Annotated in this window: 53 protein-coding genes and 4 pseudogenes (1 of these 57 cut by a window edge); 33 read left to right on the top strand and 24 right to left on the bottom strand. The window is 65.3% G+C overall.

The window, feature by feature from the left end; translation table 11 throughout:
• The 5 genes from ASD42_RS23575 to ASD42_RS23555 all read right to left on the bottom strand — a co-directional run.
• Nucleotides 1-333, bottom strand: partial view of an alpha/beta hydrolase family esterase gene (locus ASD42_RS23575; RefSeq protein ID WP_156677556.1) — the 5' end (the start) only. The gene continues 540 nt to the left of window position 1, outside the view; 333 of the gene's 873 nt are visible here — the first part of the coding sequence; the start codon lies at nucleotides 331-333; the stop codon falls past the left edge of the window.
• 112 nt (nucleotides 334-445) lie between these two features.
• A complete protein-coding gene (locus tag ASD42_RS23570) occupies nucleotides 446-1552 on the bottom strand; it encodes a PDR/VanB family oxidoreductase (protein WP_056820655.1) in 1107 nt (368 codons plus the stop codon).
• Complete coding sequence (locus ASD42_RS23565; RefSeq protein WP_056820654.1) at nucleotides 1549-2448, bottom strand: metal-dependent hydrolase; 900 nt, start codon at nucleotides 2446-2448, stop codon at nucleotides 1549-1551. Before ASD42_RS23565 ends, ASD42_RS23570 begins: the two co-directional genes overlap by 4 nt.
• Entirely contained in the window at nucleotides 2445-4223 is a 1779-nt protein-coding gene (locus tag ASD42_RS23560) for an N-acyl-D-amino-acid deacylase family protein (protein ID WP_056820653.1), read from the bottom strand. The genes ASD42_RS23565 and ASD42_RS23560 overlap by 4 nt, the downstream gene beginning before the upstream one ends.
• A 21-nt stretch (nucleotides 4224-4244) precedes the next feature.
• Nucleotides 4245-5171, bottom strand: coding sequence for an alpha/beta fold hydrolase (locus ASD42_RS23555; RefSeq protein ID WP_056820652.1), 927 nt, complete (start codon nucleotides 5169-5171; stop codon nucleotides 4245-4247).
• Between the two features lie 211 nt (nucleotides 5172-5382).
• Between ASD42_RS23555 and ASD42_RS23550 the strand changes: the two genes are divergently transcribed.
• A complete protein-coding gene (locus tag ASD42_RS23550; protein WP_063816068.1) occupies nucleotides 5383-6090 on the top strand; it encodes a TetR/AcrR family transcriptional regulator in 708 nt (235 codons plus the stop codon).
• A gap of 14 nt (nucleotides 6091-6104) precedes the next feature.
• On the opposite strand, the gene ASD42_RS23545 is transcribed toward ASD42_RS23550, so the two are convergent.
• Complete coding sequence (locus ASD42_RS23545) at nucleotides 6105-8027, bottom strand: acyl-CoA dehydrogenase family protein (RefSeq protein ID WP_056820648.1); 1923 nt, start codon at nucleotides 8025-8027, stop codon at nucleotides 6105-6107.
• 107 nt (nucleotides 8028-8134) lie between these two features.
• Here ASD42_RS23545 and ASD42_RS23540 point away from each other — a divergent pair, with 107 nt between their 5' ends.
• Complete coding sequence (locus ASD42_RS23540) at nucleotides 8135-8761, top strand: TetR/AcrR family transcriptional regulator (RefSeq protein ID WP_056820646.1); 627 nt, start codon at nucleotides 8135-8137, stop codon at nucleotides 8759-8761.
• A 65-nt stretch (nucleotides 8762-8826) separates the two neighbouring features.
• On the opposite strand, the gene ASD42_RS23535 is transcribed toward ASD42_RS23540, so the two are convergent.
• Both ASD42_RS23535 and ASD42_RS23530 read right to left on the bottom strand, forming a co-directional pair.
• The gene (locus ASD42_RS23535) at nucleotides 8827-9894 is read right to left on the bottom strand and encodes an alpha/beta hydrolase (protein ID WP_056820644.1); all 1068 of its coding nucleotides are present in this window, start codon (nucleotides 9892-9894) and stop codon (nucleotides 8827-8829) included.
• Between the two features lie 211 nt (nucleotides 9895-10105).
• The gene (locus tag ASD42_RS23530; protein WP_056820642.1) at nucleotides 10106-10903 is read right to left on the bottom strand and encodes an SAM-dependent methyltransferase; all 798 of its coding nucleotides are present in this window, start codon (nucleotides 10901-10903) and stop codon (nucleotides 10106-10108) included.
• 170 nt (nucleotides 10904-11073) lie between these two features.
• Here ASD42_RS23530 and ASD42_RS23525 point away from each other — a divergent pair, with 170 nt between their 5' ends.
• Nucleotides 11074-11397 carry a hypothetical protein gene (locus ASD42_RS23525; protein WP_056820640.1) on the top strand — a complete coding sequence of 108 codons (324 nt, stop codon included), beginning with the start codon at nucleotides 11074-11076 and terminating at the stop codon, nucleotides 11395-11397.
• 233 nt (nucleotides 11398-11630) lie between these two features.
• On the top strand, nucleotides 11631-12833 hold the full coding sequence (locus ASD42_RS23520) for a cytochrome P450 family protein (RefSeq protein ID WP_056820638.1): 1203 nt from the start codon (nucleotides 11631-11633) through the stop codon (nucleotides 12831-12833).
• Nucleotides 12834-12879: 46 nt separating this feature from the next.
• Here the strand turns inward: ASD42_RS23520 and ASD42_RS23515 are convergent, their stop codons facing one another.
• From ASD42_RS23515 to ASD42_RS23505, 3 genes are read right to left on the bottom strand one after another with little or no spacing between them, the layout of a single operon-like run.
• Nucleotides 12880-14103 carry a cytochrome P450 gene (locus ASD42_RS23515; protein WP_156677579.1) on the bottom strand — a complete coding sequence of 408 codons (1224 nt, stop codon included), beginning with the start codon at nucleotides 14101-14103 and terminating at the stop codon, nucleotides 12880-12882.
• 2 nt (nucleotides 14104-14105) lie between these two features.
• Entirely contained in the window at nucleotides 14106-14534 is a 429-nt protein-coding gene (locus ASD42_RS23510; RefSeq protein ID WP_056820635.1) for a roadblock/LC7 domain-containing protein, read from the bottom strand.
• Nucleotides 14534-15784, bottom strand: coding sequence for a sensor histidine kinase (locus tag ASD42_RS23505; protein WP_056820633.1), 1251 nt, complete (start codon nucleotides 15782-15784; stop codon nucleotides 14534-14536). Before ASD42_RS23505 ends, ASD42_RS23510 begins: the two co-directional genes overlap by 1 nt.
• Nucleotides 15785-16214: 430 nt before the next feature.
• Between ASD42_RS23505 and ASD42_RS34530 the strand changes: the two genes are divergently transcribed.
• From ASD42_RS34530 to ASD42_RS23450, 12 genes are all read left to right on the top strand, one after another.
• Nucleotides 16215-16373 carry a hypothetical protein gene (locus ASD42_RS34530; protein WP_156677555.1) on the top strand — a complete coding sequence of 53 codons (159 nt, stop codon included), beginning with the start codon at nucleotides 16215-16217 and terminating at the stop codon, nucleotides 16371-16373.
• Between the two features lie 161 nt (nucleotides 16374-16534).
• The gene (locus ASD42_RS23500) at nucleotides 16535-17725 is read left to right on the top strand and encodes a lipid-transfer protein (protein WP_056820631.1); all 1191 of its coding nucleotides are present in this window, start codon (nucleotides 16535-16537) and stop codon (nucleotides 17723-17725) included.
• 34 nt (nucleotides 17726-17759) lie between these two features.
• Nucleotides 17760-18200: a type II toxin-antitoxin system Rv0910 family toxin gene (locus ASD42_RS23495; protein WP_056820628.1), complete on the top strand. Its 441-nt coding sequence runs from the start codon at nucleotides 17760-17762 to the stop codon at nucleotides 18198-18200.
• Entirely contained in the window at nucleotides 18197-19069 is an 873-nt protein-coding gene (locus tag ASD42_RS23490) for a MaoC/PaaZ C-terminal domain-containing protein (protein WP_056820625.1), read from the top strand. Before ASD42_RS23495 ends, ASD42_RS23490 begins: the two co-directional genes overlap by 4 nt.
• A 12-nt stretch (nucleotides 19070-19081) precedes the next feature.
• A complete protein-coding gene (locus tag ASD42_RS23485; protein ID WP_056820622.1) occupies nucleotides 19082-19960 on the top strand; it encodes an SDR family oxidoreductase in 879 nt (292 codons plus the stop codon).
• A gap of 2 nt (nucleotides 19961-19962) precedes the next feature.
• Entirely contained in the window at nucleotides 19963-22197 is a 2235-nt protein-coding gene (locus ASD42_RS23480; protein ID WP_056820618.1) for an acyl-CoA dehydrogenase, read from the top strand.
• Nucleotides 22194-23351 (top strand): CaiB/BaiF CoA transferase family protein, encoded by a 1158-nt coding sequence (locus ASD42_RS23475; protein WP_056820615.1) that lies wholly within the window; start codon nucleotides 22194-22196, stop codon nucleotides 23349-23351. Before ASD42_RS23480 ends, ASD42_RS23475 begins: the two co-directional genes overlap by 4 nt.
• A 194-nt stretch (nucleotides 23352-23545) precedes the next feature.
• Nucleotides 23546-24229 carry a TetR/AcrR family transcriptional regulator gene (locus tag ASD42_RS23470; protein WP_056820612.1) on the top strand — a complete coding sequence of 228 codons (684 nt, stop codon included), beginning with the start codon at nucleotides 23546-23548 and terminating at the stop codon, nucleotides 24227-24229.
• A gap of 84 nt (nucleotides 24230-24313) precedes the next feature.
• Nucleotides 24314-25273 (top strand): AurF N-oxygenase family protein, encoded by a 960-nt coding sequence (locus ASD42_RS23465; protein ID WP_056820609.1) that lies wholly within the window; start codon nucleotides 24314-24316, stop codon nucleotides 25271-25273.
• Nucleotides 25270-26598, top strand: a complete 1329-nt coding sequence (locus ASD42_RS23460; protein ID WP_056820606.1) for a lipase family protein — start codon at nucleotides 25270-25272, stop codon at nucleotides 26596-26598. Before ASD42_RS23465 ends, ASD42_RS23460 begins: the two co-directional genes overlap by 4 nt.
• A gap of 81 nt (nucleotides 26599-26679) precedes the next feature.
• Nucleotides 26680-27714, top strand: a complete 1035-nt coding sequence (locus ASD42_RS23455) for an alpha/beta fold hydrolase (protein WP_056820603.1) — start codon at nucleotides 26680-26682, stop codon at nucleotides 27712-27714.
• 143 nt (nucleotides 27715-27857) lie between these two features.
• On the top strand, nucleotides 27858-28892 hold the full coding sequence (locus tag ASD42_RS23450) for an alpha/beta hydrolase (RefSeq protein WP_235569799.1): 1035 nt from the start codon (nucleotides 27858-27860) through the stop codon (nucleotides 28890-28892).
• A gap of 50 nt (nucleotides 28893-28942) precedes the next feature.
• Here ASD42_RS23450 and ASD42_RS23445 read toward each other — a convergent pair whose 3' ends face one another.
• The 3 genes from ASD42_RS23445 to ASD42_RS23435 form a co-directional block, all read right to left on the bottom strand.
• Nucleotides 28943-29644, bottom strand: coding sequence for a class I SAM-dependent methyltransferase (locus tag ASD42_RS23445; protein ID WP_056820598.1), 702 nt, complete (start codon nucleotides 29642-29644; stop codon nucleotides 28943-28945).
• A 528-nt stretch (nucleotides 29645-30172) separates the two neighbouring features.
• Nucleotides 30173-30457 carry a hypothetical protein gene (locus ASD42_RS23440; protein ID WP_056820597.1) on the bottom strand — a complete coding sequence of 95 codons (285 nt, stop codon included), beginning with the start codon at nucleotides 30455-30457 and terminating at the stop codon, nucleotides 30173-30175.
• 68 nt (nucleotides 30458-30525) lie between these two features.
• Nucleotides 30526-31767 (bottom strand): oxygenase MpaB family protein, encoded by a 1242-nt coding sequence (locus ASD42_RS23435; protein ID WP_056820593.1) that lies wholly within the window; start codon nucleotides 31765-31767, stop codon nucleotides 30526-30528.
• Nucleotides 31768-32408: 641 nt separating this feature from the next.
• On the opposite strand from ASD42_RS23435, the gene ASD42_RS34525 reads away from it, so the two are divergent.
• The 5 genes from ASD42_RS34525 to ASD42_RS23420 all read left to right on the top strand — a co-directional run bounded on the left by ASD42_RS34525 (nucleotide 32409) and on the right by ASD42_RS23420 (nucleotide 36013).
• Entirely contained in the window at nucleotides 32409-32570 is a 162-nt protein-coding gene (locus tag ASD42_RS34525) for a hypothetical protein (RefSeq protein WP_156677554.1), read from the top strand.
• The gene (locus ASD42_RS23430; RefSeq protein WP_056820591.1) at nucleotides 32570-33313 is read left to right on the top strand and encodes an SDR family NAD(P)-dependent oxidoreductase; all 744 of its coding nucleotides are present in this window, start codon (nucleotides 32570-32572) and stop codon (nucleotides 33311-33313) included. The genes ASD42_RS34525 and ASD42_RS23430 overlap by 1 nt, the downstream gene beginning before the upstream one ends.
• Before the next feature lie 46 nt (nucleotides 33314-33359).
• Complete coding sequence (locus tag ASD42_RS23425) at nucleotides 33360-33992, top strand: TetR/AcrR family transcriptional regulator (protein ID WP_056820589.1); 633 nt, start codon at nucleotides 33360-33362, stop codon at nucleotides 33990-33992.
• A 154-nt stretch (nucleotides 33993-34146) separates the two neighbouring features.
• Nucleotides 34147-34416 (top strand): transposase, encoded by a 270-nt coding sequence (locus tag ASD42_RS35385; RefSeq protein WP_235569798.1) that lies wholly within the window; start codon nucleotides 34147-34149, stop codon nucleotides 34414-34416.
• A gap of 259 nt (nucleotides 34417-34675) precedes the next feature.
• Nucleotides 34676-36013, top strand: a complete 1338-nt coding sequence (locus ASD42_RS23420; RefSeq protein ID WP_084787269.1) for an oxygenase MpaB family protein — start codon at nucleotides 34676-34678, stop codon at nucleotides 36011-36013.
• A gap of 337 nt (nucleotides 36014-36350) precedes the next feature.
• Here ASD42_RS23420 and ASD42_RS23415 read toward each other — a convergent pair whose 3' ends face one another.
• The gene (locus tag ASD42_RS23415; protein ID WP_056820587.1) at nucleotides 36351-37031 is read right to left on the bottom strand and encodes a TetR/AcrR family transcriptional regulator; all 681 of its coding nucleotides are present in this window, start codon (nucleotides 37029-37031) and stop codon (nucleotides 36351-36353) included.
• Nucleotides 37032-37404: 373 nt separating this feature from the next.
• Here ASD42_RS23415 and tatA (ASD42_RS23410) point away from each other — a divergent pair, with 373 nt between their 5' ends.
• The 3 genes from tatA (ASD42_RS23410) (at nucleotide 37405) to ASD42_RS33965 (ending at nucleotide 39427) form a co-directional block, all read left to right on the top strand.
• The gene (gene tatA, locus ASD42_RS23410; RefSeq protein ID WP_056820584.1) at nucleotides 37405-37665 is read left to right on the top strand and encodes a Sec-independent protein translocase subunit TatA; all 261 of its coding nucleotides are present in this window, start codon (nucleotides 37405-37407) and stop codon (nucleotides 37663-37665) included.
• 87 nt (nucleotides 37666-37752) lie between these two features.
• Nucleotides 37753-38655: a twin-arginine translocase subunit TatC gene (gene tatC / locus ASD42_RS23405; protein WP_084787268.1), complete on the top strand. Its 903-nt coding sequence runs from the start codon at nucleotides 37753-37755 to the stop codon at nucleotides 38653-38655.
• Between the two features lie 58 nt (nucleotides 38656-38713).
• Nucleotides 38714-39427 (top strand): transposase, encoded by a 714-nt coding sequence (locus ASD42_RS33965; RefSeq protein WP_084787267.1) that lies wholly within the window; start codon nucleotides 38714-38716, stop codon nucleotides 39425-39427.
• Nucleotides 39428-39435: 8 nt separating this feature from the next.
• Here the strand turns inward: ASD42_RS33965 and ASD42_RS23395 are convergent, their stop codons facing one another.
• On the bottom strand, nucleotides 39436-39759 hold the full coding sequence (locus ASD42_RS23395) for a WhiB family transcriptional regulator (RefSeq protein ID WP_084787266.1): 324 nt from the start codon (nucleotides 39757-39759) through the stop codon (nucleotides 39436-39438).
• A 589-nt stretch (nucleotides 39760-40348) separates the two neighbouring features.
• Between ASD42_RS23395 and ASD42_RS23390 the strand changes: the two genes are divergently transcribed.
• Nucleotides 40349-40813, top strand: coding sequence for a hypothetical protein (locus ASD42_RS23390; RefSeq protein ID WP_156677553.1), 465 nt, complete (start codon nucleotides 40349-40351; stop codon nucleotides 40811-40813).
• Nucleotides 40814-40830: 17 nt separating this feature from the next.
• On the opposite strand, the gene hemC is transcribed toward ASD42_RS23390, so the two are convergent.
• The 3 genes from hemC to ASD42_RS23375 all read right to left on the bottom strand — a co-directional run bounded on the left by hemC (nucleotide 40831) and on the right by ASD42_RS23375 (nucleotide 44647).
• A complete protein-coding gene (gene hemC, locus ASD42_RS23385; protein WP_056820577.1) occupies nucleotides 40831-41760 on the bottom strand; it encodes a hydroxymethylbilane synthase in 930 nt (309 codons plus the stop codon).
• A gap of 92 nt (nucleotides 41761-41852) precedes the next feature.
• Nucleotides 41853-43778 carry an AMP-dependent synthetase/ligase gene (locus tag ASD42_RS23380; protein ID WP_056820575.1) on the bottom strand — a complete coding sequence of 642 codons (1926 nt, stop codon included), beginning with the start codon at nucleotides 43776-43778 and terminating at the stop codon, nucleotides 41853-41855.
• An 11-nt stretch (nucleotides 43779-43789) separates the two neighbouring features.
• Nucleotides 43790-44647: an oxygenase MpaB family protein gene (locus ASD42_RS23375; protein WP_056820572.1), complete on the bottom strand. Its 858-nt coding sequence runs from the start codon at nucleotides 44645-44647 to the stop codon at nucleotides 43790-43792.
• Nucleotides 44648-44843: 196 nt separating this feature from the next.
• On the opposite strand from ASD42_RS23375, the gene ASD42_RS23370 reads away from it, so the two are divergent.
• From ASD42_RS23370 to tatC (ASD42_RS23345), 6 genes and pseudogenes are all read left to right on the top strand, one after another.
• Nucleotides 44844-46490, top strand: a complete 1647-nt coding sequence (locus ASD42_RS23370) for an acyl-CoA synthetase (RefSeq protein WP_056820570.1) — start codon at nucleotides 44844-44846, stop codon at nucleotides 46488-46490.
• 397 nt (nucleotides 46491-46887) lie between these two features.
• Nucleotides 46888-48120 carry a PucR family transcriptional regulator gene (locus tag ASD42_RS23365; protein WP_063893719.1) on the top strand — a complete coding sequence of 411 codons (1233 nt, stop codon included), beginning with the start codon at nucleotides 46888-46890 and terminating at the stop codon, nucleotides 48118-48120.
• Nucleotides 48121-48196: 76 nt separating this feature from the next.
• Nucleotides 48197-48814, top strand: coding sequence for a YdcF family protein (locus tag ASD42_RS23360; protein WP_156677551.1), 618 nt, complete (start codon nucleotides 48197-48199; stop codon nucleotides 48812-48814).
• Between the two features lie 250 nt (nucleotides 48815-49064).
• A pseudogene (locus ASD42_RS23355) lies at nucleotides 49065-49376 on the top strand (oxygenase MpaB family protein); the annotation flags it as partial.
• A gap of 86 nt (nucleotides 49377-49462) precedes the next feature.
• Nucleotides 49463-49723, top strand: a complete 261-nt coding sequence (gene tatA, locus ASD42_RS23350; protein WP_056820943.1) for a Sec-independent protein translocase subunit TatA — start codon at nucleotides 49463-49465, stop codon at nucleotides 49721-49723.
• An 87-nt stretch (nucleotides 49724-49810) separates the two neighbouring features.
• Nucleotides 49811-50729, top strand: a pseudogene (tatC, locus tag ASD42_RS23345) (twin-arginine translocase subunit TatC).
• A 22-nt stretch (nucleotides 50730-50751) separates the two neighbouring features.
• Here the strand turns inward: tatC (ASD42_RS23345) and tatB are convergent.
• Together tatB and ASD42_RS23335 are read right to left on the bottom strand one after the other, a co-directional pair.
• On the bottom strand, nucleotides 50752-51162 hold the full coding sequence (tatB, locus tag ASD42_RS23340) for a Sec-independent protein translocase protein TatB (protein ID WP_056820562.1): 411 nt from the start codon (nucleotides 51160-51162) through the stop codon (nucleotides 50752-50754).
• A gap of 14 nt (nucleotides 51163-51176) precedes the next feature.
• Nucleotides 51177-52358: a PucR family transcriptional regulator gene (locus ASD42_RS23335; RefSeq protein WP_056820559.1), complete on the bottom strand. Its 1182-nt coding sequence runs from the start codon at nucleotides 52356-52358 to the stop codon at nucleotides 51177-51179.
• Between the two features lie 335 nt (nucleotides 52359-52693).
• Here ASD42_RS23335 and ASD42_RS23330 point away from each other — a divergent pair, with 335 nt between their 5' ends.
• Nucleotides 52694-53800, top strand: a complete 1107-nt coding sequence (locus ASD42_RS23330) for an acyl-CoA dehydrogenase family protein (RefSeq protein WP_056820557.1) — start codon at nucleotides 52694-52696, stop codon at nucleotides 53798-53800.
• Nucleotides 53801-53982: 182 nt separating this feature from the next.
• Here ASD42_RS23330 and ASD42_RS33960 read toward each other — a convergent pair.
• From ASD42_RS33960 to ASD42_RS23315, 3 genes and pseudogenes are all read right to left on the bottom strand, one after another.
• A pseudogene (locus tag ASD42_RS33960) lies at nucleotides 53983-54681 on the bottom strand (AMP-binding protein); the annotation flags it as partial.
• A 23-nt stretch (nucleotides 54682-54704) separates the two neighbouring features.
• Nucleotides 54705-55093: pseudogene (locus ASD42_RS35890) on the bottom strand (enoyl-CoA hydratase-related protein); the annotation flags it as partial.
• Nucleotides 55090-56076 (bottom strand): NAD(P)H-dependent flavin oxidoreductase, encoded by a 987-nt coding sequence (locus tag ASD42_RS23315; RefSeq protein ID WP_056820549.1) that lies wholly within the window; start codon nucleotides 56074-56076, stop codon nucleotides 55090-55092. The pseudogene ASD42_RS35890 and the gene ASD42_RS23315, both read right to left, overlap by 4 nt.
• Before the next feature lie 231 nt (nucleotides 56077-56307).
• On the opposite strand from ASD42_RS23315, the gene ASD42_RS23310 reads away from it, so the two are divergent.
• Complete coding sequence (locus ASD42_RS23310; protein WP_056820546.1) at nucleotides 56308-56580, top strand: aldehyde dehydrogenase family protein; 273 nt, start codon at nucleotides 56308-56310, stop codon at nucleotides 56578-56580.
• The last annotated feature ends 124 nt before the right edge of the window (nucleotides 56581-56704 follow it).

Raw genomic sequence — 56704 nt, 5'->3', positions numbered from 1 at the left:
ACCCCGGGGGTAGACGACGATGAACTTGTGCTGATCGGCGAGGGCGTTCCACCCCCACTCCGCCTCGACGCCTTCGGGTGAGTCGTAACCACCGTGGATGGCGACCACGAGCGGTGCCCCCGCCGGCACGCCTGACGGGACGTGAACGCGGTAGTGCCGACCATCGAACCCGATGTTGCCGGGGTAGTTCGGCGGTGTCGGGCATTCGTCGGCCGGACTTTCGAGAACTGCCCGGTCGGCATGGCCGGGCGCGGCCGCCGGTACCGCGAGTAGTAGGGCTGCGCAGGACGCGCCGAACAGCGCGGACAAGCGCTTCATCAGAGAGGACGCCACGGAAACTCCTTGTGTGCGAACGGTATTGCACGTCGCACACTACGCGGACAGTGGTGTTCTTCGATGCCGATTGCCCCCGTGGGGGATGAGACGGGAAAAACTGTGCTCGGGCTCAGAGGTCGAGAACCAGGCGCTTTCCCGCGCAGCGGGAGACGCAGGCCAGCGTCACTCCGGCGGCGTGTTCCTCGGGGGTCAGCGCGCCGTCGCGGTGGTCGGGGGTGCCGTCGGTGACGCGGACGACGCAGGTGCGACAGAAGCCCTGGCGACACGAGTAGGGCTGGTCGGGGCGCACCGCCAGTAGTGCGTCGAGCATGGTCTGGTCCGCGCCGACGGCGATGACCTCACCCGTGCTCGTCAACTCCACCTCGAACGCGGTGCCATCGACAACCGGTGCGGGAGAAAACCTTTCGGAGTGGAACTCGATGCCGGGCATCGTGCGCACAGCGGCGATCAGGACGGCCGTCATCGGAGTGGGTCCACAGCAGTAGATCGCCGTGTCGTGGTCGACGCCGTCGAGAATATCTGCGGCACCGGGTGTTCCGTGCTCGTCATCGGTGCGCACCACCACGTGTCCGCGGAGTTCGGCGAGCTCGTCGAGGAAGGGCAGGGTGTCGCGGCTTCGCCCGCAATAGACCAGGGTCCAGGCGATGCCTAGCCGGTCGGCGGCCCGCGCCATCGCCAGGATCGGGGTGATGCCGATGCCGCCCGCGACGAAATGCAGGCGTTTCGCCGACGAGCCACGCCCCGGGGGCGCGAACGGGAACGCGTTGCGCGGCCCGCGGATCACCACCGCGGTACCGACCGTCAGCTCGTCGTGGATCTCGATCGACCCGCCGCCACCGTGCGGAATGCGGCGTACCGCGATGCGGTACTCCCCGGTTTCGGCCGGGTCGCCACACAGCGAGTACTGCCGCAGGCGCCCGGAGGGGAGCTCGATGTCGATGTGCGCGCCCGGTGCCCACCGGGGCAGCTGAGCACCATCGGGTGCGCGCAGCCCGAGACTGAGGACGGCCTGGTCCTCGGCCACCAGCGCCCGGTCGGTGACGACCACCGGGAAGCGGGCATCGTCGGCCCTGGTGAGCAGGGGGCGGCGGTTGATCAAGGTCGACCAGCGCACGCGCAGGTTGGCGACCGTGTCGAGCACTCTGGTCGTCGGGTCGTGCTCGTGTTTGCCGTACAGGTCAGGCGGGATCACCGTGGGTGCGGGGTAGACGGTCACCGGTCCGCCGCCCTGGCTGCCGGCGACTTGGCCAGATAGGCGATCGCCTGTTCGGTGGAGCCCACATTCGCCGGGTCGTAGCGGGGGTTGAACGTGGACCCGGCACTGATCAGCAGGGCCGGAATGCCCGGCAGCGCGCCCCGCCGCATCGCTCCCAGAATCTTCCAGATCAGCTGCGGGTAGCCGATATTCGGCAGCTCCGGATCCTGATTGACCAGGTACTTCGTGCCGCGCACGAGCAAGCTGAGCAGGATCGGGATGACGAGCAGCATGATTCCCGCCCGCCGGATGTACCCGGCCCCGAAGTAGATCGCGACATCGTGGGCGACGCTGCGATGCTCGACTTCCTCGGCGCCGTGCCAGCGGAACAGATCGAGCACGCGTGGTTCGGCGCCGTGGGATTCCAAGTCGGCGTTGAGGATCCAGTCACCGAGCCAGGCGAAGAAGTGCTCGAGGCTGGCGATGAACGTCAACCGTTCGACCAGGCGGGTCTGGGCCGCTTGCGGGCTGCCTTCGCGGGCGCCGAGCGAGTTGCGGAAGACGTACTCCATCTGGCGGGTGTAGGGCGCGGTGTCGATGTGGTGGGCGGCGAAAACCTGATCGAGCACCTTGGCGTGGGTTTCGGCGTGCATCGACTCCTGGCCGATGAACCCGAGCATCGCCTCGCGCACCTTCGCATCCCGCACGTAGGGGAGTGCGTCGCGGTAGGTGGCGCAGAACATCCGCTCGCCCTCGGGCAGCAGCAGGTTCAGCGAGTTCACCACGTGCGAGGCGATCGGCTCGGACGGCATCCAGTGCAGTGGTGCCGAGGTCCAGTCGAACTTCACATTGCGTGCCTGCAGGGCGACATCAGGTGTGCGCGGGGTCTTGGCCGCACGCCGGTTCGGGAGTTTCATCGGGTCTCCTGTGCCTGGGGAGCGGAGTCGGCATGTCCTGCGCGCAGGAACCGCCCGGTTCCCCAGTCCGCGCCGATTCCGGGCGCTACTTCGCCCGCGCCGAAGACTCGGCGGCCGTTGACGACGGTCGCGACGACGGCGCGGTCGTTGCGGTTGACCATCCGGTCCAGGCCGAATTCGGGCAGCGGCGCTTCGTGGAGCTGGTGTACCTCCTCGTCGAGTCCGGCCGGGTCGATGACGACCAGGTCGGCGCGAGCGCCTTCGCGCAGGTGACCGGCGTCGATCTGATACCAGTCGGCGAGCTCGCCGGTGAGGCGGTGGACGGCACGTTCCAGGCTCAGGAACGGCTTGCCGGATTCCTGGGCGCGCAGCACTCTTTCGAGCAGACGTAGCGGGAAGTTGTAGAACGACATGTTGCGCAGGTGCGCGCCCGCGTCGCCGAATCCCATCTGCACGCCCGGGCTCGCGGCGAGCTTGTTCAGGTAGTCGGGGCGATCGTTGGCGATCGTCGTGCGCCACCGCAGCGCCGGGCCGTATTCGACAACCATGTCGAGGTAGGCGTCGACCGGGTGCAGGCCACGGTCCTTGCCGACCTGGCCGATCGACTTGCCGACCACCGACTCGTCGGGGCAGGCGATGATCTCGGCGTCGAAGAAGTTGCGGTGCCAGATGCGAGGGGTGAACTTGTTGTCGTACTGCTTGCGGAACCAGCGACGGTACGGCTCACTCTGCAGCAGCTCGTTGCGTTCGACCTGATCCTTGAGGTGCAGGGCCGCGGCGCCGGCGCCGAACTCCTCGAACACCACCAGGTCGATACCGTCGGCGTAGACGGTGAACGGTACGGGCAGATGCTGCCACCGGAAGTTGGTGCGGGCGAAGCGATTCAGCAGCGGCGCGGCGTAGAGCATGAACCACACCAGCGGCGGGTAAGCCTTGGAGTCGGCCGCCGACAGCAGCGAGGTGCGCAGCCGGGGTCGGCCGATGCCGGCGCTGGCGAGGAAGAACTTGGCGATGTTGGGGCTCAGGCTGACCGTCGGGGCGCTCTGCAGCACCCGGTCCCGCTTGCGTAACACCTTGTTGAGCGCGCGCACCTCTTTGCCGCGGGTGTAGGTCGACGGCAGCGACCGCGACCGGTATTCGTCGCCGTCGATCTTGTCGAGCTTGTTCGTCATCGACGACAGCCCGAGGAAGCCGGCGTCGACCGCCGCGTCGAGCAGGGCGGTCATCTGCTCGATCTCGGCGGCGGTGGGTTTGGTATCGCGGGTGACCGCGCGGCCGAGCCCGAGCACATGCGTGCGCAGATCGGAGTGTCCGAGGAACGCGGCGACGTTGGGACCCAACGGCAACGCGTCGAGCGCCTTGGCGTACTCGCCCGGATCCGACCAGGTGCGGTGCTTGTCGAGGGCGCCGTGCACCGCGTCGCGGGGCACGGCCTCGACGCGACTGAACAGATCCGCGCAGTCGGCGTTGGAGGCCAGGACCGTCGACAGCGAGCAGTTGCCGACGACGACAGTGGTGACGCCGTGGCGCAGCGACTCCGATAATTCGGGCTTGATCAGCATTTCGGCGTCGTAGTGGGTGTGGACGTCGACGAAGCCGGGCAGCACCCATTTGCCCGCGGCGTCGATCACCTCGGTGTCGGCGCCGATCGGCAGCGGGTCCACCGAGACGGCCTCGACGATGCCGTCGCGGATGCCGATAGTGCGCTGTGCGGACGCGGCTCCGGTGCCGTCGAACCAGCGACCGTCGGTAATGACGATGTCGAAATCGAGCATTGGCTTTTCTCTCATTCGTCGTTACTTGGGCTGAGCCTGGATGAACGCGTCGGCGTATCCGGCGATCGCGGCGGGGTCGGAGTAGGGCAGCCAGTGCCCGCGCGACAGGTCGTGTCGCACGACCTGATCGGCCCACTTCGCGGTGTCGTCGTAGCCCGCGGGGCGCACGGCGATGTCACGGGTGTTCACGAGCAACTGCACCGGAACGGTGGTGCGTCGTTCCCGTGGCCCGAACATGCGGGCGATGATGTTGGCCTTGTAGAAGCGCAGCCCCGAGATCATGTCCTGTTTCAGGGTCGGAGCCAGCGAGATCTGCTCGGCGGGGGTGCCCTCGATCACGCGAAGGAACAACTTCCAGCTCTTCTCGGTGCCCACGAGCCGGAAGAACAGGCCCGGCAGGATCGGCAGCATGAAGAAGGTGGTGTAGGCCGACGACAGGCACTGGCTGAGCGTGCCCCAGATGCCGCGCGGCGTACCCGACAGCACGCCACGGCGCATCCAGGTGGCCAGGTGGTCGAGGTTTGGGCCCGAGATCGAGGTGAACGACGCCACGTACTGGTCCGCGCCCGGCTCACACACCGCTTCCCAGACCTGGACCGAGCCCCAGTCGTGGGCCACGACGTGCACGGGTTCGGTGGGGCTGACAGCCTCCACCACGGCGAAGAAGTCGGTCGCGAGACGGTTCAGCTCGTAGGCCGATACCTCGGTCGGCGCGCTGGATCGGCCGTACCCGCGAGTGTCGTAGGAGATCACGCGATATTTGCCCGACAGCAGCGGCACGACGCCGTCCCACAGGTGATGGGTATCGGGCCACCCGTGGACCAGGACCACCGGAATGCCGTCTTCGGGACCGAATTCGTAGACAGCGAGCGATATGTCGCCGTTGCGCACCAGATGCGATCTGGATGACGCTGCCCCGGGATTGTCGGTGCCGGTTTCGCGCGTCATACGAGACTCCTTCCGCACGGGGCTTCGTTGCTCCGCGCACAATCGATAGTACCGACGGTACCGATATGCGGTACGCGGGGTATCGGGAATATCTTGAGGATCTCGCGGCCCGCTGTCAACAAGACTGCCGAGACTGCCCGCGACAGGGCGGCGGAGCCGTCGCCGCACGCCGCTATCCTGGCCGTACGCGAAGGGCGGATCAGGGAGAACAGTGACTACATCGTCGAGGCCGGTGCGCCGGTCGCCAGTACGGTTGCTCACCCGCGAACAAGTCATCGCGGGTGCGGTGCGGTGCATCGACCGCGACGGACCCCAGGTGAGCATGGAAACGCTGGCCCGGGAGATGGGCGTGGCCAAACCGCGTCTGTACCGGATGTTCGCCGACAAATCCGAACTCGACGGCGCGGTGTCGGATTGGCTCGTCGCGCAGGTCTACGCCGCCGTCGCGCCGGATCTTTCGCTGATCATGCAGCCGCCACGGGCCACGATCCATCGGTTCCTCACCGCCTACGCCGGGGTCATCGCCGAGCATCCCGACGTGTTCCGTTTTCTCGTGCTCACCCAGAGCGTGTCGAGCGCCGATCCGTCTGCCCGGCCGTTGGACATCGGTCGTCGCCTCTCGCACGATCTCGCCGAGCGCAGCCGCAGTGTGCTGTCCTCGGTCGCGCTCGATACCGACGGTATCGATCATCTGCTGCGCGGCATCGTCGGTTTCGTCATGGCCGTCACCGATCTCTGGCTCGACACCGATCCTGTCCCGCTTCCGGAACCGACGGCATTGTTCGTCGATCGGACGACCAATGCCGTCGTCCAGTTGTTCGACGGCTTTCTCCGGGAGAAGGGCGTGGTCATCAAGCCCGATATGTCGGTGGCGGCGACGCTGGCCACCATCACCGAAACCGCGCCGCCGCTCGACTGACTCCGGTTGCCGGGTCAGGCCTTCATCTCGTACGTTCCGGCCAGCGCGCGCGCTTTGCCGAGCACACGCTCGAAACGAGCCTGGTCGAAGACCGGCCGTCGCACCAGGTCGAGGGCCCGGCGCTGCTGAGTGGGGGTAGCGGTCGGCTTGTTGTGCAGGTTGAGCGCGTTGGCGGAGAAGGCGCGCACGAAGCCGTCGAAGATCTGATCGATCACCGCCGGATCGGTGCCGTCGATGACCGCTTGCTCCAGCACCAGCTGCGCGTAGGGCACGGCGGTGAACAGCTCACCGAACGCGAACAAGAAGTCCACGTCCTGCTGCTGCGAGGCCGTCGGTGAGGCCACCGCCAGCAGTGCCTGCAGCGCCAGTACCTGTTCGAGGAACACCGCCACGTTCGGAATGTCGCCGAAGCTCTCGAAGACCGGGCGCCAGTCGGCGAAGCGGATGCGACCCAGGCCGCTACTGGGGCCCTGCCGGAACAGGAACTCGTCGTCGGCGGTGTCGTGGCGCGACGGCACCGGAGCGTAGGCGGCACTGGCGAATTCGGCCCGCAGCGGCTTCACGACCGCGCCGAGGCGCGGGGTGATCTTGCGACTGGACCAGGTCAGCGCACCGGCGACCGCGCGGGTGGCCCCCTTGGACGCCATCGAGGCGCCCGGCAGTGACTGCATCGCGGCCAGGCCGGCATCGGCGGGGTGGAACATGTAGTTGGCCATGAACTTCAGTGACAGCGCCATGTTGACGTGGACGGTGCCCTCGAGTCGCGGGAGGCCGAACATGGCCGTCATCGCGACCGGGAAGTACATGTCGTTCTCGAACCCGCGCGCGGCGATCACATCGGCGAGGTCTTCGATGACGCGCTGGCCCTGCCGGGTCACCGACATCTTCTCGATGGCGTTGAACAGCAGGTAGCGACGATCGTCCGGCGATGCCGAACGCATGTAGTCCACCGCGCGTGCGCTGTAGAGCTTCATCGCGGCGATGCGCGCGTAGGAATCGGTGATCAGCGCGCGAACCTGCGGGAACTCGGTGACCCTGTGCCCGAACAGGATCCGGTTCTCGGCGTGGTCGATCGCCTCGTAGAAGGAATGCTCACACGCGCCGACCGCGCCGAAGCCGAGGTTGAACTTGCCGACGTTGACCGTGTTCATCGCCGCGTGGAACGCGTCCTCGCCGCGGTGGAGGATGTCCTCCTCGGCGACGGGGTAGTTCTCGAGATCGAAAGCCGCGACATAGATCTGGCTGTTGACGACATTCTTGCGCAGCTTGTACGCGTCGTGCTGGGAGTCGGCGACAAAGAAGAGATACCCCTCGTAATCCTCCTGAGTCGGCTTGCCCCGCAACGCCGCGGCGCTGTCGATGATCGGCTTGTCCGACCGACGGCCGAAGACCGAGACCATCGAGGCCAGGTTGCCGTTGCCGATGTAGTACTTGCCGCCGGTCGCGGTGTAGCCACCGTCGGGCTGCGGGTCGACGATCATGTCGGTGGAGTACACGTCGGCGCCGTGTTCCTTCTCCGACAGCCCGAACGCGAAGATCTCGCCGGATTCGAGCTGGGCCGCCGCCTTCTTCTTGGCCGCGCTGTTGCTGCTCTGCCAGATCGGGCCGAGGCCGAGGATGGTGACCTGCCAGACGTACCAGTAGGTCATGCCGTAGAAGCCGAAGATCTGGCTCAGCATGGCGTTGCGCGCGGTGTCCCAGCGCTTGTTCGGGTCACCGCCCGCCTCGGCCGCCGGGGTGAGGAAGGTGGCGAACAGGCGCTCCTTCTTCGCGAAATCGAGGAACTCCGCAGGCCAGACACGGGACCGATCGTCATCGAGCAGTTGAGTCTTGCCGCGAGTCTCGAACCAGTCGACCATCGCGCGCAACAGCCTGCGCGTGTCCGGATCGAACTGCGCGAAGTCGGCGGTGTTCGGGTTGAAGAAATCCTGGGGCATCGTCGCTCCTCCTGCGGGGCGTCCTGCACGGTCGGACGCTTCATTCGCCACTGTAGCATTTTCGTACAATAGTGTAGGAATGCCGGGTGGGTTGCTATTGTGGGCGCATGGGTAGCGAGACGGCAGTGCAGCGGCGAGGGCGGGCCGCGCACCTCGGCCCCGAGCGGCGCAGACCACAGGTACTCGACGCGGCGCTGGCCATCGCCGCCGACGACGGCGTCGCCGCGGTCACGATGGGCGCGGTCGCCGACTATATGAAGGTCACCCGCCCGGTGATCTATGCGTGTTTCCCTGATCGGGTCGAACTGATCGACGCGCTGATCCAGCGCGAGGAGAGCTATCTGATCTCCGGGGTCCTCGACGTGCTGCCACCGCGCGCGACCGATGCCGACGAGACGGTGTTCGTCGAGGGCTTCCGCACGCTGCTCAACAAGGCGGCCGAGCGGCCCGACGCCTGGCGACTGATCTACGGCAACCCCGACCCCGCGGTCGCCGGTTCCTTCGGGCGAGGTCGACGCCTGGCTGTCGAGCGCTGCACGGCGTTGCTACGTCCGACCTTGCAGGCCTGGGGAATCGACGACGCCGAGCGCAAATTGCCCGCACTGGTGGAGTTGTGGGTGTCGGCCGCCGAAAGCGCGGTCCGAACCCTGTTCGGCCACCAGGACGAGTGGAATCCCGATGACCTCGGTGCCTTTGTCGGCTCGGCCGTCTACCGGGCCATGCGCAGCGCGTGATGTCCGCGCCGTAGGTGGTGCGTCCCGGTGAACGCGGCTGCTCGCCGACCCGGTTCGTCGGTCGGTCAGTGGGTGGGCGAGGGTGTCCGGGTGGACAACCGCACGCTGTCGAGGAAGTCCGCGATCGTCGCCCAGGTGGTCTCGCGGGCGGTCGGCCCCGCGATGATGCCGAGATGGCTTCCCGGGACCTCGGTGAAGCGAACCTCCGACGCGCCGGTGAGGACCCCGGTGCCCGCCGCGACGGACGCCGACGAGGCCAGCGCGTCCTTGGTACCGCCGATCAGCTGCGTCGGCGCAGTGAGTCCGGCCAGATCGATCGTGCGATGCGGGCCCAGATGTACGGTGCCCTTGAACATTTCGTTGCGGATGATCAGTTGCCGGTAGGCCTGGCGATAGAACCGGCCCGGGTAGCCGGGCATGGTGTCCATGAACCGATCTACTGATTGCATGCGGGCCAGCGCTTCGGTGTCGGCGATATTGCGGGCGATGTACCAGGGCTTGGTGAGCTCGCGGTCGATCGACTGGATCCGGAAACCGGCCCGCACCCCGTACTTCGGTACGCCACCGGCCACGCGCACGGGCAGGGTGACCTCGCGACCGCCGGTGAGCTGTCCGAGCCTGCGGGCCAACGAGATCTGGCCGTTGCGGCGCTGATCGAACGGGGTTCCCACCGCGGTGACCGACCCGATCGGCAGGTCGGCGTGCCCGGCGGCTGTGAGCACGCTGATGGTGCCGCCGAACGACCAGCCGATCAGCTCGACGGGGGAGTGCTCGTTGTCCGCGCTGACCGCCTCGATCGCCGTCGGCACGATGTCGTCGACCCACTCCTCGAAGCCGAGATCGCGGTCCGCGTAGGTGATCTCGCCGTAGTCGAGTACATAGACCTCGCGCCCCAGGTCGAGCAGGAATCGGACCAGGCTCTGGCTGGGCCGCATGTCGTAGCAGGAAATCGTCACCGCCAGCGGCGGCACGAGCAGCACGGGATCACCGGTGGCGGGGGTGGAACGGCGGTAGCGCAGCAGCCTGCGGTGCGGTTGGTCGTAGACGATGTCCGACGGCGTCGGCGCGTACGGCTCGACACCGTCACCGAAGAGCGCGACCACGTTGCGCAGTGCAACCGACAGGGGGCCCATGTAATTCTCCGGAACGTCGAGACGGCGGGAGAAAACTAGCTGTAACTCCCTGTAGCACCTTATCTGCTCCCGTGGAGTCGTCCGAATCCGCAGGTGAACCGCCGCTCAGTGGTACCCCGAACAACGTCGACGCCCCGTTCGAGCACCTGTCGAACGGGGCGTAGTGCTGTGCTCGCACGGCAGCGGTGACCGCTGCCGTCCACGGCGTGGGTCAGGGTTTGCGGGCGACCGCGCCGTAGGCCGAAATCGGGAGGACCTGGCCTACCTCGGTGGTCTCCGGGCGCCACTGGGTGATCGAGACGACGCCCGGTTCGACTACTTCCAGACCGTCGAAGACGCCGCGGATCTGGGCCTGCGGGCGCGGGACATACGGTGTGCCGCCGGTGCCGGTGTAGTTCTCGCACAGGGTGACGTAGGCCTGGCTGTCGTCGGTGCCGTCCCAATAGATCAGGTGGCTGCCCGACGGCACCGCGCCGATGACGGTGTGCACGATGCGCAGCAGGTCGTCGTAGGTTTGGGCGTGTCCGAGAACTCCCATGAACATCACGGCGATCGGCTCGTTGAAGTTCAGCACGTTGCGCGCGTCGGCGACGATCTGTTCGGGGTTGTGGAAGTCGGCGTCGATGTAGGTGGTGACGCCTTCGTCGGTGGTGCTGGTGAGCAGTGCGCGCGCGTGGGTGAGCACCAGCGGGTCGTTGTCCACGTAGACCACTTTGGCCTCCGGGGTGACGCCCTGGGCGACCTCGTGGGTGTTCTGCATCGTGGGCAGGCCGGTGCCGATGTCGAGGAACTGCTTGATCCCGCGTTCCTTCGCCAGAAAGCGGACGGCCCTGATCAGGAACTGTCGGGACTGCACGGCCATGGTCGAGATATCCGGGTCGACCGCCAGTCCCGCGTCGCCGGCGATCTTGTCGATCTCGTAGTGGTCCTTACCGCCCATCCAGTAGTTCCAGATCCGCGCGGAGTGGGGGATGTCGGTCCTGATCACGGGTGTCTGCACGTCGGCCATAACCTTGCTCCTCTGCAACTTTGACGGTGGCGCGCCCCACCCAGGGGAGAACCACCAGCGACATAGCATCTGATCTGTTTGCGACAGTACAAGATTCATGCCGAAACGGTCGGTCCAATCCGTCGATCCCTCGGCTGCGTTCATCGGCGGAAATCGGGTAAAGCCGTCACATGACGACACTGCGCAGAAATGCTGTGGCCACCGTGCTCACCGCGGCGGCGATCACCCTGCTCGGCACCGGTTGTGACCAGGTGGAGAAGGCGGTCAACAAGGGCGGCGATACCCCCTGTAGCGAGTACACCGCCCAGAGCTCGGACGACAGACGGACGACGGTGACCAAGTTCCTCGAACAGGAGCGTGGTGACGATGCGAAGCCGGATGCGAGCCAGATCGATCTGTCCGTCGCCGCCATCGATCTGATGTGCGGGGCGCAGGCCAACCCGGACACCCCCATCCGGGAAGCCGATCTGACGGGGGTGCTCGTGCCCAAGTGACCCCGCCGCAGGTCGCTGGGTATCCCCTCCTGGAGCGACGATAGCCTCGAACTCACCGCGTGCCCGGCATTTCAAATGTTCACTGCGACGGACACGTTCGGCCGGTAGCATCGCTAACGGACCGTAAGGTCTAGTCCAGCAAGATGTTTCGTTGCGATCGCGGAGAACCGGGGTCCGCGGGGCACCGGTGATCGAGAGGTTTCGCAGTGGAAACGGTGACGAATCGGGTCGTAATGGATCCGACTGGGCAAGATATTCAGGGCGAGATCGTCGAGATCAGGGCACACGGTCCCGCCACCAGGGTCGAGTTGCCGGGCGGGGTGCAGGCATGGTCGATCACCGATGCCGCGCTGCTGGAGAAGCTGCTCGTCGATCCCCGGGTGTCCAAGGACGCGAGCCAGCACTGGCCCGCCTTCGTCGCCGGTGAGATCCCCCCGGACTGGCCTCTGTACCTGTGGGTTTCGGCGCCGAACATGTTCACCGCCTACGGTACCGAGCACCGCAGGCTGCGCAAGCTGGTGGCGCCCGCCTTCACCGCGCGGCGCACCGAGGCCATGCGCGCACAGGTCGAGCGCATCACCAACGAACTGCTCGACGAGCTGGCACGGACCCCAGCCGGTCAGACAGTGGACCTGCGCGAGCAGTTCGCCTACCCGCTGCCGATCCAGGTGATCTCGGAACTGATGGGCGTGCCCGAGTCACTGAACCCCGGCCTGCGCACGTGCGTCGACGGCATCTTCGACACCACGCTCACCCCGGAGCAGTCGCAGGCCAACTACATGGAGATGTACCGGATCCTCGGTGAACTGGTGGCGCTGCGGCGCGAGCAGCCCGGCGACGACATTACCAGCCTGCTGATCGTCCAGCGCGACGAGGACGAGGGCCAGCTCACCGAGGAAGAGCTCGTCGCCACGCTGCTGCTGGTGATCTCGGCGGGTCACGAGACCACCGTGAATCTGCTCGACCAGGCCATCACCGCGCTGCTCACCCGGCCCGATGTGCTCGACGGCCTGCGCGCGGGCACGATCACCTGGCCCGACCTGGTCGAGGAGACGCTGCGATTCGAGTCGCCGGTCGCGCACCTGCCGTTGCGTTTCGCGGTGGACGATATCGACATCGACGGTGTGCGGATCGCCAAGGGCGACCCGATTCTGGCGAGCTACGCCGCGGCCGCGCGCGATCCGAAGCTGCACGGCGAGACCGCCGACGAGTTCGACCCCAACCGGGAAAAGCAGTCGCACATGGCATTCGGCTACGGGGCGCATCACTGCCTCGGCGCGCCGCTGGCTCGCATGGAGGCCCTGGTGTCGCTGCCCGCCCTGTTCGAACGGTTCACCGACCTCAGGTTGGCTGCTCCCGTGGCCGACCTCGGCACGGTGCCCAGCTTCATCTCCAACGGTCACCGCCACCTGCCTGCCTACATTCACGGCGGATAGCGTCGAACGTGCTCGGCCGACCCGTTCGGTCGGCCGAGCACGGTGATCAGAGTCCGGGTACCACGAGGGGGGCGGTGCTCGGGAACATCACCGGCAGGCCCGCCAACGCCCGGTGGAAAGGCCCTGGCCGCCAGACCAATTCCTCCGCCGGGACCGCCAGCTCGAGTTCCGGCAACGCGTCGAGGAGCTGGTCGATGGCCTCCTGGGCGATCAGATAGGCCGGGGACTTCGCCGGGCAGCCGTGCGGGCCGGTGCTCCACGCCAGATGCGCGCGGTTGTCGAGGAAATCGCCGGTCCCGATCGCGGGATCGTTGTTGCACGCGGCCATGCTGATGACGACCGGCTGATGCGCGGGCAGCCACACATCGTCGACCAGGATCGGCTGACGCGGATACGTGGTGCAGAAATTGGCCATCGGCGGGTCGGTGTAGAGCACCTCGTCGAGAGCGTCGCGCGTGGACAGGCTGCCGCCGAGCAGGCTGCCCGCGAAACGCTGATCGGTGAGCATCAGCCGCACCGTATTGAGAATCAGATTGAGCATCGGCTCGATCCCCGCGCCGTACAGTGTGAGCACCTGGTTCATCAACTCTTCGTCGGTGAGCCGCTGCGGATGCTGCACCAACCGGGTCGTCACATCGTCGCCGGGTTCGCTCTGCTTGAGCCGCACCAGGTCGTAGAGCGCGTCTTCCATCATCTGCGTGCCGGTGGCCGCGGTGTCGCCGCCCTCGAACATCTGCGCCATTCCGGTCGCGACCCGCCCGCCGATGTCGGCCGGCACGCCGAGCATCGCGTTGATGGTGGCGAAGATGACGGGAAAGGCGTATTGGCTCAACAGGTCCGCGCTGCCGTCGGCGCAGAAGGAGTTGATCACCGGCATCGCGATCTGCTCGACGGTGCGATGCAGCTGGTACAGGTCGACCCCCGCCAGACCCGCGACGGTGACCTGCCGGTGGCGCGTGTGCTCCGCGCCCGCGGTGCGAATCGCGTTGGGGCGGTAGCGCATCATCGGAAGCACCGGGCAGTCGGCGGGGATGTCGCGCTGCCACATCTTCGGGTCGGCGGGAAAATGGTCGGGATCGTTGAGAATCTGCACCGCGGTGCGATAGCCGATCACCAGGGTGGCCGGTACCCCGGGCACCAGCTCGACCGGCACCAGCGAACCGAAGCGCTGCCGCATATCGCGGTAGGTGCTCTGCGGGTCGGCCGCGAATTCCGGCGAGTACAGTGGCACCCGATCCTGGCCGCTGCGCGAGTCCGGCGAAACATCCAGTGTCACAGCGAGTACTCCTGAGTCGAGGATCGGTGCCTCGGCGACGCGCCGAGTTCGTGGCCGACCCTGGCGGCCAGCTCGTTCATGCGATGGGCGATGAGCGCGAGGTCCACATCGCCGGTCGTGGCGACCCCGAGCAGGGTACCCGCGCCCGCGGCCGTGATCAGGACCATGCCCTCGTCGTACTCGGTCATGTTCTGGCGCACTGTGTTCGCGAGTCCACCACAGAACTCACCGAGCACCTTGCCCAGCGAACGCAGCCCGCACGCGGCGGCCGCGAAACGCTCCGCGTCATCGGTGGAGATTGCGCCGGAGTGCGCCACGCGTAGGCCGTCCTCGGATAACAACACCGCGAAGCGGACGCCGTCCAGAGCCAGGTCGTCCAGCAGCCACGCGAGGCGGTTGGTGCTGTTCGCGATCGGAGTACTCATCAGCTGTCGTGCCCTTTCGTCGAGCGTGCGGCCGCGGCGCGACCGTGTCTGGAGCCGCTGTGCCAGGCCGCCGCGAGCTCGGGGCGGGCCAGTACCTCGCCGGTGTCGACGCGCTCGTCGGCCGGGGCGACGGTGCGGCGCGTGCGTTTGGGCAGCCCGCCGGTGGTGCGGTCGAGCTCGGCCACGTCCAGCTCGGGCGCCGACGCGCTGATCTCGGAAACGGGTGGTGGCGGTGCTACCGGTTCGGGCGCCTCGGCATGCTTGGGGCGGTGCGCCTCGGTGGCCGTGACGAGCAGGGCGGCGGGAACGAACACCATCGCCCTGGTGCCGCCGTAGATATTGGGCCCGTCGACATAGGCGGCGAAGCCGTAGCGGCGCGCGAGCGCGGCGACACCGGGGAACCCCACCCGAGGGGACGGGCCGAGCGCGTTGATGTCGACGACGCGCTCACCCGAGAGCACCTGGCGGGCCTCCTCCATCTGTTCGCGGCTCATCCGCACACCCGCGTCGTCGATGATCACGGTGACGCCATGGTGGCCCTGCTGGTAGGAGATGTCGACGAACGACGACGGCGGCGAGTAGCGCAGCGCGTTGTCGAGCAGGGTCGCGACCGTGTGCACCAGCGGTTCGACCGCCCGGCTCATGACCACGAGATCGCAGTTGCCCGTGCGCACGCGCAGATAGTCGCGCACGCGGCCGGTGGCGCCGCCCACCACGTCGCCGACGGTCTGCTGCGGCCAGCGCCTGCCGGGCAGCCCGCCGGAGACGATGACGTAGGCCTGCGCCTGGCGGATCATCTGCTGGACCGTGTGATCGATGCGGGTCAGCGTCGCGTAGACCTCGTCGTTGCGGTTCTCCCGCAGTGCGTTGCTCACGACCTGGCCGACGTCGGCGCCGAGACTCACCACGGTGGTGCCGAAGGCGCGGACCGCGTTGCTGGTGGCGGACCGCGCGTCGGCGGAGACCTGGGCGCGCGTCTGTTCCTGTGCCGCCTCGACCTGCGCGGCGGTGCGTTCATCGGCGGCCCGCTCGGCCAGTACTGTCTCGTGTTCTCGCGCACGCAGTTCCTCGGCGTGGGCGAGCGACAGCTGTTTCATCGCCGCGTCTTTGGCGTGGAGATCGCGCTCGGCCACCACCAGGCGGCGGCGGATCTGACGTTCGTTGCGCAGGGCCTGTAGCGCGACAGCGACCGCGCCGAGCAGGACCAGTGTTGCTAGGGAGAACAAGAAGACCGCGAGCGTCGGAGTCATCGGTTCCTTTGTCGTTTGTACCGACCGAAGAGCCGTGGTGGCCGGGTCCTCGCCGGTCTCTCCGACGAGACTTCTCGCCGACGCCCTGCCCTCACGAGAGCTGCGCCGCACCACAATTCGGCACCGCGCGTGAGTTCGGTCGATTCCGGGCTCGCTGCCCGGCGTTTCGGCGATGCCGGACACGTTAGCAGTGCGAATTGCCGAGTGCACCAAAGGGGTTGCCGCAGAACGTGACTCGCATTGTGGTGTAGGGCTCGTGAATTGATACCGGCGGTTCACCCTCGCCGTGTACGGTTGAACACATACAGGTCGGCCGTGACCAGCGGCGACCAACGCGTCGTCGCCGCACTCGGCCCCGAGTCACCGGCTCTCATTCCTTACCCTCGTCTGCCGCAGCGGCGCCGTCGATCGATCCGAGGAAGAGCCCTGCATGACCAGCGATCTCGACGACGACCCGCCCGACATGACACCCGCCGACCCCGAGGAAGAAGACCCGACCGTCCACTGGCCCGAACCGAGCCCGCTGCAATCGTGGTGGACAGACATCATGGGCGCGAAGAAACCACGCCGTTTCGGCCAGCAGAGCTGACTCAGCCGATATGACCCCCAGGGCCGCACCGTCACCGGTGCGGCCCTTGTCGTGTTCGAGCTGTATTCCCCGGGGTATTGACCTGGACGCCGTGTCCAACATAAATTACATGGACACCGTGTCTCAGGTATCCGGGACACACGGCACACGGGAGTGCGTACATGACACAGAAGGTGTTCGTCGTCGGCGTCGGCATGACGAAGTTCGAGAAGCCGGGTTCGCTGGAGTGGGACTATCCGGAAATGGCCCGCGAGGCCGGGACCAAGGCGCTCGCCGATGCCGGTATCGACTACGCCCAGGTCGAGCAGGCCTACGTCGGCTATGTGTACGGCGAGTCCACCTCGGGCCAGCGCGCCGTCTACGAGCTGGGCCTGACCGGCATTCCGGTGATCAACGTCAATAACAACTGTTCCACCGGTTCGACCGCGCTCTACCTCGCGGCGCAGGCGATTCGCGGCGGCCTCGCCGAGTGCACGCTCGCACTGGGCTTCGAGAAGATGCAGAAGGGCTCCCTCGGTTCGACCTACGACGACCGTGAGCAGCCGATGATGAAGCACCTGCTGGCGCTGGCCGAACTGCAGGAGTTCGCCATGCCACCCGCGCCGTACATGTTCGGCGCCGCGGGCAAGGAGCACATGGAGCTCTACGGCACCACTGCCGAGCAGTTCGCCAAGATCGGCGTCAAGAACCACAAGCACTCGGTGAACAACCCGTACGCGCAGTTCCAGAAGGAATACAGCCTGGAAGAAGTGCTGGACGCCAAGCAGATCTACGGTCCGCTCACCAAGCTGCAGTGCTCGCCGACCTCCGACGGCTCCGGCGCCGTGATCCTGGCCAACGAGGACTTCGTCGACCGGCACAATCTGGCCGACCGCGCGGTCGAGATCGTCGGGCAGGCCATGGTCACCGACCTGCAGACCACCTTCTCCACCAACAGCGCGATCAACCTCGTCGGCGCCGACATGTCGCGCACCGCGGCGCGCAAGGTCTACGAGCAGGCCGGGATCGGCCCCGCTGACATCGACGTCATCGAACTGCACGACTGCTTCTCCACCAACGAACTGCTGACCTACGAGGCCCTCGGCCTGTGCGCACCGGGTGAGGGCGGTCGGCTCGTCGACGACAACGCCACCACCTACGGCGGCCAGTGGGTCGTCAACCCGTCGGGCGGTCTGATCTCCAAGGGACATCCCCTCGGGGCGACCGGGCTGGCCCAGTGCAGCGAACTCACCTGGCAGCTGCGCGGCGACGCCGACGCCCGTCAGGTCGCGGACGCGCGTATCGCCCTGCAACACAACATCGGTCTCGGTGGCGCGGTCGTGGTGACCGCCTATCGCCCCGCCGTCCGCTGAACTTCTTCCACCGAATCACACCAGGAGAAAACCCATGGCATCTGTATCCGTTTCCACCGCACTTCCCGTCGCCCCCGAGCTGGCGTGGGCCCGTCTGAGCGATCTCGCCAACTGGGAGGAATGGCTGACCATCCACCAGGGCTGGCGCGGCGATCTGCCCGCCGAGCTCGCCGCGGGCTCGCGTTTCACCGAGGTCGTGTCGGTGATGAACATGGCCAACAAGATCGAGTGGACCGTCGCCGAGGTCGTCCCGAACTCGTTCCTGCGCATCACCGGCGCCGGAATGGCCGGTGTCACCATCGAATTCGCGCTGAAGGTGGAGGCCACCGAGACGGGCTCGGAGGCCGCGTTCGACGCGAGCTTCAAGGGCGCGATGATCGTGGGCCCGATCGGCAAGGCCGTGGCCAAGCACGCCGAAGCCGATCTGAAGGAGTCGATGGAGAAGTTCACCGCGCTCGTCGGCTCGGCCGCATGACCACCTCGGAATCGGCCGGAGTCGTCTTCGACGGCTCCGGCCTGGGGGAGTGGACCGACGAGGAGCGATTCTCGGTCACCGCCGAGCGGATCGCGCAGTACGCCGCGGCGACCAATGATCCGATCGCCGCGCACCTGTCGGGCGAGATCGCGCCGCCGGTGTTCGCGGTGGTGCCGGTCTTCACCTCGATGGCGCCGGCCGCGCTGTCGGTCGCGCCGGTGGAGCTGCTGATGAAGCTGGTCCACGGCGAGCAGGACTTCCTCTTCCATCGGCCGATCCGGGCCGGTGACGAGCTGGTGGTACGGGCCAAGCCGATCGGCTACGTGGGCCGACCCAACGGTTCGACGGTGGTCATCTATGCCGAAACCCGGGACGCGGCAGGCGAACTCGTCAACGAGCAGTGGATGACCGCGTTCTTCCGCAAGGTCGACGCGGGCCCCGGTGAAGGCGAACTCGCGCCCGCACACCGGATCACCGACGAGGACCGGGCCGCTGATCCGTCCGCGAAGGTCACCGCCCACATCGACGACGACCAGACCTTCCGCTATTCCCCGGCTTCGGGTGACCCGATGCCGATCCACCTCGACGACGAGATCGCCCGCATGGCAGGGCTTCCCGGCATCATCAACCACGGTCTGTGCACCATGGCGTTCACCTCGTGGGCCGCGCTGACCGAACTCGCCGACGGCGACACCGCGCGCCTGCGCAGGCTCGCCGTGCGTTTCGCCAAGCCGGTGCTGCCCGGCCAGGACATCACCAGCACCTTCTGGCCCACCGAATCCGATGATCCCGGCGTGCGGGCCTACGCCTTCGAGACCGAAGCCGCGGGCCAGATCGCGATCACCGACGGCCGCGTCGAAATCAACTAGGAGACAAGACTCATGGGAAAACTCGACGGTCGCGTCGCGGTCATCACCGGTGCCGGTCGCGGCATCGGCCGCGAACACGCGCTGCTGTTCGCTCGCGAAGGCGCGAAGGTCGTGGTCAATGACCTCGGCGGCGCCAACGACGGCACCGGCACCGACGCGGGCCCGGCCCAGCAGGTGGTCGACGAGATCGTCGCCGCCGGCGGAACCGCGGTCGCCAACACCGACAACATCGCCACCTGGGACGGCGCGAAAGCGCTGGTCGACCAGGCGATCAGCGAGTACGGCACCCTCGACATCGTGGTGAACAACGCGGGCATCCTGCGCGACGCGTTCATCGCGGGCATGGACGAGTCGCAGTGGGACTCGGTCATCGCGGTGCACCTCAAGGGCCACGCAGCCACCCTGCATCACGCCGCCGCGTACTGGAAGGCGCAGTCCAAGGCCGGTACCCCGGTCTCGGCCTCGGTGATCAACACCGCGTCGGCCTCCGGCACGTTCATGCCCAATGCCGGTCAGGGCAACTACGGTGCGGCCAAGGCAGGCATCGCCGCGCTGACACTGGTCGCCGCCGACGAGCTCGAACGCTACGGCGTGCGCGTCAACGCGATCGCCCCGATCGCCCGCACCCGACTGACCCTCGCGACCCCCGGTATGGGCGCGCTGTTCGCCGCCGAGGTGCCCGAGGGCGAGTTCGACGCGTTCGCCCCGGCCAATATCTCCCCGCTGGTCGCCCACCTCGCCGCGGCCGACTGCGCGCTCACCGGCAAGGTGTTCGCCGTGCAGGGCGGTGCGATCGTCGAACTGGCCGGTTGGCACGACGTGCGCACCGTGGAAACCGACGGACCGTGGACCATCGACGAGGTGGCCGCCCAGCTGAAAGAGACCAATTAGCCATGGCGCGCAACAGTTATGAGCTCGGGGTCGGCGTCAGCGAGGACCATCTGGCCCTCGCCGACTCGGTCGCCGGATTCGTCGAGCGAACCGTCACGGCCGATGTCGTTCGTGCCGCGGTCGAGTCCACCGACTCGGGCAAAGTACTGCCGTACTGGGACGCGCTCGTCGCCCAGGATCTGCTGAGCCTGCACATCGCCGAGGACCTCGGCGGTCAGGGGGCCGGTCTGCTCACCCTGGCCGTCGCACTCGAACCACTCGGACGTGGCCTGCACACCGGCCCGTTCGTCCCGACGGTTCTCGCCGGTGCGGTGCTGGCCGCCGCGTCCGGCACACGCGCCGAGGGCACGTCGGAATCGGCCTCCGCACGGCTCGCCGGGCTGGCGGACGGATCGCGCACCGGTGCGGTGGCCTTGACCTCGAACCTCACCGGCACGCTGACCGATGGCACGTTGACCGTCAGCGGAACGGCCGATGGCGTACTCGGGGCACTGTCGGCCGATGTCGTCATCGCGCCGGTCACTGTGGCCGGCGAACAGCGGTGGGTCGTCTTCGAGAACATCGATCTCACGATCAGCGCGCAGGACAGCATCGACGTGCTGCGTGGTTCGGCTCGCCTGCACGCGGATTCGGTCGCGGTCTCGTTCGATGCGGTGCTCGATGTGACGTCGACGCGCGTGCGTTCGGTGGCCGCGGTGGTGCTCGGCGCCGAGGCGGTCGGCGTGATGTCGTGGTGTGTGTCGACCGCGTCGGAATACGCCAAGACCCGGGTGCAATTCGGTCGGCCGATCGGTCAGTTCCAGGGTGTCAAACACAAGTGCGCCCAGATGGGCATCGCGCTGGAGAAGGCGCGCGCCGTGCTGTGGGACGCCGCGTACGCCCTCGATCGCGACGACGACACCGCCGACTACGCGGCGGCCGTCGCCGCGCTGATCATTCCCGACGCCGCGGTACAGGTTGCCCAGGAGTGCATCCAGGTGCACGGCGGCATCGGCTTCACCTGGGAACACGACGCGCACCTGTACTACCGGCGGGCCCTGGCGTTGCGTGGTCAGCTCGGTGCGCGCGACGAACGTGCCGAGGCGGTGGCCGGTTACGCGCTGTCGGGGCTGACCCTGTCCAGTGAGCTGGAACTGCCCGCCGAGGCCGAACAGATCCGTGCCGCGGTCCGGGCCGAACTCGCCGAGATCGCGGCGATCGACGACGAGGACGACCAGCTCGTCGCCCTCGGCGACGGCGGCTGGAACCTCCCGCACCTGCCCCGCACCTACGGCCGCTCGGCCTCCCCGCTCGAGCAGGTGGTGATCGCGCAGGAGATCAAGGCCTCCGGCATCCAGATGCCCCAGCTGCTGATGGGCACCTGGGCAGTCGGCGCGATCGTTCCGCACGGGGACGACCGCCAGAAACAAGAACTGGTCGTGCCGACTTTGCGCGGCGAACTGGTGTGGTGCCAGCTGTTCAGCGAACCGGGCGCGGGCTCGGATCTGGCGAGCCTGACCACCAAGGCCACCAAGGTCGACGGTGGCTGGCGGGTGAGCGGACAGAAGATCTGGACCACGGTCGCGCAGTTCTCCGACTGGGCGATGCTGATCGCGCGCACCAGCCCCGACAAGCCCAAACACGAAGGCATCACCTACTTCGTGCTCGATATGTCCTCGCCCGGGATCACGGTGCGCCCGCTGCGGGAGATGACCGGATCGGCACTGTTCAACGAGGTGTTCCTCGACGAGGTGTTCATTCCGGACGAGAACGTGGTCGGCGAGGTCGACGACGGCTGGCACGTGGCCCGCACGACCCTCGCCGGTGAGCGGGTGGCGCTGAGTCAGAAGATGGAGGCCTATGCCACCGACACCGACCTGCTGCGTTTCGCGATCGGCCGCGACCTCTCGCCGGTGGCGCGCTACCGGCTCGGCGAACTCATGGCGGAGAGCCGCGCGGTGGACGTGATCAGTTCGCGGGTGGTGCTCAAGCAGCTGTCCGGCATCGACGTGTCCACCACCTCCAGCGTCGGCAAACTGCTGGGAATGGCGCTGGGACAAGCGATTTCGGAGTACGTCGTCGCCGAACTCGGCGTCGCCGGTGTGGTGTCGGTGCCCGGCGAGCGCAGCGACCACGCGATGGAACAGCTGATCGCGGGCCGTGCCACCACCATCTACGGCGGCACCACCGAGGTCCAGCTCAATGTCATCGGTGAACGGATGCTCGGCCTGCCACGGGACGCGGCGGTGAACGGGTGAGTACTCCCGGCTCTCGGACGAGCGGACCGCTCGCTGGTCTGCGGGTGATCGAGATCGCCAGTCTCGCACCGGGTCCCTTCGCGTGCATGGTGCTGGCCGATCTCGGCGCCGAGGTGATCCGCGTGGATCGGGTCGGTGACTCGGCGGGGCTGCTCGCCCCGTCGGGTGTGCTCGACCGCGGCCGCGCCTCCATCGCGGTGGACCTGAAATCGACCGAGGGCCGGGAGATCGTGCTTCGCCTGGCCGAAACCGCCGACATTCTCGTCGAAGGGTTCCGGCCGGGCGTAGCCGAACGCATGGGCATCGGGCCCGACGACTGCGCCGCCCGCAATCCCGGACTGATCTACGGCCGGATGACCGGGTGGGGCCAGGACGGACCGCTGGCCGACGCCGCCGGTCACGACATCAACTACATCGGTGTCGCCGGCGCGCTGGATCTGCTCGGCCGGGCCGGACAGAATCCGACTCCGCCGGTGAACCTGCTCGGCGACTTCGGCGGCGGCGGAATGCTGCTCGTCGTCGGTGTGCTCGCCGCGCTGCAGGAACGGACGCGATCGGGCCTCGGCCAGGTGGTCGACGCCGCGATGGTCGACGGCGCGGCCCTGTTGACGGCGTTCGTGCACGGCATGCACGCCGCGGGTCTGTGGGAAGGCGAACGGGGCGAGAACCTGCTCGACGGCGGCGGCGCCTACTACGACACCTATCGCTGCGCCGACGGCGGATATGTCGCGGTCGGCGCCGTCGAGCCGCACTTCTACGCCGAACTGCTCGACCGACTCGGCTTGGCGTCGGCCGAGTTGCCCGCGCAGTACGACCTCGACAGCGCCGAGGAACTACGCGCGGCGCTGGCCGAGGTGTTCGCCACCAAGTCGCGCGACGAGTGGGCCGCGGTGTTCGCGGACTCGGATGCCTGCGTGTCGCCGGTGCTGTCGCCGTGGCACGCCCACGAGCACCCGCACAACAAAGCCCGTGACGCCTTCGTCGAGGTCGGCGGCATCAGGCAACCCGCACCCGCCCCCCGGTTCGGGCGCACCCCCGCACCGGTGCCGCGCCCGGGCAGCGCCACCGGCGCCGACACCGGCGCGGTATTGCGCGAGCTCGGCTACAGCGACGACGAGACCGACCGTCTGCGCCGCGCCGGAGCGATCGCCTGACAACCACCGATCACCGGTGCCATATGGCTCGACCCGCTGCACTACAGTTCGTCGTTGTATTCGGTAACGGCCCCTCCGGCCCCGATCTGGACTGAGTGGAGGGTGCGACGAAGGAGTACCCGGAGGGAGGGAAGATCGGGGGCCCGAAGGGCCCCGACTCGAGCGCGCCAGCGCTCCAAAAGAACAGGAGGAAAGTGACCGCACAGCGCACCGACGGTAGAGCCAGCCGCTGGGACCGCCACCGCGCCGACCGCCGTGAACTGATCCTCGCCGCCGCCCTCGAGGCCGTGCAGTCGCAGGGCGCCTCGGTCGGCGTCCAGGAGATCGCCGACCTCGCCGGCGTCCCTCGCTCGGTCCTGTATCGCCTGTTCAAGGACCGCCAAGACCTCGACGAACAGCTGCGCACCCGCATCATCGACGACTTGATGGCGGTACTCGCGCCCACCCTGAATCCCGAGGGCACCGTCACCGAGGCGATCGCGCGCTCCGTCGACGCCTATGTGGGCTGGATCGCGACCAACCCGCGTCTGCACTACTTCCTCGGGGCCGGATCCGGTGCCAGCAAGGATCACAACTCACCGATCGTGTCCGGGACCAAGATCGCCATCGCGGGGACCGTGCGCGAGGTGTTCGCGAGCGCATTGCGGGCACAGTCCGCGCCGGAGGCAGTCGCCGAACCGATGGCCTTCGGCCTGGTCAGCTTCGTCGACGGCAGCGTCAACCGGTGGCTGAGCCGGTCGATGCAGCCGATGGACGCCGCCGAACTGTCGTCCTACCTGCAGGTCGCGATCTGGGCGATCATCGACGCCAGTCTGCGCGAGGTCGGCGTCACCCTCGATCCGCAGACGTCGATCGCCGAACTGACGGCGGAGAATTAGATGTAACACGCGGTAGCGTCAACCCTTGTATGGTACCGCTGGTACCACTAAAGTGGGAAGTGGAATCGTACCGAGGAGACACCGATGACGCTGTCCAGCTACCACGAGGTCCTGCAGAGCCTGTCCGAAGGCTCGGTGACCAAACACTTCGATCCCTACGTCGATATCGACTGGGACTCGCCCGAGTTCGCCGTGCACTCCGACGACCCGCGCTGGATCATGCCCGAGGAAGACCCGCTGGGCCGTCACCCCTGGTACAAGGCGCAGCCGGTCGAACGGCAGATCGCGATGGGTCTGTGGCGCCAGGCCGGGATCGCCAAGGTCGGCATCGACTTCGAGCAGCTGCTGATCCGCGGGCTGATGCAGTACCTGACCTCGGTACCCAACGGTGACCCGGAATTCCGCTACGTCACGCACGAGGCCGCCGAAGAGTGCAACCACACGATGATGTTCCAGGAGATGATCAACCGCATCGGCTATCGCGATGTGGTGGGCATGGGCCCCGTCGATCGCACACTCGCCTTGGTCATCTCGCCCGCGGTGAAGTTCTTTCCCGGGTTCTTCTTCACGATGGTCCTCGGTGGCGAGGAGCCGATCGATCATCTGCAGAAGGCGCTGCTGCGCAGCGGCACCGACCTGCATCCGATGGTCCATCGGGTGATGGAGATCCACGTGGCCGAGGAGGCCAGGCACATCTCGTTCGCGCACGAGTATCTGCACCGCAACGTGCCTTCGATGAACCCGGTATCGAAAACCGTGCTGTCGGTGGCCTTCCCGATCACGATGCGGGTGATGCTGGCGATGATCGCGACCCCGCCGAAGCAGTTCGTCGACAAGTTCGGCATTCCCGACGAGGTGATGCGAGACGCGTACTGGCGCAGCCCCGGATCCCGACACATCAAGCGTGACGTGTTCACCGATGTGCGCGCGCTGGCCACCGACATCGGCCTGATGAACCCGGTCGCCAAACGGGTGTGGCGGCTGCTCGGCATCGACGGACCGGTATCGCGCTACCGCAGCGAGCCCGCGCGCAGGCTCGCATGAGGCCCGAAAGCTGGCCGGCGCCCACGAAGGCCGTGCTCCCGGACAAGGATCCGTTCTTCGCGCCCCGGCCCGGATTCGAGAGCCTCGCCGAGGGCACGATCCTGCGTTCGCGACCGGTCGAACTCGCCGCGTTCGGTCTGATCGGGCTGAAGGTCGAGGCGTGGCAGCTGCTGTATCGCACGACCGATCTCAACGGCGTGCCCGAGGCATCCGTCACCACTGTGGTGGCGCCGGTCGGCGGTGTCGCACCCGGTGCGCCCCTGCTGTCTTTCCAGTGCGCGATCGACGCCATCTCGCCGCGCGCTTTTCCCTCCTATTCGTTGCAGCGCGGCTCCCGCGCCATCGGCACGTTCGCGCACGTGGAGCTCCTGTGTTTCGTCGACGCGCTGTCCAAGGGCTGGGCGATCTCGATCCCGGATCACGAGGGCATGCTCGGCGCGTGGGGAGCGCCACGCGAACCGGGCTACCGCGCCCTCGACGGCATCCGCGCCGCGCTGGCCTTCGAACCCGGCGGGCTCGACCCGTCGGCGCAGGTCGGCCTGTGGGGCTACTCCGGCGGCGGGCTGGCCACGGCATGGGCCGCGGAAATGGCGCCGACCTACGCCCCCGAACTCGACATCGTCGGTGCGGTGCTCGGTTCCCCGGTGGGCGATCTGGTCTCGACCTTCCATCGACTCAACGGCGGCCTGCACGCCGGACTGCCGACACTCGTCGTCGCCGCGCTGCGCCGGGTGTATCCGGCGTTCGAGGAGCTCGTCACCACCCATTTCAGCGACGAAGGTCGCGCGGTGCTCGACAAGGCCGCCCAGTCGACGACCGCCGCCGCGGTGATGCGGCTGGCTCGCTACAACGTCGACCGACACAGCGGTACCCCCATCGCCGAGCTCCTCGCGATGGAAGCGATGCTGGCCGTCTTCGCCGATCTCACGCTCGGCGACCGGGCGCCCGCGGTGCCGCTGCTGGTCGTGCAGGCCGTGCACGACCAGATCATCTCGGTGGCCGATATCGACGCGCTCGTGCAGCGCTATCGCGAGCACGGCGCGCACGTGACCTACCTGCGTGACCGGGCCAGCGAACACCTCACCCTGCTTCCGCTGTCGACACCGTTGAGCCTGAACTGGCTCAACGACCGGTTCGCCGGAGTAGCGGTGACGCCGTCGCAAACCCGCACGGTGCGCAGTGTGCTCGCGCTCCCCGCGGGTCGTCGGGGTCTGGGCGCCCTCGCGCTCGCCGCGCTGCGGGTCCTGTTCGGGCGCCCCATCACGGCCTCGACGGCCGGTTACGGCACGGAACGCACGGCGAGCAGGGCTCATCGCGCAGCATGAAGCAAGAACTTACTCACTGGTAAGATATGAAGATTGTGGGTCTGCCGACAGGCAGTGACTGGTGAGGTAAGGGGTTTACCGATGGGGATCGTTGCCGAGCTGCCGCGCGCGGTGCGCAATGTGTGGTCGGTGTCGTTCGGTGGTGGACTCGAGTCCTACCGCCCCGCACCGTCGACGACGGTGTACGACGGGGCGCACCGCCACCTGAAACGCTACGACCGCGCCACGTCGGCGAAGGGTAATCCGGTGCTGCTCGTGCCGCCGCTCGCGGTGACCACAGCGTGCTTCGACCTGCGTCCGGGACAGAGTCTGGTGCGCTATCTGCTCGACCAGGGCAGGCAGCCCTACGTCATCGACTACGGCGAATTCGGTTATGCCGATCGCGATCTCGGTCTCGAGGACTGGACCGACGACATCCTGCCCGAGGCGATCTCGCGAGTCTCCGAAGCGCACGACGGCCGCGGCGTGGACATCATCGGCTGGTCGCTGGGCGGTGTGCTGGCCCTGCTGACGGCGGCCTCCCATGCCGACCTGCCGATCGCCTCGATCACCTGCCTGGCTGCACCGATCGACCAGGCCCGCACCGCGTTCCTGATCCCGCTGCGCCTGGTCGCCAAGGTCACCGGTGGTCGGGAGATGGCCGTGGCGACGAAGGTCATGGGCGGCATCCCGCGGGAATTCGTGCGGCTGGGCTTCCGGATCCAGGCTTTCGACCGCGAGCTCGCCAAACCGATATACCTGGCCCGCAACGCCTTCGACGCCGAGGCGCTGGCCAAGATGGAGGCGACCGACCGATTCATGGCCACCATGCCCGGCTACCCCGGCCGCTCGTACTGGCAGATCTACCGCAGCCTGGTGCTGCGCAACGAACTCGCGAGCGGTTCGATCCGATTGCGGTCGGACCTGGTGATCGAGCTGTCGAAGGTCACCTGCCGGGTATTGCTGGCAGGCAGCCGCAGCGATGTGGTGGTGCCCGCGGCCTCGGTGCGCCGCGGCCTCGAGGTGCTGCCCAACGCCGCCGAGGTGGAATTCGTCGAGGTCAGCGGCGGTCACCTGAGCATGGTGTCGGCAGCCGATACGACCTGGCCCGCGATCGAGGAGTTCCTCAGCCGCTGATCGCCGTACCCGGATCGGCAGAATTTCCGCCCTCCACCAAACCGCGGGCCGGGGCAGCCCGAACCTCTCTACATGCCTCACGTCGACCGTGGGGTGACCCGCACTGCCTCGACAGTGCACCCGGTAGACGAGAGGTTTTGTCAGTGAGAAGAACACGGCGATCGATCCGTACGGCGAGGGTGCACGCGGCGTTGGTGAGCGCGCTGACCCTGGCAGGTCTGGCGCTGCCCGCGAATGTCGCGGTCGCCGCACCCGACGCCGCGCGGGTGGTCTCGGCGGTCGACATCGACGACAGGCGCCAACTGGTGACCGTCTTCTCTCCGGCGATGGACAAACCGATCCCGTTGCAGGTCATCCGTGCTGCCGACACCGCGAACCCGCGGCCGACGATGTACCTGCTCAACGGCTCCCAAGGTGGCCCGAATCAGAGCGGTTGGGACGCGCAGACCGACGCCGTGAGCTTCCTTCGAGACAAGGACGTCAACGTCGTGACCCCGGTCGGGGGCGCCAGCTCCTACTACACCGACTGGGTGCGCGACGACGCCGTGCTCGGTCGCAACAAATGGCAGACGTTCCTCAACGAAGAGTTGCCCTCGGTCATCGAGGGGTTCCTGCGCGCCGACGGAAACCGCACTGTGGTCGGTGTGTCGATGAGCGGCACATCGGTGCTGAATCTGGCGATCGCCAAGCCCGGCTTCTGGAACAGCGTGGCCTCCTACAGCGGGTGCGCGCAGACGTCGGACCCCATCGGCCAGGAGTTCGTCAAGATCACGGTGGAGAACTGGGGCGGCGGCCAGAGCATCGAGAATATGTGGGGACCACGCAACGGCCCGCTGTGGCGAGCCAACGATCCGCTCGTCAACGCGGAAGGACTACGAGGCACCGAGGTCTATCTGAGCACCGGCACCGGCATCCCCGGCGCACCCCACGACACACCGGCCGACCCCCGTGTCCAGGACGGCAGGATCCCGCTCCCCGTTCAGATCGCGTTCGGCGGCCCCATCGAAGCAGCAGTGCACTTCTGCACCGTGAACCTCGCCACCCGACTGCGCGAGTTGAACATTCCGGTCACGCTGGACGAGCGTCCTGTCGGCACACACTCGTGGGGATACTGGGAAGACGACCTGCGATCCTCCTGGCCTTTCCTGGCACAGTCGCTCGGCAGCCGGACCAACTGAGCCGACCGCGTCGACCCTCGTCGCCACTGCCGGGGCGACGAGGGCGACGGTCAGGCCTTCGTGGCGACGACCAGGATGTTCTTTCCGAAGAGCTTGCCGGTGACGACCTGCAGGAGCTTGCTGAGCGGGAACACCACCCGGTCGTAGAGCTTCAGCGCCCGCGTGTTGATCGTGCCGTCGTCGCTGCCCGCGAATTTGTACGCCAAGGTGGCGAAGAAGCCGATCGGGTCGCAGTAACGCGACTCCACGATCTCCAGCCCGGCGTTGCGCAGTATGCGATTGAGCTGGGTCCGGCGGTAACGACGGTAGTGCCCGACCTTCGTGTCCATGGACGTGAACAGCATCTCGAGCGCCGGCACATAGATCACCAGCGTCCCTCCCGGCCGCAACAGCGAGGTGAGGTGTTCCGACGCTTCCTGGTCGTTCTTGATGTGCTCGAAAACGTTGAAAGAATAGATGAGACTGTACAGTTCGGATTCGGACGGCTCGGCCTCGCAATCGACGACCTTGTAGCCCTTCGACAGCAGCAATTTCTGCAACTCGGCGTCGGGTTCGAGACAATCCGGGATGATCCCACGCTCGGCCAACATATCGGCATAGGTGCCTCTACCAGCGCCGAAGTCGAGTATGCGTAGATCTGGCGACGTGACATGTTTATCCACGCAGTCGATCAGAAACTTGTTGTAGTTGACCGCTTCGGTCATCGCCTCCAGGTTGTCGCACCCGGTGTACGCGAATTCGCTGCTGGTCACGCTTGATCCCCTCAATGCATCGATGGGCGGCAATGGCGGTCAGCGTAGTCCGACTACATTGCGGTGCCGCGACATCGGGCAACATTGCCTGCGCGTCTCGGCGGGCGTGCGGCGCGGCCGACGAGGCTGCCCGCCGGAGAAGGGTCCGGATCATGGTGGGAGCTAACTGATTCGGCGCATCGGGAGTGGTGCTCACGCCCGATGCGCCGAACCGGTTTTCCACGGCATCGTCGTTGGTGTGCCGTCAATCCTGCTGATCGAACCGACGGCGATCAGTCATTGTGGTGAGGGCGACCGGACCGGACCAACCGCAGGGCGACTCGCACGTGCCGGTTACCATCGCGGTGGTCGATCCGTCGCTGTAATAGACGGTGTGTGTACTGGCCCGCGCCGGATAGCCGCAGGACGGGCACTTCCCGAAGTAGTCGAGCACCTCGCGAACTCCGGACGCAGCTACCGGTTTCGGCGTCCAAGGCATTGAATCTGTGCGTTCGACTGCACTGTCGCGCAATTCGAGACAAGAGCCTTTCAGTAGTGCTTGGCTCCCGGCGTGCACGGGCTCGCCGAACCTGTCAATGTCGCCACATCACAGATGCCACCGGTCAGGATCTGAAACGGAGTGACGCCGAGCAGGACGATCAATCCGATGATGTCACCTTGCCCGGCCAGTACCGCGGCCGAGTTCGCCGCGGCCGAGCCGGCATCGGCTCCCGATGAGCCTGTCGAGGGTGCGGCTACTGCCGTGCCCGCCGCGGCTCCGACGAGGCCGGCTACTGCGACCGAGGCTGCGGCGATACGAAGGGTGTTGCGCATTTCATGCTCCTTGCTGGGGAGTGGGAACTCCCTGGAAATGGGGTTCGTGGGAGAACTTCGCCGACGGGTCAGCGCGGCGGCTTGCTCATGTCGCGGTTCATCATCGGGAGTTCGATGCTGATCGGCAGGCGCAGTTCGGCCAGATAGATCAGGGCGGCCTTGCGCAGGAATTCGTCGAGGAGCCAGTAGGGATCCTCGAGCGGCGGGACCACGGTGAGCAGGCCCTCGCGCACGGCGATGAACGGACCCCAAGCGACCTGGAGCAGGGGATCCCAGACCGGTTCCCTCGGAATCGCGAGCCCGTCGGCGATCTTGTCGCCGAGCAGGAAACGGGTGAACGCGCCGAGTACCGGCTTGCTCAGAATCGACAGATCGATGTTGGCGCCCAGGCTGAGGAGCCGATCGGCCAGCTTGGCGCCTTCCGGCGTCGGCGCGAGGATGGGATCGAGGATCTGCGACGCTTGGGAATTGGCGTCGGGCCATGACTTGGGGATGTATTCGTCGCGGACACCCAGCAGGTGCGCGGCGACCTGCCAGGAGTGCAGGAACGCGTCCGATTCGTGTGCCGGGATCGGCACCTTCCACGAGTTGAGGTGCTTCATCACGGTAGTCGGCAGGCTGTGCCAGGTGACCATGATGTCGTTCTGGCTGATCGGGATGTCCTCCTCCGCGGAGTGCACCCAGTGCGGGGACTGCGGCAGCAGATGACGCACTGCCGCGTGCACCAGCCGGGTTTTGACGCAGGTGACGATCATTTCCCCGTCAGGGGTGTAGGCATTCGCGCTACCGATGTCATAACCGAGTTTCGCGGTCTTGGTAATGCGGTCTTTGAGGTCGTGGCCGCCCTTGGAGTAGTAGACCGACCGTGCCTCTTTCGGGATGACGGTGCTCATCATGCCGCTGGCGAACCCGTAGAGGACACCGAGATACAGTCCGCGCTTCTTGTTGAACGCGATCGCGGTATCCAACTTGCCTTGATCGGTCCACTGCGGCAGTCGGCGGGCGTACTCCATGAAGTCGCGCAACTCCGTGGGCAAACCGGCAGGCAGTGCCTGACCGTTCCTGGTCCAGGTCCGCAACAGCTCGTTGATCTTGGGGACTTCGCCGCGATCGATGAGTCCGGCGACGAGTTCGTCGGCTTCGGGATCCCATACCGTCAACGGGTCGACACCGGCTCCGGATCCGGCTATCGATCCTTCTGGCGACCACGTCCACGGATCGGCCCGTGCGGTCGCACCCAATCCGATAGCGCCTGCGACGCCGAGCATTCCGCCGGCCTTCAGCGCGTTACGCCTATTGAGACTATCCATGACATGACTCCTCATTGAGCACAATCAGACCTCCAGGCCAGCTCGGGAGCACTCGATGTGCCTCGCCGGGATGGCCTAGAATGTGCAGTAACTTAACAGACGGTCGGCGCGGTGTCCACGTTCTGCGGACTTGCGCCGTGCAGTCACGCGGATTCGACAGGCGTGACACAGTACGGATCTCCCGAAAGAAGGCTCTGACCTGCGTAATTCCCGACCTTTCGGCGGGGGCGCGCACGCGGGAGGGCGGTCGAACCGGCGACCCGCTGCTCCGATCATCGCTTGAAGTATGGTCAGTAACTTAGCCAGAAGGGTCGGGGAGTACTGGATCGCTCGCCTAGGCCGTCGCGTGCAGAATCTCGTCGTCTGTAGCCGATTTTGATTCGCAAACACCGCTGTAAGAGGCGCATGCCGAGCGCGGCGGACCGAAATCGCCGCGTCACCATGGCCGATCTGCGGGCGAGCGGCGATTTCGGCCCGCGACGACAGGTCTCTAGCTGGGAACAGGTAATAACATAGTGCCGTAGACTCGACGATGCGTCTCGCTTTCGGCGCACAAGCACCGTTCCGATCCGAATAGAATCATGATTAACTTGCGGACGTTGTCGCCGACCGTCGGCGACGACGCGCGAGGAGAGTCAAAGATGTCCGCTGTCATCGTCGACGTGATTCGAACACCGCCCGATGAGGGGAAGTTCGGTGGGGGACTGTCGCACGTGCGCCCGGCTCCCCTGCGTGCCGGTGTGCTGGTCGATCGTTCCCGCTCGACGATCGTGGCGTCCCCCGGCGCGGGATCGGCGCATTGATGACGAATCGACGATGCGCCCTGATCACCGGCGGCTCGCGCGGGATCGGCGCCGAGGTCGCGCGGCGCCTGGCCGAACTCGGCTACGATCTCACGCTCGCCGCCCGCGACAAAGCCGTGCTGGACAGCACTGCTGAACAGCTGCGCCACGACCACGGTGTCGACGTGGTGACCGTGATCGCCAATATGAACGATTCCGAGCAGCTACAGCGGCTCGCCGATGTCCACGCCGACCGGTTCGGTCGCCTCGACGTGTTGGTGCACTGCGCGGGTACCGGCACCGCCGGACCGGTAGCGACCATGAGCGCCTCCAGCTACAACCGTATGTTCGACATCAACGTCCGGGGTCCGCTGACCCTGGTGCAGCACTGCCTGCCATTGCTGCGCGAGACGGCGAAGGACAACCCCGGCGCAGGCGCGAAGATCGTTGCGCTGGCCTCGATCACCGGTGTCGCCGGCGAGCCGGGCTTGGCCGCCTATGGGGCCTCGAAGGCAGCCTTGGTGTCCCTCTGCGAAACCATCTCGCTGGAGGAGTCCGCGAACGGTGTCAGCGCGACGGCCATCTCACCCGGCTATGTCGATACCGATATGACGGCGTGGAAGCGCGAGGAGCTCGACCGTGCGGCGATGCTCACCACCGGCGACATCGCGGAACTGGTTTTGGCCATCACTCGTCTGTCCGCCAATGCCGTCGTCCCCAATATCGTCGTATCCCGGTCGGGAGGCCAGCTGTGGCGAGCGTGATCGGCGGCCCGTCGCCGACTCGGGCGGACAGATCGAGCACTGCCCGATGACCGCCACGCGCGGCGACGTGGGGAACATGCACATCTCTGCCCGCGCAGCTCGCGGCGTCGCCCGTGCGGGTCGCCGCGAGGTCGTCATCGACGCCGCGCGTGACGTCTTCGTGAATCACGGTTTCCATGGCGCCAGCATGGAAGAGATCAGCATCAGGGCGCAGGTGAGCAAACCGGTGCTCTACGACCACTTCATGGGCAAGGTGGACCTGTATTCCACTGTGCTGCAACGCTATCTGGACCACATGACCGATGGGATCCGTCACGCGCTCCGCACGACCACGGGGTACGAGAACAAGGTCCGGCGCGTGGTATCAGCCTATTTCGACTTCGTCGACGAAGACGACGGCGCGGGATACACACTCGTCTTCGACACCCCGGTTCCGAGTGAGCCGAGCGTCGAGGGTCGGGTGCGTGTCGCGATGACCGAGTGCGCCGCACTTGTCGGTGCGGAACTCGACGCGGCGGGGATGGATCACTACCGCGCCCGGGCCTGCGCATTCGGTCTCGTCGGTGCCAGCCATCTGGCGGCGCGCTACTGGTTCGACGCCGGTCGCCCGATCCCCAAGATCGACGCAGTCGACACCACCGTTGCCCTGTTCTGGACAGGTCTGTCCGGACTCGGCTAGCGCGAACCGGTGGGGTTTTCGGATCGTCTAGGCCGTGTTCAATAAGTGGGTTGATGCCGCCACGGTGGACGTTTAATCGCCTGTAGCCCTTGGGGTTTGTCGTGTCGATGCCGGGAGATGGGCGAGGTCTCCGGTAGATAGTTTGTTTAGCGTAGTGGCATCGACGCGCGCGGACCTCATCGATGAGCAATGGGCGGCGCTCGAGCCTGTTTTGCCTGTCGGTAAGAAGTCCGGGCGCCCGCCGAAGTGGATGAAACGGCAGCTCATCGATGGGATCCGTTGGCGGACAAGGGTCGGTGCACCATGGCGGGATCGTGCCGTGGCCACCCGATACGACAAACTCGCCGTCCGTTATCTGGCCACTGTTCACATCGCTGCGATCAATATCTGGCTCGGTACCGGCCAATTCTTGAACACGGCCTAATGCATGTTTCATGCATCCAACGCAATATAGACCTCGAAGATGCTGGCATGGGGCTATTTTCGGGAAGATCTGACGCGGCACTGGAACAGACGAGGTGGTCTCCGAAGATGCACACCGGAATTGGTTGGGGGCACTGTGAATTGACCCAGAGTACTTATAACGCGGTTCTGATCGCTCTCGCCCGATGATAAAAAGGTACGGCACTTGCCTCTGCGTATCACTGCAGCGGCTGCACTGCAATTACTGAGGACGTGAGTCGATGAACAACCTGAACAGACGTGACGCATTGAAGGCCGGCGGGATGCTGGCGGGGATCGGGGCGCTGTCCCTGTCGTTGTTCACCGCCCCGCCACGAGCGCAGGCGTGGAGCTGGTCGGCCAGCGGCTCGGTCGCCGGCTCCGGCGACGGGGTCGATCCGATGACCGTGTGGGATCCGGCAGCCGACCAGGTCATAGCCGAGATCCTCGAGAGCGGCCAGGTGCCCGCGATCAACAAGATCCTGGCTACCTGGACCACCAACAACCAGCCCACGCCGTCGGGCCTGCCCCCGAATCTGACCGCCTTCATCGAGCAGGCGCGCCAGTTGCCGGCCTGGACCGATCAGTCGAAACTGACTGCGGCGGACGACTTCAACTCCAAGCAGGGCCCGTTCATCGGCACCGCTTACGGGTTCGGGGCCGGCCTGTTGGCGACCGTGATCCCGCACGAGTCACGCGCCGTGTACTACTCCAAGGGCGGCGCTGATCTCCAGGATCGCATCGCCAAGACCGCCAAGCTCGGCTACGACCTCATGGCCCAGCAGCCGTTCGGGCCCAACGGTCATCTGATCGTGACCTGCGTCAAGACGCGCATGGTGCACGCGGCGGTGCGGCACCTGCTGCCCACATCGGCGCCGTGGCTGCAGGTGGCGACCGAGTCTCCCAAGATTCCGATCAGTCAGAACGACATCCTGGTCACCTGGCACAGCCTACCGACCACCATCATGCAGAAGCTGAAGGCCTGGAAGGTACCCGTAACCGACGCCCAGTCGGCCGGCTTGCTGCACTCATGGCAGGTGACCGCGCACCTGCTCGGCGTACAGGACCAGTACATCCCCGCGACGTGGGACTCCGCGAACGCTCAGTCCAAGCAGGTGCTGGACCCGGTTCTGGGCCCCACGCCCGAGGGCACCAAGATCGCCGACCACCTCCTCACCATCGGGCCGGTACTGGCTGCTACCAGTTTTATCACCAAGCCGATGCTCGCCTCGTTCACCAAGTTCGTGCTCGGTGCCCAGGTAGCCAAATGGCTCAATCTGAAGACCGACGGGATCTGGGACGGCATCTTCGCGACGTTGTGGGGGCCGTTCGTCCAGCTCTACCAACTCGGCAGGATCGTCCCTGGTGTCGACGCGATCTACTTCCAATTGACCGAGTTCATCAAGGTAGCCGCGCTGTTGTACCTCAATAGCGGCGGTCTCAAACTGGAGCTCCCGATCCCCACCACCAACAACCCGTCGATCACCGGCACACCGCCCGCCACCACCACCCCATACGCTACGACGACTACGACACCGCCCACTACGACAGCACCCGCGACGACGACACCTCACAGCTAGCCTCGCCCAGCCACGCCAATTGAGCTGTTGTAGTCCTCGAATGGCGAAAGGCGCTCCGAACTAAAATGATTCGACTTGTCTAAGGTTGGATCAGCAGTTCGAGGAGCGCCTTTCTGGTGAGAAAGTCTACGTGGTGATACCCGCCGCTGAGAGTTGACGGGAACGGATCGCAGGTGGTGGCCCCACGCTGGCGCGGTCGCGTTGCTGCGGACCGCGGGAATCGGCCTCTCCGGTCCGAAGCTCATCAGAATTGCCGGTTCCAACGTGGTGATGCTCGATGTTCAAACCTGGATTCATACGCAGAAGGCGATCATCTGGGTGTGGCCCTGCCGGTCGATCAGTCCCCGGAGGTCACCGGATTCAGCATCGGAACGAGAAATTGTCGAGCGATCGTGGCAAGTTGAGCATCGTTGTCGAGGTCGACGACATGGCTGGGGATCGCCACGAAGGAGGCGCAGACCCTAACCATCAGTTCGGCTACCAGATCGGCGTCTACTCGGCTGTGAACATTGCCGACAGCTTGCTCACGGCGAAGCTGACCGGCGACGAATTTCTGGACTGCGGCGATGTTTCGACCTCCGTCACCGATCATCGAGCTCGCAAGTCGGTCTGGCTCGACGGCGATCATGCCATCGATGAGGGGGTTGTGCCGAATAGCGCGTAGCGAGCTCACGAACCCAAGTACGAGCCGATCAGCGACTGTCTCCGCGTGCTCGATATCGAGAAGAAACTGGCTGAAATATCGCCTGTACTCCCGCAATAGCACCTGCTCGACCAGTACGTCCTTTGTGGCGAACCGTCGGTAAACCGTGATACGCGAGAGATGGGCCCGCCTGGCCACGTCCTCCATCGTGGAACGTTGGATACCCATCCGGCAAAACTGTTCGTAGGCAGAATCCAGGAGTCGCGCGCGGATTTCGTCCACATCGGCAACATCGTCGACCGCCTCGAGGTACGCGCGTTCGAGAAGAGACGTCTGTTCCGAGGTCCTCGGTCCGGTCGGCAGAACGGGTTCCACAATCTTCCTCCTGGCGCGGTTACTCCTTCGTCACAGTGGCCTCTGTGTGGAGTCACATCCTCCTTTTATAGCAGACTCGGGCCACCGTGTGTTCCTATTGAGATACGCAGTCACGCAATCGGTTTCAGTACATCTCGAGATGCATTTCAGTCTTGAGGAGGAACATAATATGGACAAACTCAGTAGGCGAGATGCTTTCAAGTTGGGCGGCGTTGGGGGCTGTAGGAGCACTGGCCGTGGCGTTGCAGACTCGCGCGGAGCCTTGGACGTGGTCACCCGAAGTGTCGGTTTACCTGCGCGCCGGGAGCATACGAATCTCGGGCCGGAATCAAATTGATTCCGGGCCCGAACCCTGCAAGTTTCGGAGGCAATCATGGGTCAGTTCAGCGTGTGGCATTGGGCGATCGTCGCAGCGGTCTTCCTACTGTTCTTCGGTGCCAAGCGGATGCCGGACGCGGCTCGCGGCCTGGGGCGTTCCCTACGCATCTTCAAGAGCGAGGTCAGCCAGATGCAGTCCGAGACAGACAGTTCCACACACGACACCCCAGCTCAACAAACCGCGAAAGTGTTGCCGCCGACCCAGTCGTCGGCACCCGCGGGCAGCGAACGAGTGTTTCTGTCGAAATCGCACTGAGCGTCGTTCCGGTACCGAAGTGAGCCGGCGCTCACTTCGGGCACGCGATATCGCCCACCGGGTGACACCTTTGAGGTCTGACATACCATGCGAAATCTATTCCATCGCGGCCGCAGCGCACGTCGGGCGAATCCAGACGGCACCATGTCGATCGTTCAACACCTGCAGGAGTTGCGCACTCGACTGTTGATCTCGGTAGCCGCGATCCTGGTCACGACGGCGTTCGGGGTCTATTGGTATGCGTATTCGGTCCTCGGACTCCAGAGCCTGGGTGATGTGCTGCTCGGACCGTATTGCTCACTCGATCCGTCTGCACGGGCAACGCTGACCCCGGACGGTTCCTGTCGGCTACTCGCGACCGGTCCGTTCGAACAATTTATGCTCCGCCTGAAAGTTGGATTCACCGCAGGGGTGGTGCTCGCCGCGCCGATGTGGCTGTACCAGTTGTGGATGTTCATCACGCCGGGCATGCATTCTAAGGAGCGTAAGTATGCGGTCGGATTCGTCGCTGCTGGCTCCGTGTTGTTCACTATGGGCGCGGTGCTGGCGTACCTCGTCGTCGCCCGTGCGCTGAGTTTCTTGCTCGAGATCGGAAACAACGCACAGATCACGGCTTTGAGCGGTTCGGAATATTTCAGCTTCATCATCCAGTTGCTGATCATCTTCGGAGTCAGTTTTGAAACGCCGGTCATCATCATCGGATTGAACGTTATCGGGGTGCTCACCTACGAGCAACTGAAGGCGTGGCGACGCGGAATCATCTTCGGCCTCTTCGTCTTCGCCGCAGTGGCAACCCCGCAGGATCCGATCTCGATGCTCGTGCTCGCCGCCGCATTGACCGTGTTGTTCGAAGCAGCGGTACAGTTCGCTCGAATCAAGGACAGCAGACGCGCGCGGCGCGAGATCGACGAGGGTTACGCTGCGCTCGATGATGAAGAAGCTTCGGCCCTCGGTGCCGCCGATCCGATCGACCTGCCGAATCATCGGTGAAGTCACCGGAGAAGGTCACGCGATCGGTGCGCGATATTTCGATCCGCTCCGATGACCGATGATCCCGCTGAAATCGGCTGGCCGATCACCAACGGTTCCCTTGCCCTGGGCCACCAGCCGGAAATCAGTGGCGGCGGCGGTCGAGTTGGTGATGGCGGCAACGGGTGGGCCGTTCCCGCAGTGCAGGCGACGAGCAGACCAGGACTGGTCTGCACCCGACAGTGACTTTGCAACCCGTTGGCAGATTGACGCGTTGGCGGAGTCAGACCGCGCCCTCCTTGGCCAGTCGCTCAGCCGGCGATCATTCGCCGACGGGCTGCCGGTGCTCGGCCGGGACGCAGGGGGCCTGTGCAGTCGCCCGTTCTGCGCCGACCTGTTCGAGGGTCGGATACCGGCATCGGGTAGGAAGACATCAGCAGCCGACGTCAACGACCACCTCGTGCTGCCCGAACCACTCGATCGAGTACGACCGTTACGAGGACGCCCCGGCCGACCACGCGAGAAGATCACGACCCTGATCGCGGACAAGGGCTACGACTACCCCCGGGTCTACGACGAACTCGAACAACGACGGATCACCGCCTATATCCCACGCCGCGGCACCCGCGACAAGGTGACCGCCGGCCGCTGGATCGTCGAGCACACACTGGCCCTACTGCACCGATACCGGCGTTTGGCCGTCCGTTGGGAACGTCGCACCGACATCCATCAAGGATTTCTCGACCTCGCTGCTGCGCTGATCTGCTGGCGACGACTCAGCAATCGAACTTGATAGGAGCTCTAGGTGTCCGCAGGGCGCAACGAGGTTCGACGCCGGTGCCTGGCGCGTTCCAATGCCGTCATTCCACCCCAGATCCCATGCGTCTCACCGGCTTCGATCGCGTAGGAGCGGCAATGGGTGAGCACCGGGCACGCCCGGCAGATCTTCTTGGCGTGCAGGACCTGGGTGCGGACTGATCCGAGGCGGTCTTCGGTGCTCGGAAAGAACAGCTCCTGGTCCATCTGCCTGCACCGGGCAGTCAACTGCCAGTCCCATGCTGCGGCTGTCGGCCCAGGGAGAACGACACGCGCACTGCGATCAGGTCGTCGAGTATCGGCAGCCATCGGTGTTCTCCTGGTGATCGTAAGTCGGAATTGTCGAGTGCGCCCTGACGCCGGATTCGGAAGTCGACCGTATTCACGCTTCGTTATCGATGAAGGCCGCGACAAGGTGGTCGGTCGATATCGGCGAGCGAGCTGCGCAGCGGTCGGCTAGATCGTCCGGCATGGCCACTTCGGCTTCTCCTCGTCGGTCTAGTCGAACATGCGCTCGAGCAGGCACTTACTCGCTCTCCGCAGTCCTAGCCAAATAGAATCGACGTTAACTTAACAGTTGGAGGAGTGGATCGCCACAGGTGGCGGCAGATGGTCGAGGTGGTGCCAGGTGAACGAACCGGCAGTGCCCACCGGGGGAGTCGAAGGGGTGGTTCTCCGGCATCGGCCTCGACGCGTCCGACGTCCGCGCGGATACGACGGCGATGTTTCGGGATTGTGGTTCGCAACAATTTTCACAGGGGGCGAATGTGTTGCAGATGAATCCGCTTCGGCACGTTATGGATGAGCTCGCAGCGTGCAATTAGTACACTCGCGGTGAACGGTTTGAAACTCCAATCCACGAATATTGCCCATGCTACGCTTGGCCATGCGAAAGGTTATGCTGTATACCGATCGTCGTATTCTAGAATTCGCTCAGATCTTGTGCATGCCGCTATCTCGTGTAGCCCTTTTCTTCGTGTTCTTCTATTTCGGGACGCTGAAGCTACTCGGGTTGAGTCCCGCGACGCATCTCGTGGAAGAGCTGACACGGCAAACAATAGGAATGCAGTACTTCGGTGCCGCGTTCATTGCTCTGGCATTAATTGAATGTCTGATCGGCGTCCTCTTTCTGATCCCGCGAGCGACACGAGCGGTGATTCCGCTGATTTTTGCGCATTTGATGGTCGCGTGCTCCCCGTTGGTGCTGGCACCCGCCTTTGTGTGGGATGCTCCATTTGTGCCCAATATGGAGGGCCAGTATATTTTCAAGAACATTGCGCTGATGGCGATCGCGGTGGGTATCGCCGCGCGCGTCACGCCTATGCGAGACCGCCGCCGAGCGAGGCCGAAGCATCGACGGTGACGCCGTGCGTGCTCGGGTCAGTGCGGGATATCGTCGATCAATCGCCGTGCGCCCTGACGCAGCAGGTTCGACCCGATGAAAAATCCCAAGGCCTCCGGATCGTCATCGACACCCCAGTCCTGGGCATCGAGCCATCGGGATCCGTCCGCGGAGAAGACGGTGCCGCGCAACACGATCCGCCCGCCGGGGGCGTCTGTCGCCAGCCCTGCGATCGGAGAGTTGCAGTGTCCCTGCAGGGCGTGCAGCATCGCTCGTTCGGCCGTTGCCTGGCGGCGGGTGCCAGGATGGTCCAGCTGTGCCGCGAGCTGCTCCACCTCGCCATCATCGTCGCGACACTGCAGCACAATGATTCCCGCACCGATCGGCGGGCACATCTGCTCGACCGTGAGGGTTTCGGTGATTCGGTGCTGCTGGCCGACCCGTCGAAGGCCTGACACAGCGGCGATGATCGCATCGAAATGACCCTCGCCGAGGCGAGCCAGTCTGGTGTTGACGTTGCCGCGCAGCGGCTGGATATCGAGGTGCGGGTGATGGAGTCGCAGTTGCGCTGTTCGGCGGACGGAACTTGTGCCGACGCGCGCACCGGCGGGAAGGTCCGACAGTGCGGCGCCGGTGCCGCTGATCACGGCGTCGTGGACATCTTCGCGGGCCAAATAGGCGGCGAAGGTCAAACCCGGCGGGATGGGGACATCGCCGGGAATATCCTTCAGGCAGTGCACCGCCACATCGGCCTGGTCATTGAGCAACGCACCATCGATCTCCTTGACGAACGCGCCCTTACCGCCGAGCGCCGCCAGGTCGCCCATCCACCGGTCACCCGCCGTTGTGAGTTTGATCAGCTCGGTTTCGGCGCCTAGCCTGTTGAGGCCTGCTGCCACCTGTTCGGCCTGATGAACAGCCATCGGGCTCGAGCGTGTTGATATCCGAATTCTGCGTGAACGGTGCATAGTGACCCTTGCTTTTGTCGCCGTGTTTCGTGTCGGCGAAATGGATAGGATTTCCGGGCTCACGGCGGCGAGAGGTGCGGTATCGCCGCGGATTACATTCCACGTGACGGCCAGCGGACCGAATGCTGTTCGGTCCACGCGTTCCTCTTGTTGCGGAGAACACGCTTCGGTGGTGCTACCGCCGCGGCTACCTCTACGGCCGTGCTCGGTAGCGAGGAATGGTAGAGCGACTCGATTTCCGCGCCGTAGTTCTGCTCGATCATCCGGCGCCGCAAGCTTGATTTGGGAGTAACTTCCGCGCTACCGAGCCGCCAGACATGGTCCAGCAGTGCGAACCGCCGGACCTGCTCGGGCCCCGACACGGTGGAATTCGCCGCGCGAACGGCTTCGGACACCGCTTCGCGAACCCCGGGTCGTTTGCACAGAACATCGAGCGTCGCCGGCTCGACGTGCGCCAGTCGAGCATCGGCGGCGATGGCCTCTTCGTCCAGGGTGATCAGCGCTGTCAGGTAGGGCCGCTGCTCACCGATCACCATCACGTGGCCGATCAGGAAAGACGCGGCGGCGATGGCGTTCTCGATGATCGCCGGAGAAATATTGTCTCCCTCATCGGTGATGATCATCTCGCTCTTGCGCCCGACGATGCACAGTCCACCCTCGGCATCGATCTCTCCGAGGTCGCCCGTACGCAACCAGCCCTCGGCGTCGATGGCCCGGTAGGTGGCCGCCAGGTCCTGATGGTATCCGCGCATGACGGTCGGTCCGCGCGCGAATACCTCGCCATCGAGACCGAGTCGCAGATCGAGGCCGGCCACCGGCATCCCGACCGACCTCGTCGACAGATCGGTCGGCGAGGTCGTGGTGCAGACGCCAGTGGCCTCGGTGAGCCCCCAGACCTGGGTCAGTGGGATTCCGAACGCATGAAAGAACTGGGTGGTATCCCCGGACAACGGCGCGGCACCCGACACCGCGAAACGCACGGCGTCCAGGCCCGCTGCGCGGAGGACTCGGCGCAGCACCAGCCGCTCGGCCAATCGAGCCCGAAGCCGTAGTCCCGGACCGGGTCGGCCGCCTTCGATGCGCGCGTTCGCACACTTCTGCCCGGCAGTCAGTGCCCAACGGCCGATCCTGCGGGCGGCCGCGTTCGGGTGAGTATCGATTCCACGCTCGATCGCGGATTTGGTTTTCTGCCACACCTGGGGAACCCCGAACACGATCGTCGGGCGCGTGTCCGACAACGCCTCTGCCAACTTCGTCGGTTCATGGAGAGTCGTGACCTGAACACCACGGACCATGGCGCCGTAGTGAGCGGTTACCCGGTCGGCGATATGGGCGGCCGGCAGGTACGACAGGATCCGATCCTGGGGACCTACGGGCAGGTGTTCTGCGAGCCCTACCAATTGGGCCAGGATGTTGGCATGCGATAACTCCACGCCCTTCGGTGAACCGGTCGTACCGGAGGTGTAACTGATTGTCGCGAGGTCGTCAGGGCGGACATCGCGCCAGACCGAGTCGAAGATGTGCGCCTTCGTTTTCATCTCGGCGAGTCTTTCCAGCGGTAGTGTTCCGCGTTCCGCATCGTCGACGCAGACGATGACCTCGAACATCACCCCCGCCTGTCTGAGAACGGGCAGGAACCGGCTCTCGGTGACAATGATTCGGTTTTCGGCATTGGCGCACACTTCGGCGATCTGCTGTGGTGACATCGTGTTGTAGATCGAGAACGGAGTCGCGCCGACGTGCAGCGCGGCAGCGTCCACCAGGTGGAATTCCGGCCTGTTCGACAGCATCAGGCCGATCGTCTCACCTTTTTCGACCGACAGTTCGAGCAGTCCGCACGCGATGTCACGCACAGCCTCTCCGTATTCACGCCAGGAGAACTGACTCGTGCGGTCATGGCTCCGCAATGCGGTCGTGTCCCCTCCCATCGCGACGGTCGCTTGAAATGCCTCGGGCAAAGTGAAGACGAAATTGCCGCAGCGATGCGGGAAAGCGACCGAGGATCTGGCCCGATGCACCCTGTGCCCGCTCAGATCAAATTCTTGCCCTGGGATCGACGCTCACGCATGTCTTCCAGGTAGCGCTCGAAGGGTTGAGCTCGCCAAGCGTCCGGCAGCACATCGAGCAGCCGACCGACGGTGCGCATCACGATTTCGAACACTCGCTGCCTGCGAGGACTCCATCGCAGGCCCAACGCGTCACGGAACTGCTGTGGCAGAAACCCGGTGGTGAAGAAGCGATTGGGCCGACCGAACAGCACGCGGGTGCTTCGACTCCATGCCGCCAGCTCGACTACGTAGTTGAGCAGGTAGGTGCGGACTTCGTCGTCGAAGGACAGATCACTGAGCATCGAGTCCCAGTACAGATCGAAGGCTGCGCGGTCGGCCGGCCACAGCTCGGCGGGCATCTGCAGAGTTGTCCCGAACCTGGCGGCATCGTGATACATCTCGTCGGCATCCTGCTCGTTCATCCCGCCGTACAGCAGGTTCACCGTATCCAGGACGCCGCGGTACAGGCAGGCGGCGACCCACAGTTGGAGCCGGGGATCGAAGGCGTTGTACCGAACAGGGCTGTGCGGGCCCGAGCGCACCTGGCGGTGCGCGGTGCCCACCGCGGCACGGTATGCCGCCCGGTCTTCGTCGGTTCCGATCATCGCCACCGCGAGATAGGTGAGCGTGGTTCGACCGCGCTTGGCCGGTCGCGTTGCGTAGCTACCTGATTCGACGACGCTTTCCACCACACCGCGCCCCACCGGCGGCAGGCTCAGCTGCATGATCACATTCGCCGGGCCGCCGAGCAACGCGCCGACGCCGTTGAGGTAGCGGTGGCGGCGCGCGATGTCGTCCGAGACATCCTGCGGCCGACCAGCCCTTGCTGAACGGGTCATGGCCGCCCTCCGGTTCGAAAGGATGAGAGATTCACGCGCTCATGTTCTCACCGGGGCCGGGCTTCCACAATGCTTTTCCGCACTTTCGACAGCATTAAGTTACCAACGATTCCTCCACAGGCTACGATCGCCATCGGCTGTCGGTGTGTAGATTCCGATCGCTCGTCCCGAGTACCCGAGCCCTTCGGAGGTGTCCATGTCGGCGATCCCGAGTATGCCCGCAGCCCTGGTCAGAACCATGTCCGACGGCCTGTCCGCCGTCAGGGTTCTGCGCAGGAGCGGCGCGATCGAACTCCAGAACCCGGTGGAACTGCTCCGCACCGCCAAGGATGCGACAGTGCTCGGTCCTGTCGTCACCGCGTTCGCGCACGCGGCTCGCCACAACGGCGCCGCCGCTGCCATCGTCGACGAGCGGGGGCCGCTGACCTTCGAAGAGCTCGACCGTAGGTCGAACGCGGTGGCCAACGGCCTTGCCGCGCGGGGGATCACGAGTAACACCGTGCTGGCCGCACTGTGTCGCGACCATCGGGGGATGGTCTTGTCGCTTCTCGCCGCGGGCAAGCTGGGTGCGCGAATCGTGTTGCTCAATACGGGAATGGCGGGGCCGCAGCTGGTATCGGTGGCCGAGCGCGAAGGCGTCGGCGCGATCCTGCTGGACGCGGAGTTTCTCGACCGCTTCGGTAATCTGCCCGATAAGTTACCGATTATTCTAACCTCGGAGGATGGCTGGGCGAGCCATGGACAGCTCACTCTGGATGATGTTCGAGCGGGTCAGAGCACCCGCCCGCCGGCGAGTCCCACACAGCCCGGCGGGATCGTGGTCCTGACCAGCGGCACGACCGGAACACCGAAAGGTGCACCGCGGGGCAAAGTGTCGCCATTGCAATCGGCGCAGTTCCTCGACCGGATCCCGTTGCCGAGGGCGAGTACGACTGTGCTCGCGGCGCCGGCATTCCACGGCACCGGTCTGTCCCAGCTGATCCTGGGCTGGGCACTGGGAAGCACGATCGTCTTGCGGCAGCGGAAATTCGACCCGCGCCGCACGCTCGCCGATATCGAACACCATCGCGCGGGCACGCTGGTACTGGTACCCACGATGTTGCAGCGCATCGTCGATCTGGGCGAGTCCGTACTGGCCGAATACGACACCTCCTCGCTGAAGGTGATCTTCGCGGCCGGATCCTCCATTTCGCCCGATTTGAGCAGGCGTACCGCGCTGGCGTTCGGTGAGGTGCTCTACAACCTGTATGCCTCGACGGAGGTCGCGGTGGCGGCCGTCGCCACACCCGACGACATGCGTGAAGCGCCTGGCACCGTCGGTCGTCCACCCGTGGGCTGTCGGGTCGCGATCTACGACGAAGCCCGCCGTCGGGTCACCGACCCGGGCGTGGTCGGCACCATCTTCGTCGCCAGCGCACTCAGTTTCGGCGGTTACACCGACGGCACGGGTAAGGAGATCGTCGACGGAATGCAGTCCAGTGGCGATGTCGGCCATTTCGATACGGCCGGAAGGCTGTTCATCGATGGTCGAGACGACGACATGATCATTTCCGGCGGAGAGAACGTCTTTCCGCTCGAGGTCGAAAACCTGCTCGTAGAACGACCTGACGTCCTCGAGGCGGCGGTCGTCGGGGTGGACGATCGCGACTTCGGAAAACGCTTGCGCGCGTTCGTCGTGCCCGCACCCGGTGCTTCGTGCGACGCGCAGCAGATAAAGGACCACGTCAAGGCGGCCCTCGCGCGGCACAAGGTCCCGCGGGACGTGGTGTTCGTAGACGAGTTGCCACGCAACGCCACTGGCAAACTGCTTCGTCGCAAGCTCGAGAACGCCGACCCGTGGTGAGGGCCGAATAGATGGCTCGAAATATCGAGATCCACCTTGTCGACGACATCGACGGTCGCGCGGACGAGACCGTCATCTTTGAGTAGGAATATGCAGTAACTTAGGTCGAGCTTGCCTGCCCGCCTCGCTCTCGATGTAGTTCGCTCGGGTGTCTGGTGCTGGGATAAGAGCGGCGTTGACCAGCGAGAAACGGTGCTTTGAGCCATGTTTGAGGCGGAACTCGATGTGGCAGGTGTGAGGGTAGAGGCGTCGGAGCGGTGAAGGGTAGAGGCGATTCGAGCCTCAGTGGCCTGGAATGAGGACTAACATAACCTTGTGCTGGAGTGCCCGCCGTGGGAGACTGCTTGCCAGCCATCGCCGCCGAGAGGCGACGTTGAACGCAGTGAGGAAGTCATCGATGACTACCGACTATTCACCAAGAATTGATTCTGTACGGCCCCGTGCGGCCACGGCAGAATCCTCCATCAGAGTCCGAGTGCTCGCCGACGAGCTGGTCGCCCGCATGCTCGAGAGTGTGGCCACGCGGCGCGGTGGCGTCAGCGATGGCGCCTTGGCTACCGTTGATGTTCTACCATCCGGTTCCACGCTGGCCGCAGTTCCGGTCCGTGGGCGAGGCGACAGCGTTCGACATCGCATCGCCGCGTCGCCGTCGGCGCGTATCGAGGTGCCGAGTGAGGTGATCGATCGCGCGATCGATCAGGGTTTCGAAACCAGTCTGGAGCAGATCGCCTCGAGTCTGGTCGGCACCGACGAGCAGAAGCTGACGGTAGTGCGCCAACTCGCGACCGAGATGCTGGACAGCGTTACGGCGGCGATATCGCTGGCGTACGCCGACCACGTCGAGTCAGACGTCGTCGAGGATCAGCGGACCAGAAACGCGCTAGCGGTCGCGTTGCTCGGCGGGCAGGACACCTCTGCGATCACGCGGTGTAGTGGCTTCGAGATCGCCGAGAGCTATTCCGTGCTGGCGGTGCACTTTCCAGCCCGTAGCGACGGCAGATCCGGCACCTTTGTTACCCAGATGGACGTCCGGCGGATGATACGCAATATCCGGTCGGCCCTGGATTCGCAATGGTCGGTGCGTTCATTGTCGCGACTCGACGTGCGCGGTGGTGTCGTACTCATACCGTCGGCCGAAGCCGGGGATCTCGACAACTTGTTGGCTGATCTGTCCGCTGTGGCCGGACTCGAGATGACCGCGACCTGTGCGGAGGCCTCGCCGACGGAAATTCCGGAGACCGTTGATCAGCTGTACGAACTTTTGGACCTGACGCAAAGAATGCAGCGTCCACCTGGCCTGTTTCGTTTCGCTGATCTGGCGGTCGAATATCAGTTGACCAGGCCATCTCCTGTGCGTCGACACCTCGAAGCGATACTGAACCCGCTCGATGATCACCCTGTTCTGATGCAGACCTTGTGCACGCACCTCGACAACAATCTGAATCGTCGCCGAACCGCCCGACAGCTCAGTGTTCATATGAATACTATCGATTATCGACTGAAAGGAATCAGCAAGCTCACGGGCTTCGATCCTTCGTCGGCCGACGGGCTCTGGTATCTACAGTCGGCGCTGGTCGTGCGTAAAGCGAACTATCAGGAGAACGATGTCGGTCGCGGTGTCATCGCATAGCCGGTAGTTCTGCAAAAGCGGTACAGCATCGTCCGCGATTCGGCGGCTGATTATCAGAGTTTTGGTGGTCGAATTGATGGAACCAACGGAATATTCCGGCGGGGAGCGATCGGCTGCCGATCCGCTGGTCTGCACGGCGACAATTGTCGCGGCACTGCTCAGGATGCCGTCCGGAGCCACCGACGATGGCGTTTCAGCGATGCGACGACGCACTCGCGCAGTGACGAGCGGTGGTCCACTGGTCGTGCCGAAGTTCGAATTCCACGGGCCGAATACGGCGATCGTGGTACTCGGGCACGGGGTGCCACCAGGCGGTGCCATGTGTCGGGACTCGATCAGCCGGCTGCGCACGGGATATGTGCAGGCGTTGCTGGCCCCGGCATCGCCGATCGTTGTCGCCGGTGGGCACCCTGCGCGGGGAAGCGTCGAAGCGGCGGCTATGGCGTGCTGGCTGATCGCTGTCGGGATGGTGGCCGAGCGTGTGCACGTGGCGCCGCCGGACGTCGACAACGACGACGGTGCCGCCCGGTCGTCGGCACGGCTCCTGCGGGCGATCGGCATACGAGAAGCGGTGGTCATCAGCTCTGCTGATCACATCGAGCGCGCTGCCGAGGTGCTCGCTGCGACGGGGATCGAGGTGGTCGGCACGGTAACGCCTGACCAGGTGCCTGCGCTCGCGTGGAATACGGTCTGAGCCGGTAGGCAGCGGTCATTTGCTTTGATTGTTCATAGGCCGTATTCAGAATTTGTGAAGAAATTCCATTGATATCGGCAACGTGTCTGGCTCACAGCAGTGGCTGTGCGAAGTCACACCAGCATTTTTACGGCATGTGAAGACGCGACATGTTGTTCTTGGAATACGCAGAGGCGAATTACTTTCCATCGCATCATTGCCTGCGTCTGTACTCGAGATGGAGCTGAACGTGGACAATATGAGTACCGAGAACGGCCAGGCGTTGCCGACCGGACTGCCCAGTGAGTTGCGTGATTTCATGGTTCTGTACGGGTTCACCAGCGGCATGATGAGCACGGTCATCCCGAAGGAAGCTCGCGCGGTCTATCACTCCCAGGGCGGTGCGGACATGAAGGACCGCATCTCCAAGACCGCGAAGCTCGGCTACGACATCGGCACCGCGAACGCGTTCGAGCCCGACGGCGAGATGATCGTGACCTGCGTCAAGACTCGTCTGGTTCACGCAGCCGTCCGCCATCTGCTGCCGCAGTCCGAGCATTGGAAGGCGGCAGCCGACGAGGAGGTGGATCTTCTGAGCTGAATCTCGGAATTCCCTGGCTCGCAATCGGATTGATTCCGAGCCGACCATGTCGAATGCAGGAGGTAAAGATGGGTCAGTTCAGCGCCTGGCATTGGTTGATAGTCGCTGCTGTCTTCGTGCTGTTCTTCGGTGCGAAGCGTATGCCGGATGCCGCTCGCGGCCTCGGGCGGTCGCTACGAATCTTCAAGAGCGAGGTGAGTCAGATGCAGTCCGAGGACGCGGACTCGGCGAGCGAGCGGCCGCATGAGCCTGAAGGGCTGCCTGCGTCGGCACCGCCGACCACAGCACCGTTCAGTGAACCGATGGCTTACCGATCGAAGACGCTCTGAGCGTTGTGTCGGTACCGAAGTGGGCGAGGGCTCACTTCGGTACCCCACTGTCGTCGACCGAGCCGCACTCTCGAAGGGCCTACCATTATGCGCATTTCGATCGGCCCGTTACGGGGCAAGCGTCGGACCAATCCTGACGGCACGATGTCGCTGGTCCAACATCTACAGGAGCTGCGTGCCAGGCTGCTGATCTCGATGGCCGCTGTCGTGGTCACGACACTGCTCGAGTCTATTGGTACGCGCATGCGGTTCTCGGAATCCAGAGCCTGGGCGATGTATTGCTCGGGCCGTACTGCGCGCTCGACCCTCGACGCGCGCGGCGCTCACACCCGACGGATCGTGCCGGTTGTTCGCGACCGGTCCCTTCGAACAGTTCATGCTCCGGCTGAAGGTCGGGTTCACCGCGGGGGTGGTGTTCGCCGCGCCGGTGTGGCTGTATCAACTCTGGTCTTTCATCACGCCGGGGCTCTATGCCAAGGAACGCCGGTACGCGGTGTGGTTCGTCACCGCGGGGACAATCTTGTTCTCGACAGGCGCGGTGCTGGCGTATTTCGTGGTCGCCCACGCGTTGAGCTTCCTGCTCGAAATCGGCAGCGAGGCGCAGATCACCGCGTTGAGCGGTTCAGAGTACTTCGGCCTGATCATCCAGTTGCTGATCATCTTCGGTGTCAGCTTCGAGACACCGGTGATCATCATCGGATTGAACGTGATCGGAGTGCTCACCTACGCACGGCTGCGGGCGTGGCGACGCGGAATGATCTTCGGGCTCTTCGTCTTCGCCGCGGTCGTCACGCCGCAGGACCCGATTTCGATGCTGGTTCTGGCTGTCGCGTTGACTGTGTTGTTCGAAGTAGCGGTGCAGTTCGCCCGAATCAATGACAAGCGGCGTCGCCGACGCGCAGTGGCCGAGGGCGACGATCTGCTCGACGACGAGACGGCTTCGGACCTGAGTGCGCCCGATCCGTTGATCTCTGCTGAACCGATCTCGCCGCAGCCCCAGAGATAGATCCTCGTCCCCGGGGGACCTTTCAGGTGTAGTCGGTTGCTTGCCACCCGTGCGGCGCCGACGATGAAGGCGGTTCGGTCGCTGGGGGGCCGGGAGCCGGCTTACTGACCACGTCGAGATCTCCGGTGGTGGGTAGCGCACCCTCGATGTCACGCAGCATCGAATCGTCGCCATCGAAGAGATGTTGGGTGAGCAGCGATCGAGGCGACATGCCGCGCATCTTGTTGAGCTCGGCAAGGGGTTTGCGGAGTTCTTCGAACTCCGGGCCGATTTCCTGCTTCAAGTGTGTTGTCGCGCCGCCGGCAAAGTCTCGCAGTTGGCGCATGCTGTCGATCGTCCAGCGCAGTGCGCCGGGCAGGCGCTCCGGGCCGATGATGATGAGGGCGGCGATGACGAGAATGATCGTCTCACTCCACCCGACGTTGCTGAACATCTACGTGGGCTCCATCAGTTTTCCGGGCCGTCATCGCGGCAGTCTCGGACGACCATCGCCGACCGCAACTGCCACAGCTCCGATGCCCGCGCCGGGTTGAGCCCGGTGAGCCGGGCAATTCGGCGAAGTCGGTAGTCGACGGTATTGGCGTGGATATTCAGGATTCGCGCGGTCTGCGCCCGGTTCAAGTTGTTGGCGATGTGCACCCGTAATGTTCTCCGCAATTCGGGATACTGCTCCAGCGGCGCCAACAAGTCGCCCAGCCGGGAAAGACCTGGTCCTGGCCGCGAAAGCTGGTATTCCAGTGCCAGTTCACCGAATCGATAGAGGCCAGGTGCGCAGGCGAGTCGCTCGACGACTTCGAGTATTTCGTGTGCGGTTTTCGCTGCTGAGGCGATATCGGCGGTGGGCGCCGATACCACTGCTGCGACGAGTTCGACCTGTGCCGCCTCCGCCAACGCTGTGACCAGTGCATCGAGTTCGTGCTCGGCCACCGCCTCGGCCGGGATGAGAACCGTCCCGCCGTCGGCAGACAGCCGCGCCAAACCCTGGCCGTCGCTGTGTCGGTTCAGGGCTTTCCGCAACCTGCGCAGGTAGTGCAAGGCGATCCCGGCGTCCGGGTTCTCTCGAATCGCGATGGCGAGCACCGAGTACGTGGCAGCGATGGTGATGCCGCATTTGCGGGCCATGGCGGGTGTCCACTGTCCGGCCAGCAGGGCGGAAGTGAGAGTCCGCTCTGCGTCCGGTCCGAATCTCGCTCCGCCGTGCTCGCCGATGTACGCGTGAGCAACGGTCATGCAGAGCTGATCACTGATCGTCATGGCGATCTGGAATCCATCGATGACAGTCTCGCGGGTGCAATCCTGGTACTGGACGAACATCTGGCCGACAACGATCCGTATGCCTTCATGGAAACCGTGCAGGACGAGGTCGATGGGTACGCCTTCGCCCGCCAATCCCGCGGCGATGATCGCGAGTTCTCCGAGTTCGTGCGTGATGTCGCTGCCCGCGAGCATCCCTTGCGCGACCTCAAGAGAAGTCCGGGTGATTGCTCCGAGTCTCGTCGCGATCGGCGTGCCGGGCGAAATATCATATGTCGCTACATCGTCGATGAAATGGATGACGAGTTGATCGGTCAACGATGCCACATCGTGCAGTGTTCGCCGCCATGCGGCATTGCCGGATGGGATTGTCATCGTTGGTACCCCTTTCCGCGATCCTCGACCGACTCGGCGGGTGAACCCGAAATCAGCACTCTGCGACTGATATCGGCCTCGCATGAGGATCCGTCGCTGTGCTCGAGCTGAGTCAGTCGGGCAGGCGGGGCCCGCACAGGCGAACCGACTATGTTAGCGGCAGCTCGTGCGGTGCATCGCGTTCCGAGCAGTCGATGCGGAATGAACAGTAACATGACTACCCGTGAACACACTATAGTGTTAATACACAGTCGAATTCCGGCAATCGATAGCGAAAATGGCTGGTAACTTAGGGTTGTTGGGTCGGCGATGGTCGGCGACCGTGCGGGAGGATCATGGTGTCCGCGGAGTCGGGCCGCTCCGTTGTCGCGGACCTGGCCATGCGCACCGAGTTGCTGGTGCGTGACGTTGTGATCGACGTCGAAGATCGATTTCACGGCATTGCTTCCGATTTGCCCGATGACGTCCGTGCGGCGCTGCACACGGCTGCCAGAACGGCCGGTGTGTTCGCTCCTCAGATAGGCACCGAATTCGGCGGTTCGGGTCTGAACATGCGCGATCGTCTTCCGATTGTCGAAGCGTCCGGGTATTCGCTGTTCGGGCCGCTCGCGCTGAATTGCGCCGCGCCCGACGACGGCAACATCTTTCTGCTCGAACAGCTGGCATCGGCGGCACAACAGGATCGATACCTGATCCCGCTGGCGGCCGGACGCATCCGTTCTTGCTACGTATCGACCGAATCGGCGGTCGTGGCCAGGGTCGGGCGAACGGGGCTGCCCACCATGGCCGAGCGCACCGGTGCCGGATGGGTGATCAACGGCCGGTCGAGGTTCGTCCGCGGTGCCGTCGGCGCCTCCGTCGCGATCGTGACCGCACATACCAGCGCTGGTGGCGGATCTCGCGGCGGTACGACGATGTTCGTGGTGGACGCCGACACTCCGGGCTACACGCTGCGTCGCGATGTCGATTCCCATCGGGCACGGACGTTCGGTGGCGATGGCGAGTTGGTGTTCGAGGATCTCGAGGTCGGCGAGGACGCGGTGCTCGGCGAGGTGGACCGTGCCGTCGACTATGCCCTGGCCAGGGTCGGACCGGTGACGTTGACCGCCTGCATGCACTGGATCGGATCGGCGCGTCGCGCCGCCGACATCGCCGTCGAACGGTCGACCGCGCGCACCTCGGTAGGAAGCGGCGCAGGTGTGGTCGAGCAGTTCATCGTCGACAACGAGGTCGATATTCTGGCCGCTCGGGCACTCGTGGACCGGGCCTGTCTGCTGTTCGATGTCGGGGAGCCCTCGGCACAGGCGATCTCGATCGCGACAACGTTCGTCGTCGAAGCGGTGGGCCGGGTGGTCGACCGCTCGCTACGGATCTGCGGTGTGCTGGGGGTTACCGATGACGCGGTCCTGTCGAGATTGCATCGACAGGTTCGTTCGCTCTGATCTCGGAACACGGCCGAGCAGAGCCCGCGATCGGCGCTGCTGTTCACCGCGTTCGGCGGTGGCCACCTCGGCTCAGTTGCCGAGTGGACCACCGCCGAAACCCACAGCGGGGCTTTCTCAGCCGATGACCGCGGGCGTCGAGCCCGGCGAGCCGTGCCGCGTGCGCAGTTCGTGCTTGACGATTCGCGCATCGAAGTCGGGCCGCGATAAACGATTTCGCCGATCTCGCCCTGGGCGACATCGTTCATCTCGTCATCGACGACGCGGGTGGCGATGGTGGGGATCGGCTTGCCGACGGGGCCGAGCTTGCGGATCGCGTCCTCGCGGTCGAGGACGCAGGTGATCGGCGACATCTCGGTCTGCCCGAAGACTGCCACGTTGAGCGCGTTCGGGAAGGTCTGCGCCATGGCTCGCAGCACGGTGTCGGAGGCTGGGGCCGCGCCCCAGCTGATCACCCGCAGCCGTAGATCGCGCTGTGCGACAGTCGGATCGGCGCACACCACCTGCCATTGGGCGGGCACGAGGAACACCGAGGTCGCGCGTTCGCTTTCCCAGGCGTCGAGCACTTCGCTCGCGTCGAAGGCCTCGAGCGGATGGTTCACCGTCAACGCACCGAGGACGAAACACGACGCGATGCTGCCCAAACCGGCGATGTGGAACAGCGGCGAGGCACAGAAGGCGATGTCGTCGGGGCTGTAGCGCATGGCGCGAATACAGGTGAGCGCCTGCGAATTCATGTTCAGGTGGGTCAGGACCGCGCCCTTGGGGTTTCCGGTGGTGCCGGAGGTGTACATGATCAGGGCGGCGGTGTCCTCGGTGACATCGCGCGGCTCGTGCGGTTCGCCGTTCTCGGCAATGAGGTCCTCGTAGCCGAGCACCCTGTCGTCGGTCGGTGCGCCGACCACAGGTAGGCGCTGTCGGCCGCGTAGACGAGATCGGCGGCCAGTGCGATCGAGGCGCCGACACCGGCGGCAGGCCCATTGACGCGAGCGATCACCGGAAGCGGCGAGGCGATGATCGCGTGGATCACCGCGTTGGCGCTGTCCATCACGACCCGCGGTGCCGCCTCGTTGCCGCCGGCGGCCGCGGCGGCGGCCAGGTCGGCGCCCGTGCAGAACGCTGTGCCCGCACCGGTCAGCACGATCACCCGAACGGAGGGCCGATCCGCGGCCGCGCGGATGCGATCGCCCAGTTCGGTCAACGCGGCGAGATCGATCGCGTTCCGGCGTGGTCGGCGGTCGATCGTCAGCGCAGGACGCCGCCTGCTTCCTCGACCAGAATGCTTTCGCTCATCGGGCCACCGTTTCGACGATCGACCCGGACAGGCGCCCCGCGATGAGCGCCTCGGCTTCGCGCACGATCCGCGCCACCAGGTCCGCGCAGGTGGGAATGTCATGGATCAAGCCCTGACACTGGCCCACACTCCAGATGCCCGCGTCGAGGTCGCCGTCCTCGTAGACCTTGCGGCCGCGAGCACCTGCCACGAGTTCGCGGACATCGTCGAACGTGCCGCCACCGCGCTCGATCTCGACAACCTGGCGGCTGACGGCGTTGTCGGCGACTCGGGCAGTGTTGTTCAAGGTCCGGAAGATCAGCTTGGTGTCGAGCTCGGTGTTGGCGACGATCTGTTCCTTGACCACATGCGCGATCGGCGATTCGACAGTGCACAGGAACCGGGTGCCCATATTGACGCCGTCCGCGCCGAGCGCCATCGCGGCGACCAGTCCACGAGCATCGGCGATGCCGCCGGAGGCGATCATCGGGATCTCGATCTCGCGAGCAGCGGCGGGAATCAGGACCAAGCCCGGTGTGTCGTTCTCGCCGGGGTGACCGGCGCATTCGAAGCCGTCGATACTCACCGCGTCGACGCCGACCTGCTGGGCCTTGAGCGCGTGCTTGACGCTGGTGCACTTGTGCAGCACCTTGATGCCCGCGTCTTTGAGATAGGGCAGGTGGGTGGCCGGGTTGCCACCGGCGATCTCGACGATCGAGACGCCGCCGTCGATGATCGCCTGGCGGTACTCCGCGTAGGGCGGCGGAGTGATCGAAGGCAGGATCGTCAGATTCACCCCGAACGGCTTGTCGGTGAGGTCCCTGGTCCGGGCGATTTCCTCGCGGAGCGCTCGCGGGGTCGGCTGGGTCAGTCCGGTGATGATGCCGAGACCACCCGCCTCCGAGACCGCGGCCGCGAGTTCGGCACGGCCGACCCACATCATCCCGCCCTGCACGATGGGGTGCTCGACACCGAAGGCCTCGGTGAATTGGGTGCGCAGCATGGAGCCTCTCTCCGCTCAGGAGTTCTGCGCCGGCGGCAGAGAAGCCATGGGCTCTTGCATCCGGCTAGAATAGTGATTAACTTAGTGAGAATGGTTGTTAACTTAACCGAGCTGGAGCGTTCCTGTCAACGAACTCGGGGCAAGTGTGAAAGCGTTGGGTCCACCCTGGTCGACCGATGATCGGGTGTGTGCGGACCGGCCCGATCCGACTCCTGCCGAAAGAAGTCAACGATGACTGAATCTCTTGTCGCAGAGGCCGTTGAACAGCAGTTTCTCGAAACCCACCATCCTGTCACCGGTGAGATTCTCGGTCGTCGGCCGGTCGCCGACGAGGCCGCTGTGGCCGACGCCGTCGCATGCGCTCGCGCGGCCGCGTCCCGCTGGGCGGGCATCGGCGCCAAGGCCAGAAAGGCCGCGCTGCGGCGATGGGCGAAGCATCTGATCGCCAACATCGACGATGCGACTCATCCGCCGCGTCACCACGTTGCGCTACCGCACCGGTAGCTGATCCTCAACTCATCGATAACAAGGGAGAACTTCACTATGGGCGTCGAATTCAGCCCGGAACAGCAGGATTTCGCGGCGGCGGTCGCCGCGTTCGCCAAACGCGAGGCAGGTACCAGGGAAA

This window comes from Nocardia sp. Root136, from assembly GCF_001427185.1.
In the GTDB taxonomy this organism is placed as follows: Bacteria; Actinomycetota; Actinomycetes; order Mycobacteriales; family Mycobacteriaceae; genus Nocardia; species Nocardia salmonicida.
This window is presented reverse-complemented; position numbering and strand designations above follow the sequence as displayed.

Bases quoted from the DNA above. Each gene is read 5' to 3' on its own strand.
- ASD42_RS23565 (WP_056820654.1), bottom strand. From the start codon at position 2,448: ATGAAACTCCCGAACCGGCGTGCGGCCAAGACCCCGCGCACACCTGAT.
- ASD42_RS23560 (WP_056820653.1), bottom strand. From the start codon at position 4,223: ATGCTCGATTTCGACATCGTCATTACCGACGGTCGCTGGTTCGACGGC.
- ASD42_RS23555 (WP_056820652.1), bottom strand. From the start codon at position 5,171: ATGACGCGCGAAACCGGCACCGACAATCCCGGGGCAGCGTCATCCAGA.
- ASD42_RS23545 (WP_056820648.1), bottom strand. From the start codon at position 8,027: ATGCCCCAGGATTTCTTCAACCCGAACACCGCCGACTTCGCGCAGTTC.
- ASD42_RS23540 (WP_056820646.1), top strand. From the start codon at position 8,135: ATGGGTAGCGAGACGGCAGTGCAGCGGCGAGGGCGGGCCGCGCACCTC.
- ASD42_RS23535 (WP_056820644.1), bottom strand. From the start codon at position 9,894: ATGGGCCCCCTGTCGGTTGCACTGCGCAACGTGGTCGCGCTCTTCGGT.
- ASD42_RS23530 (WP_056820642.1), bottom strand. From the start codon at position 10,903: ATGGCCGACGTGCAGACACCCGTGATCAGGACCGACATCCCCCACTCC.
- ASD42_RS23525 (WP_056820640.1), top strand. From the start codon at position 11,074: ATGACGACACTGCGCAGAAATGCTGTGGCCACCGTGCTCACCGCGGCG.
- ASD42_RS23520 (WP_056820638.1), top strand. From the start codon at position 11,631: ATGGATCCGACTGGGCAAGATATTCAGGGCGAGATCGTCGAGATCAGG.
- ASD42_RS23510 (WP_056820635.1), bottom strand. From the start codon at position 14,534: ATGAGTACTCCGATCGCGAACAGCACCAACCGCCTCGCGTGGCTGCTG.
- ASD42_RS23505 (WP_056820633.1), bottom strand. From the start codon at position 15,784: ATGACTCCGACGCTCGCGGTCTTCTTGTTCTCCCTAGCAACACTGGTC.
- ASD42_RS34530 (WP_156677555.1), top strand. From the start codon at position 16,215: ATGACCAGCGATCTCGACGACGACCCGCCCGACATGACACCCGCCGAC.
- ASD42_RS23500 (WP_056820631.1), top strand. From the start codon at position 16,535: ATGACACAGAAGGTGTTCGTCGTCGGCGTCGGCATGACGAAGTTCGAG.
- ASD42_RS23495 (WP_056820628.1), top strand. From the start codon at position 17,760: ATGGCATCTGTATCCGTTTCCACCGCACTTCCCGTCGCCCCCGAGCTG.
- ASD42_RS23490 (WP_056820625.1), top strand. From the start codon at position 18,197: ATGACCACCTCGGAATCGGCCGGAGTCGTCTTCGACGGCTCCGGCCTG.
- ASD42_RS23485 (WP_056820622.1), top strand. From the start codon at position 19,082: ATGGGAAAACTCGACGGTCGCGTCGCGGTCATCACCGGTGCCGGTCGC.
- ASD42_RS23480 (WP_056820618.1), top strand. From the start codon at position 19,963: ATGGCGCGCAACAGTTATGAGCTCGGGGTCGGCGTCAGCGAGGACCAT.
- ASD42_RS23465 (WP_056820609.1), top strand. From the start codon at position 24,314: ATGACGCTGTCCAGCTACCACGAGGTCCTGCAGAGCCTGTCCGAAGGC.
- ASD42_RS23460 (WP_056820606.1), top strand. From the start codon at position 25,270: ATGAGGCCCGAAAGCTGGCCGGCGCCCACGAAGGCCGTGCTCCCGGAC.
- ASD42_RS23455 (WP_056820603.1), top strand. From the start codon at position 26,680: ATGGGGATCGTTGCCGAGCTGCCGCGCGCGGTGCGCAATGTGTGGTCG.
- ASD42_RS23440 (WP_056820597.1), bottom strand. From the start codon at position 30,457: ATGCGCAACACCCTTCGTATCGCCGCAGCCTCGGTCGCAGTAGCCGGC.
- ASD42_RS23435 (WP_056820593.1), bottom strand. From the start codon at position 31,767: ATGGATAGTCTCAATAGGCGTAACGCGCTGAAGGCCGGCGGAATGCTC.
- ASD42_RS34525 (WP_156677554.1), top strand. From the start codon at position 32,409: ATGTCCGCTGTCATCGTCGACGTGATTCGAACACCGCCCGATGAGGGG.
- ASD42_RS23430 (WP_056820591.1), top strand. From the start codon at position 32,570: ATGACGAATCGACGATGCGCCCTGATCACCGGCGGCTCGCGCGGGATC.
- ASD42_RS23425 (WP_056820589.1), top strand. From the start codon at position 33,360: ATGACCGCCACGCGCGGCGACGTGGGGAACATGCACATCTCTGCCCGC.
- ASD42_RS23420 (WP_084787269.1), top strand. From the start codon at position 34,676: ATGAACAACCTGAACAGACGTGACGCATTGAAGGCCGGCGGGATGCTG.
- tatA (WP_056820584.1), top strand. From the start codon at position 37,405: ATGGGTCAGTTCAGCGTGTGGCATTGGGCGATCGTCGCAGCGGTCTTC.
- tatC (WP_084787268.1), top strand. From the start codon at position 37,753: ATGCGAAATCTATTCCATCGCGGCCGCAGCGCACGTCGGGCGAATCCA.
- ASD42_RS33965 (WP_084787267.1), top strand. From the start codon at position 38,714: ATGATCCCGCTGAAATCGGCTGGCCGATCACCAACGGTTCCCTTGCCC.
- ASD42_RS23395 (WP_084787266.1), bottom strand. From the start codon at position 39,759: ATGGCTGCCGATACTCGACGACCTGATCGCAGTGCGCGTGTCGTTCTC.
- ASD42_RS23390 (WP_156677553.1), top strand. From the start codon at position 40,349: ATGCTGTATACCGATCGTCGTATTCTAGAATTCGCTCAGATCTTGTGC.
- hemC (WP_056820577.1), bottom strand. From the start codon at position 41,760: ATGCACCGTTCACGCAGAATTCGGATATCAACACGCTCGAGCCCGATG.
- ASD42_RS23375 (WP_056820572.1), bottom strand. From the start codon at position 44,647: ATGACCCGTTCAGCAAGGGCTGGTCGGCCGCAGGATGTCTCGGACGAC.
- ASD42_RS23370 (WP_056820570.1), top strand. From the start codon at position 44,844: ATGTCGGCGATCCCGAGTATGCCCGCAGCCCTGGTCAGAACCATGTCC.
- ASD42_RS23365 (WP_063893719.1), top strand. From the start codon at position 46,888: ATGACTACCGACTATTCACCAAGAATTGATTCTGTACGGCCCCGTGCG.
- ASD42_RS23360 (WP_156677551.1), top strand. From the start codon at position 48,197: ATGGAACCAACGGAATATTCCGGCGGGGAGCGATCGGCTGCCGATCCG.
- tatA (WP_056820943.1), top strand. From the start codon at position 49,463: ATGGGTCAGTTCAGCGCCTGGCATTGGTTGATAGTCGCTGCTGTCTTC.
- tatB (WP_056820562.1), bottom strand. From the start codon at position 51,162: ATGTTCAGCAACGTCGGGTGGAGTGAGACGATCATTCTCGTCATCGCC.
- ASD42_RS23335 (WP_056820559.1), bottom strand. From the start codon at position 52,358: ATGACAATCCCATCCGGCAATGCCGCATGGCGGCGAACACTGCACGAT.
- ASD42_RS23330 (WP_056820557.1), top strand. From the start codon at position 52,694: ATGGTGTCCGCGGAGTCGGGCCGCTCCGTTGTCGCGGACCTGGCCATG.
- ASD42_RS23315 (WP_056820549.1), bottom strand. From the start codon at position 56,076: ATGCTGCGCACCCAATTCACCGAGGCCTTCGGTGTCGAGCACCCCATC.
- ASD42_RS23310 (WP_056820546.1), top strand. From the start codon at position 56,308: ATGACTGAATCTCTTGTCGCAGAGGCCGTTGAACAGCAGTTTCTCGAA.